Here is a 57,671-nt window from a genome sequence, read left to right on the forward strand (position 1 = left end):
CTACCACACCGGCGTGGAGCAGGTGCTGGTGTTCCTGCCCCAAGCCGCCTCGATCACCCAGACCGTATCTACCCCGTTCCCGAACCAGGCCGCGCTGGACCTCGGCTTGACGATCAACCAGCCGCCGCCCTGCCTGACCGGTTTCATTCCCGCCTCCGAGTGGCGGTCACCGGCCGATACCAGCCTGCAACCGCTGCCGTCGGGCACCTACTGCAAGATCCCGATGGACACCCCGGCCAACAGCGTGCGCGGCTCGCGCAACATCCCCTGCGTGGATGTCCCCGGCAAGCGGGCGGCCACGCCGCGCGAGTGCCGCGACCCCAGGCCGTATGTGCCCGCCGGGACCAACCCGTGGTTCGGTGACCCGAACCAGATTCTGACCTGCCCGGCGCCGGGAGCCCGCTGCGACCAGCCCGTGAAACCCGGCATGGTGATCCCCGCGCCATCTATCAACAACGGCATGAACCCGGCGCCGTCGGACCGCGTCGCCGAGTCGCCACCTCCGGTCAGCGACTCGCTACAGCGACCAGGTACCGGCACGGTGCAGTGCAACGGACAGCAGCCCAACCCGTGTGTCTACACGCCGATGGGACCCCCCTCGGCGGTATACAGTCCCCAAAGCGGTGAACTGGTAGGGCCCGACGGCGTCAAATACTCCGTCGAAAACTCGACCAAAACAGGAGACGACGGATGGAAGGAGATGCTGGCACCAGCCGGCTGAACCCACCACCGATGTCGATACCAGATGACGTTACCGATAACCCACCCGCTCGGGCGTCGTTCACTTGCGCCGATTCGGCCTAGTGGTTTCGCCACAGCTGCCAGCTTGATACTGACCGCACGTACAGTCACTATGGGTCTAGCGCCACGCGCGCAACCAAAGGCTAGGGCGGCGATGTCCAGGGTCGTGATGCATGAGTTCCAACTCGTACGCAGGTGCGACTGAACACAGTGATCGGAGCGGCATGGCGGAAGTGATTGGCCTTGGCCAACTCCGAAGCAATACGTGCGGTTACGTCGAGCGAGTTTTAGCGGGGGAGAGCATTGATGTCGCCCGCCGCGGCAGGCTGGGGGCGCGGATCATATCGGCTGCTGACGACGGCCGACTCCGACCGCGTTGCCCGATCCGGTCGCAGTGAACGGTGCCGGCTCGCGGATCGGACTTAATGCGTTGCGGACTCGGGCTGGCCGCTATTTCGATCGGGTCGAAGCCGGAGAGACGATCTGGATTGTTTGGCGCGACAATTTGGTGGCCCGGATCGTCTCGGCCACAAAAGATTTAGGGATCGCTCCGGTTTCCTCGCGAACGGTCAGGGCAACGCCCCGAGACGGTGGCGGTCGCATCGGGCTCGACGAATTGCGAACCCGTGCGGCGCATTATATCGATCGGGTGGAAGCCGGTGAGACGATCGAGGTCGTCCGCGGCGGCAATCTGGTGGCCCGAATCGTGTCGGCTCTCGAGGGACCGCGCAGGACTGCCTAGCCTTGCGCCGTATCGCCCGCGCCGGGGCGACATTTCGTGAGACGTTGGCCACACCCGGCGCCGGTGATCTCGGCGCGGTCGGAAAAATCTAGCTGAACATTTGATAAGACAGTGTTTCGGCACGGGATTAGATACGCTGTCGGCTCTAATGTGATGGGAATGAGTATCGAGTACTACCTGCAGAAGGTTCCGGTCGAATCCGTCGAGCCGGGCTTCTCGCTGGCCGTCGGGGAAGACGGGGACTACCGGCTGTTCCAGGTCGAATGCACGCAGAGGTCGCACCGGATCGGCACGCCGGTCATGTTCAGGCTCACCTCCGAGCCGGTCAACGGTGGCGAACCCTGGGTGCTGGAGTGCGAAGAGGGCACGCCGGTCGTCCGGATCCTCGGCGTCGCAAAGGCCGCGTCCTAGCGGGTCGGCTTTGCCGCGACGACGAACTGCACGGCGCGCTGCGTCTGTTGTTCGACGTCGACGAGGCCGGCCGACGCCGGCCGAACACCCTGAGTCCGGTGCTGCGCGCGATCGCCGTCATCGGCCGCCGCACCGCAGCGGCTTGCGGGGCATAGCTGGTCAAGATCGCGATGCGACCGCCGGGCTGCAGCACCCGCACCATCTCGCCCGCCACCCGAAACGGCTCGGGCATCAGATACAGCGCACCGAAACAACAGACGGCATCGAAGGTTTCGTCGTCGAACGGCAACGTCCGGGCATCGCCGCGGACATAGCAGGTGTGCGGCCCGCTGTTGTCGGCGACCGCGCGCGTCAGCATCGATTCGGAGATGTCGAATCCGACCGCCAGGCCGTCGTCGGGCAGGTCGGCGGCCAGGGGAGCGGTGAAATTGCCTGGGCCACAAGCGACGTCGAGTAGCCGGCGAGCCTTCGACAGCTACAGTGCCGACGCCGCCCGGCGCTGCTCGGCCCGGTGGGTGGGGCCGCTGGCCGCGTAGAAGACGGTCGGCCGCCACACCCGTTCGTAGACCGTGGCGACGAACGGGCTGTTCATGGCGCGTTGCGCGACGGTCGGAACGGGCGCGCTGGTCGCTTCGCCCAACAGGTCGAGAAACCCGTGTCGCAGCTCGGCGGGCTGGCTCATGAGGCCGCGGGTCGACTCGACCGGATCCCGGCTCATCGCCTTGCAGGTTAGCCGAGCTGCCACCGGCCCGGGTGCGGGCCGACGGACCGTCAGAGTGATAATCGTTTTCATCAATGGTCAGATTCCAGTCCGGGCGTATGAGATGAGGGCCGAGCGTCGACCGCGTTTCGGGTCGATGGAAGTCCTGGTCTTCGGTTTGGTGGGGTTCGCGATCGCGGGGACGTGGTTGCGCGCCGTGGTCGTCAACAGCATCGCACTGTCCACCGCGGGCACCGTGTTCTGCGGTGTTTTCGTGCAGGCCCTGCCCTTCCTGGGTCTGGGCGTGGTGGTCAGCGGATTGATCGCGGTGTTCCTGCCGCCCGAGCGATTGGTGCGCTGGTTGCCGCGCCGGGCGGCCACCGCGGTGCTTGCCGCCGGCGTCGCCGGGGCGGCGCTGCCCGGATGCGAGTGCGGCTCGGTGCCGGTGGCCCGCCGGCTGTTCGGCGATGGCGGGGCGGCCGGAGCGGCGGCCCTGACGTTCATGTTGGCCGCCCCCGCCATCAATCCCGTCGTCGTGGTCGCGACGGCCGTCGCGTTCCCGGGTCAGCCGAAGATCGTCATCGCCCGGGTCGGCGCGTCGTTGCTGACCGCGGTGGTGATGGGCTGGGCGTGGTCGCGGTGGGGGCGCACCGAATGGATCACCCGGCGACTCCCACCGCACGACTCGCATGGCCCCGACGGGCAGTCGAAGTGGCTGCTGTTCTGCGAAGTGGCCCGGCACGATTTCCTACAGGCGGCGGCCTACCTCGTCGTGGGAGCCGCGGCCGCGGCGGCCCTGCACGTGCTGGTGCCGCCGTGGGTCTGCGAAAACGTCGGCGCGCATTTGGTTCTCGGCGTCGTCGTGATGGCGGCGCTGGCCGTCACCCTGGCGGTGTGCTCGGAGGCCGACGCGTTCGTGGCGTCCAGCCTGACGATGGTTCCGCTGGTGCCGCGGCTGGTGTTCCTGGTGGTCGGGCCCGCCGTCGACGTCAAGCTGCTGGCGATGCAGTCCGGCATGTTCGGCCGGGCCTTCGCCACCCGCTTCGCCCCCGCCACCCTGGTGGTGGCCACCACGATGGCCACGCTGGTCGGCGCGCTGCTGCTGGGCGCCTCGCGATGAAGCGCGAAACCGAGAACACGATCCTGCTGCTGGTCGGCCTGAGCATCGCGCTGATCGTGGCGACCGGCGTGTTCACCCGCTACGTCAAGCCCGCGCTGCTGCCGTGGCTGGTGCTCACCGCCGCGCTGCTGGTCGGGCTCGCGCTGGTGTCCATCGTCGGCGACGTCCGTCGCGGGGGCCGCGACGTCGAAGCCGGGCATGCCCACCGCGGCGGCGTGGTGTGGCTGCTGGCGGTGCCCGTGGTGGTGCTGTGCTTTGTCACACCCCCGGCGTTGCGGCCCCAGGCGGCCACCTCGGTGACCAACGTGTCCAATGATGTTCTGCGCGTGGCATTTCCACCCTTGCCGCCGGGGCGGGCACCGGAGGTATCGCTGGCCGAGGCGGTGGTGCGGGCGGCCAACGACAGCACCGGGTCGCTGAACAACCGGTTGATCACGGTCACCGGCTTCGCCCTCAACGAGCCCGGCGGCGTCGACCTTGCCCGCATCGTCATCATCTGTTGTGCCGCCGACGCCCAACTGGCTCGCATCCATCTGCGCGGCGGCAGCGCATTTCACTTCCCCGACAACACCTGGCTGCGGGTCGAAGGCGTGATAATCCCCGCCGAGCGCCAACCCCATATGCCGCCGATACCGACCCTGCGCGCCACCGAGGTCACGCCGGTCCCCGCACCGGCAAACCCCTACGCATGAGCGCACTCCTTGCCGCGACCAGCGGCCACCGCCTAACCTGAGCAACATCCGACCGTGTCCAGTTGTCCCGTGTGGGCGCGGTAGACGACGGCAGCGCAGGCGGGCGGTCATGGCAGATCGAGCATCGCGAGTCGAGGGCCGGTGCCGCCGCAACGGGGCTCGTGGATTGCCGCCGTGGCCGAATTGATCGGGGCGCGGACCGAACAACTCGCCGCGATGGACATCTTCGAGGGATGCGCCGTCGAAGACTTTGAGCCGTTGGCGGCCAGCCTGCAGCCGCTGCGCGCCGCTGCCGGACAGGTCCTGATGCGCCAAGGCGAGCAGGCCGTGTCATTCCTGCTCATCTCCTCGGGTACCGCCGAGATCCGACACACGAGCGTCGACGGCGCGGTGGCCGTCGGCCAGACGGCCGCCGGCGCGCTCATCGGCGAGATCGCGCTGCTGCGCGACAGCCCCCGCATCGCGACCGTCACCACGCTCGAACCGCTGACCGGATGGATCGGCGACAACGAGGCGTTCACCCGGCTCGTGCACATCCCCGGCATCATGCCCCGGCTGCTGCGGATGGTGCGCCAGCGACTGGCGGCGTTCGTCACGCCTATCCCGATCCGGGTGCGCGACGGGACCCGGCTACTGCTGCGGCCGGTGCTGCCCGGCGACGACGAGCGGACCGTGCACGGGCATATCCAGTTCTCCAGCGAGACGCTGTATCGGCGGTTCATGACGGCCCGGCTGCCGTCGCCGGCGCTGATGCACTACCTGTCCGAGGTCGACTACGTCGACCACTTCGTGTGGGTGGTCACCGACGGCGACGACCCGGTGGCCGACGCGCGCTTCGTCCGCGACGAAAAGGACCCGATGGTCGCCGAGATCGCGTTCACCGTCGCCGACGCCTACCAGGGCCGCGGAATCGGGAGCTTTCTGATCGGCGCGCTGTCGATCGCCGCCAAGGTCGACGGTGTCGAAAGGTTCTCCGCGCGAATGCTTTCCGACAATCTGCCGATGCGCACGATCATGGACCGCCACGGCGCGGTCTGGCAACGCGAAGACGTCGGGGTCATCACCACCGTCATCGACGTGCCGCGCCGGCGCGAGCTGGGCATCAAGCGCGAGCTGGCCGACGAGATCAAACGCGTCGCACGCCAGGTGATCGAGGCGCTCGGCTGAGCGGCGTCTCGTGGTATCAACTCCGCATGCGGCCGTTCTGGTTCGGTGCGGTGCTCACGTTGTCGGTCGCTGCCTGTGGCTCACCTTCGCCTCCGCACCGATCCTCGGCGACGTCCTCGCCGGCGGCGCACGGCACCGTTGTCAACCCCGCCAACATCAAGCGGGTGATTCGCGACCTGCCGCCGAATTACGAGGCAACTCCGGGCATTCCGAGCGCGGCCTCGCCGCGGGCGATCTGGGGTCTGGGCCCCGGCGCGACATCTAAGCCGGCGTCCTGCGCCGCACTCGCCGACCCCGGCAACGGCGGCGACCAATCCGCGCAGGGGTTGTCGGCCTCGGGTCCCGGCGGCATCGTCACCGTGGCGGTGGTGGCTTTGCCAGATGCCGAGCCGGACCGCGGCGTCGTCGACACTTGTGGCCACTGGGTCATGACCGCCGAGCACACCACCGCCAGCGTGCGGCTGACCGATGCCCCGCACATCGACGACGCGCAAACCGTCGGCATGGTCGTCGCGATCAAGTCCGCCGCCGAATCGGGCACCGAAACCGATTCGCGGGCAGACACATTCATCGCCTACCTGGGCGACTACTACGCCTTTACTACGGTGACCACCGATCCGGGCTCGCCGCTGCCGGCATTGCCGCCGCAATTCGCCGCCGATCTGCTGGTCAAAACGGTCTCCACGTTGCGCGGCTGAACGCGCGCGGTTGGGTAGACTTAGCCACGGTGTCCAAGCTGGTTCGTGTGCTCGCCGCCGTATGCGTGCTGGCCGGTTGCTCATCGAATGCCACCACCGCCTCGACAAACGCCGACATCGCCAAGGTCGTCGCGGTGAAGTCGAGCTTCGGACCCGAGTTCAAGGTCACCGACATCTCCGAACGCGCGATCGACCCCAAGCTGCTGTCCGCCCGCAAGCTGCCCGACGGGCTGAAGTTCGATCCCGCCAACTGCGCGAAGCTGGCGTCGGACCCCGACATGCCGCCGGACGTGCAGGGCAACATGGCCGCAGTGTCCGCCGAGGGTGGCGGCAACCGGTACGTCGTCATTGCGGTGGAAACCTCCAAACCGCTGCCGGTCAGCGACCCGGGCAAGGACTGCGCCAAGGTCGCGTTCTCCGGAACCGGGGTGCGTGGCGGTCTCGAGGTCATCGACGCGCCGGCCATCGACGGGACACACACATTCGGCGTGCACCGCGTCCTGCAGGCGGTGATCGCCGGCGGCCCCCGCACCGGCGAGCTGTACGACTACTCCGCGCAGTTCGGCGACTACCAGGTGATCGTGATCGCCAACCCGCTGGTCATCCCGGACCAGCCGGTCGCCAAGGTGGACACGCAGCGGGCCCGCGACCTGCTCGTCAAGGCGGTGGCCACGATCCGCACCTCCTAGCGCACGTCGCGGGGCGGAACTGGATGCTGACCCGCGGACCCTTGCGCTGAGCCGTCTTCGGCACGGCGTGCTCCCAGGTGCGCTGGCAGGAGCCGCCCATCACCAGCAGGTCGCCATGGGCCTGGGGCAGCTGCAACGACCGCCCGCCGCCGCGGGGGCGCATCGCGAACGTTCTGGTGGCGCCGAGACTGATGATCGCCACCATGGTGTCCTCGGTGCTGCTGCGGCCGATCGTGTCGCCGTGCCAGGCGACGCTGTCCGAGCCGTCGCGGTAGTAGCACAACCCGATCGTGGTGAACGGCTCGCCGAGTTCGCCCGCGTAGATGTCGTTGAGCCGCCGGCGCAGCCGCGCCAGCAGCGGGTGGGGCAGGTCCTCGACCGTCAGATCGTGAAAGCTCACCAGCCGCGGCACGTCGACCACCCGGTCGTACATCTGGCGGCGCTCGGCCCACCACGGCACGGTGGACAGCAGCGCGTCGAGCAGCTCGCGCGAACCCTGGTCGTCGGCGAGCCAACCCGCGCGGACCTCGGTGAACGCGCCGTCACCGAGTTGGCGCCGCTGGGTGTGCTCGAACAACGAGCCCTGTACCCCTGCTATCTGGGTCGCCCCGCTGGACAGTTTATCGGACATTCGTTCGATCGATCGATCCGGACTCGCCGGGCCACCAGCGCGCCCCGGGTGTGACGCGACGGTCCGGTGTCGCGCGGCTACGGTTTAGCTGTGGGTGTTGTTGAGCTGAGCACCAATTCCGAGGTCGGCACGCTGCGGATCGCGATCTTGCACCGCCCCGGGGCGGAGCTGCGACGACTCAACCCCGGCAACAACGACCAGCTGCTGTTCGACGGTCTGCCATGGGTCGCACGGGCGCAGGAAGAGCACGACGAGTTCGCCGCGCTGCTGCGCGCCCGCGGGGTGGAAGTGCTGCTGCTGTCCGACTTGCTGACCGAGGCGCTCAACCACAGCGGGGCCGCCCGGATGCAGGGGGTGGCCGCCGCGGTGGATGCGCGCCGGCTCGGAGCGCCGCTGGCGCAAGAACTTTCGGCATACCTGCGCGGCCTGGACCCGGCCAAGCTGGCGCACGTCCTGATGGCCGGCATGACGTTCAACGAGCTGCCGTCCGACGCCCGGACCGACGTGTCGCTGGTGCTACGCATGCACCACGGTGCGGATTTCGTGATCGACCCGCTGCCAAACCTGGTGTTCACCCGGGACTCGTCGATCTGGATCGGGCCGCGGGTGGTGATTCCCTCGCTGGCGCTGCGCGCGCGGGCCCGGGAGACGTCGCTGACCGACCTGATCTACGCCCATCACCCGCGGTTCACCGGGGTGCGCAAGGCCTATGAGTCCAGGTCCGCGCCGGTCGAGGGCGGCGACGTGCTGCTGCTGTCGCCCGGCGTCATCGCGGTCGGGGTGGGGGAGCGGACCACGCCCGCGGGCGCGGAAGCGTTGGCGCGCAGCCTCTTTGACGACGATCTCGCGCACACGGTGCTGGCCGTGCCGATCGAGCAGCGGCGCGCCCAGATGCACCTGGACACCGTGTGCACGATGGTCGACACCGACACCGTGGTGATGTACGCCAACGTCGTCGACAACCTGTCGGCGTTCACGCTTCGGCCCACGCCCGACGGGGTGAACATCAGCGACGAGGCGTCGTTTTTGGAGACGGCGGCCAACGCGATGGGCATCGACAAGCTGCGCGTCATCGACACGGGTCTGGACCCCGTCGTCGCCGAACGCGAACAGTGGGACGACGGCAACAACACGCTGGCGCTGGCGCCCGGTGTCGTCGTCGCCTACGAGCGCAACGTGGAAACCAATACCCGCCTGCGGGACGCCGGCATCGAGGTGTTGACGATCGCGGGCTCCGAATTGGGCACCGGCCGCGGCGGGCCGCGGTGCATGTTGTGCCCGGTCGCCCGCGATCCGCTCTAGCTTTTCGGCGTGAGACTGTAAGTGGCAACGCGTTTCTCGAGTGGCGCCGTCGCTAGTTGCAGCCTGGGCGAGCTGGTGATCGGCTGTCGCCGAACTAGCGCCAACTGGGCAGCCAGATCTCCATGTCCCAGGTCTGCTGCGAGATGGGCATGCCGGTGAGCACCGGGAACAGCCAGGCGAAGTTGGTCACCACCAACGCGACGTATGAACTCACGACGATAAGTCCCAGGGTCCGGCGTTCGGCGGTTTGGCCCGGGCGATAGAGAATGTCGCCGCCGATCAGCGCGATGCCCATCGCCAGGAACGGCGCCATCGTGGCCGCGTAGAAGAAGTACATCTGCCGGTCGATGTCGGCGAACCACGGCAGCCACCCGGCGCAGTAACCGACCAGGACGACGGCGTAGCGCCAGTCGTGCCGGACGATCGCTCGCCACAGCGCGTATACCAGCACCGGCACCGCCAGCCACCACATCGCGGGCGTGCCGACCAGCATCTCGGCCTTGACGCACGACTGCGCGCCGCAACCTCCGACGTTCTGCTGGTCGATCGCGTACAGCACCGGCCGCAGCGACATCGGCCAGCTCCACGGCTTGGACTCCCACGGGTGGTGGTTGCCCGCCGAATTGGTCAGCCCCGCATGGAATTCCAGCGCCTTGGCGCTGTAGTGCCACAGCGAACGCAGCGCGTCGGGAAACGGAAAGTTACTGTGCGGACCGATCGTCTGGCCCACCTCGTGCCGGTCGATCGCGGCCTCGGACGCGAACCACGGCGCGTAGCTGCCCAGGTACACCGCGATCGGGATCAGTCCCAGCGCGTATCCGGTCGGGACGAGGTCGCGCCGCAGCGTGCCCAGCCACGGTCGGTTCACCTGATACTGCCGCCGGGCGGCCACGTCGAACGCCAGCGACATCACGCCGAAGAACACCACGAAGTACAGGCCGGACCACTTTGTCCCGCACGCCAATCCGAGCATGACGCCGGCCAAAAACCGCCACCAGCGCACACCCAGCCGCGGGCCCCACTCGGGTGCGCCGGTGCGGCCTTCGACCAGCGCGACGTGCATTCGTCGTCGCACTTCGTCGCGGTCGACGATCAGCGCGCCGAACGTCGCGACCACGAAGAAGGCGAGGATGCCGTCGAGCAGCGCGGTGCGCGAGGCCACGAAGCTGACGCCGTCGCAGATGCACAGCACCCCGGCAATCGCGCCGACCAGCGTCGAGCGGCTGATCCGCCGCGCGATCCGCATCACCAGCAGCACCATCACGACCCCGAGCAGCGCGCCGGTGAACCGCCAGCCCACCCCGTCGTAGCCGAAGATGGCCTCGCCGACCGCGATCAGCTGCTTGCCGACCGGCGGGTGGACCACCAGGCCGAACCCGGGGTTGTCCTCCACGCCGTGGTTGTGCAGCACCTGCCAGGCCTGCGGCGCGTAATGCTTCTCGTCGAAGATCGGGGTGCCGGCGTCGGTCGGCGAGCCCAGGTTGACGAACCGGGTGATGGCCGCCAGTAGCGTGACGATGCCGGTCACCACCCAGCCGCGGATGTCGTCGGTCGGCCCGAAATCCGCGACCGGAATCAACGGCCCCGGGCTGACGACGGGCACCGCGCGCTCCTCGACGGCGTCCTGCACCTTCACGGCGGCGTCGCTGGGCGGGGCGGTCATCAGGTCGATCGTAGGCTGTCCCTCATGTCCCGTGGTCGACTGTTGCTCGGTGTGACCCCGTTGGGCCAGCCGTCGGACGCCGCACCGCGGCTGATCAAGGCGCTGGGCGAGGCCGATGTGGTGGCCGCCGAGGACACCCGGCGGGTGCGTACGCTGGCCAAAGCGCTAGGCGTGGCCATCACCGGACGGGTGGTCAGCATGTTCGACCAGGTGGAGGCCGCGCGGGTGCCGGCGCTGGTCGACGAGATCAAGGCCGGGGCGACGGTGTTGGTGGTCAGCGACGCTGGCATGCCGCTGATCAGCGATCCCGGCTACCGGATGGTCGCGGCGTGTGTCGACGCCGGGGTCGACGTGACGTGCCTGCCCGGGCCGTCGGCGGTGACGACCGCGCTGGCCGTGTCGGGTCTGCCGTCGGAGAAGTTCTGCTTCGAGGGTTTCGCGCCGCGCAAGAGCGGGGCGCGCAAGACCTGGCTGGCCTCGCTGGCCGGCGAGCGGCGCACCTGTGTGTTCTTCGAGTCGCCGCGCCGGCTGGCGGCGTGTCTGCGCGATGCCGTCGAGCAGCTCGGCGGTGATCGGCAGGCGGCGATCTGCCGGGAGCTGACCAAGGTGCACGAGGAGGTGGTGCGCGGCACGCTGCAGGAGTTGGCGGCCTGGGCGGCCGACGGCGTGCTCGGCGAAATCACCGTCGTGCTGGCCGGCGCGAGCGCCCCCGCCGACGTGCCGTCCCTGGTGGCCCGGGTGCACGAGCTCGTCGCCGACGGGGTCCGGGTCAAGGACGCCTGTACCGAGGTGGCCGCGGCACATCCGGGCGTGCGCTCGCGTCAGCTCTACGACGCGGTGCTCAAAGCGCGGGGTGACTAACCCGCCGCGGCCGCGGTGCACGGCACACCGACGACGGGCGCGGCCTTGTGCAGGCATTCCGCCCATTCGGCGTCGGGGTTGGAATCGGCGGTGATGCCGCCGCCGACGCCCAGCACCGCGGTGCCGGCGGCGTCGAACTCCACGGTCCGGATCGCGACGTTGAGTTCACATCCGGCGATGGGCGATGCCAAACCGACTGTGCCGCAATATATTCCGCGGCGATGCGATTCCCATTGCGAAATCAGTTGGCGGGCACGGTGTTTGGGGGTGCCGGTGACCGAGGCGGGCGGGAAGGCGGCGTCCAGCAGTGCCGAGGTGGGCAACTCGACGGGCACCTGCGCCGACACCGTCGACACCAGGTGCCAGACGCCCGGTGCGCGCCGCACCACCAGCAGCTCGGGCACCGTGACCGTGCCGGTGACCGCCACCCGGCCCAGGTCGTTGCGCACCAGGTCCACGATCATGATGTTCTCGGCCACCTCTTTGGGTGAGGTGCGCAGCGCCGACGGCCAGGTGTCCAGCGGCAGCGTCCCCTTGATCGGGCTCGACATCACGACCGGGCCGTGGCGGCGCAGGAACAGCTCGGGCGACAGCGACGCGACCGCACCCCATTCGCCGGCGAGGTAGGCCGCCCGGGCCGGCGACGTGCGGGCGACCCCGTCGACGAAGAAGTCCAGCGAGCACCCGGCGACTGTCCCGGTGAACCGGGTGCACACGCACGCCTGGTAGACCTCGCCGGCGCGGATGGCCTCCAGGCAGGCCACCACCGCGTCGCGGTGTGCCTCCCGGTCGGCCACCTCCCAGTCGATCCGGCACTCGCGCGACGGGCCCGTCGTCGCGGCCAGCGCGGCGGTCAGCCACTGCGGCATCGGCGCCCCGGACAGGCTCTCGTACCACCACTGCCCGTCCCGGTCGCGGCGCAGCACGCAGTCCGTCCAGCCGCCGGCGGCTTCCGGGATGCGCGGCGCGCCCCCGTCGGCGCCGGCGTCCGGATAGGACAGATAGCCCACCCAGCCCCCGCCCACCGAGTGCTGGGCCGGCGAGCTTAGCTCGACGGCGAACGCGTCGGCCGGATCGACCGGCCGCACCGCCAGACTCGGCGCGATGACGGCCAGCGCACCGAACCATTCGCCGGTCAGCGCCGCAGGTGGCGGCAACCCGAGCCGGCGAGCGGCATCACCGATCGCGCGCAGCACCCCGGGTGCCTCGCCGAGGTTGCCGAGCCGGTCAAGTCGCACTGCCCTAGCTTGACAGAAGGGTGAACATTCGCGCCCTCCGGCGCTCAGCCGCGGCTGATGTCCCGGGCGGTCGCCAGCGCGGTCAGCTTGTCCGGGTTGCGCATCACATAGAAGTTCGTGATCTTGTCGCCGATGATCTCCAGCGTGATCACGCCCTCCAGCTGATCGCCGAGGTAGAGCAACACCGCCGGGGCGCTGTTGCAGGTCACCATCTCCACCCGCAGCGCCGCCGGGGCCTTGCGCATCAGCCCGGCGACGGCCCGGGCCACCCGCTCGGCGCCGACCACCGGCCGCCGGGCCGCCGACACCTTGCCGCCGCTGTCGGCCATCCAGGTGGCGTCCGGCGCCAGCATCGCCATCAGCCCGTCCAGGTCGCCGCTGGCCGCGGTGGCCAGGAACTGCGCGGTGATCTCGGCGTTGCGCGCCGGGTCGGTGTCGAAGCGCTTGCGCCGCGCCCGCACGTGTTCGCGGGCTTGGTGGGCTACCTGGCGAACCGTCGCCGACGGTTTGCCCACCGCGTCGGCGATCTCGCCGTAGTCGAAACCGAACACTTCGCGCAGCACGAACACCGCCCGCTCGTCGGGACTCAGCGTTTCCAACAGCACCAGCATGGCCATCGAAACCGATTCCGCCAGAACGAAATCGGTCGCCGGGTCCTGGTCGTCGAGCAGCAGCGGCTCGGGCAGCCACGGCCCGACGTACTCCTCGCGGCGACGGGCGCCGGCCCGCAGCGCGTTGAGCGCCTGACGGGTCACCAGCTGGGCCAGGTAGGACTTGGTGTCGCGCACCGCCGACAGGTCGACGTCCGCCCACCGCAGATAGCTGTCCTGCAGTACGTCGTCGGCCTCGGTGGCCGAGCCGAGGATCTCGTAGGCGATGGTGAACAGCAACGGGCGCAGCAGCGTGAACCGTTCCGCGTGCTCGCCGGTCGCGATCATGTGATCGCGACCTGCGTTTGGGCCGTTCGAGCGGGCCGGTTACCGCCCTTGAGCCAGAAGTACGAGCCCGGCTTGGCGGCCTCGTGCCGAATGGTCCACAGCGTGCCCCGGCAGATTCTCTCCTTGATCGCGGCGGTGGTGCGACCGCCGAGGGCCAGGTTCACCGGGGTGTCTTCGGTGCGGGCGAACTGCAGCGTGCCGCCGGCGCGGCCGATGCTGATGCACTGCCCGACGAACGCCTGGTTGAGCGCGGCGGGGTCGTCCCCGGCGATCCGGGCGAGCACGGTTTCGGCGGCCTGGGCGCCCAGCGGCCCGGCGGCCTGGCAGCTCATCCGCAACGGCTGGCCGGACGGCGCGGCGGCGTCACCCGCGGCGACGATGCGATCGTCGTCGATGCTGGTCAGCGTCTCGTCGGCGAGCAGCCGGCCCAACTCGTCGGTGCGCAGCCCGCTGCGGGCGGCCAGGTCCGGCACGGTGAACCCGGCGGTCCACACGGTTGCCGCGCTGGGCAGCACTGCGCCGTCGCTGAGCACCACGCTGTCCCAGCGGACCTCGCCGACGGCCGCGGTTTCGGCGATGGTGACCTCGAGCCGGCGCAGTTGCTTGGCCACCGAACGGCGGCCCCGGTTGCTCAGCGACGCCCCGAGCGCGCCACCGCACACCAGCGTCACCGGACGACCCTGCGCGGCCAGCTCGGACGCCGTTTCGATGCCCGTCAACCCGCCACCGACCACGGTAACCGGTGCGGTCAGCGGCAGGTCGGCGAGCGCGTAGCGCAGCCGCTGCGCGCTTTCCAGATCGCAGATCGAGTGGGCGAATTCGGCGGCACCGGGCACCGCTTCCTGGGCGGGCACCACTTCCGTGCTGCCATCAGGTAGTCGTAGGCCAGCGCGGTGCCGGAGGTCAGCAGCAGCCGCCGGTCGGCGGTGTCGATCCGCTCGACGGCGTCGACGACGAGCTGGATGCCCTCACCGAGCAGCGTGCCGTAGTCGGCGGTGGCGGCGCCGGTGTCGGTGACCAGCTGGTGCAGGCGAATTCGTTCGACGAAGACCGGACGGGGATTCACCAGGGTGATCTCGAGGTCCGGCCGCTGTCGCAGGCGATTGGCCGCCAGGGTGCCGGCGTATCCACCGCCGATGACGACCACACGGGTGTTGCCCATTGCTGTCTCCTTGTTCTCGCGGGAGTTCTCTTCGGGACGTGTGCCCTTGAGACACCGTGGCGAGGTCAGGCGTGACAACTCGATCGACGAGTGTGAGCTGTATCACCGGTGCTCCCGGCTCGGCGGACCTTACGAGTCTTCGGGGAAGAAGGTGAAGTTGTTGACGTAGGTGTCGCGGTCCGTCCAGCCGTTTTCGCGGCTTCCGACGTTTGCCGGGTTCTGATGGCGAGCCGGGTCGAACTCGGCGATCGGCCGCCGGGCGTCGTCGAGGTCGAAGTAACCGGCGTAGCCGAGCCCGGCCAACAGCCCGGTGATCGCGGCAACGGCGTCGGGGTGATGGCGCTCCTCGACTTCCACCACCACCGTCGGCCGGTTGCGGGTGAGGGTGTCCGTGGCGCCGCGCAGCACGGGCAGTTCGTGGCCTTCCACGTCGATCTTGATCAGGCCGACGTCGTCCAGGTGCAGGTCATCGAGCCGTTTGACCGGCACGTCGATGCTCTGGATCTCGCCGCCGGCCACGTCGCCGAGGCTGTTGTCGGTGTCGATCGTGCTGCGGCCCGGCTCGGACTCGACCACCCGCATGGTCGTCACGTCGGGTTTGTCCGACAGCGCCACCGCTTTTACCCGGACCTGGGCGCCGACTGCGTCGAACATCGACGCCAGGGCACGCGCCTGGGCAGGCCGGGGCTCGAAGGCGATCACCGCCCGCGACGCCGCCAACATCGCGACGGTGAACTCGCCGACGTCGGCCCCGATATCCAGGGAGACCCGGCTGGGATCGCACAACGACGCCGCCAGCTGCACGTCCGGGCGAGATTCGCCCAGCCGCTGCAGGGCGCGATACTTTCGCCGCCAGAACAGTTGTGGGGCAATGGCCTTCGCCGCCGGCGCGAGCCAACGCTTGGCCGAGCGTGCGACGGGCATTTCGGTGACTCTCCAGTGGCGGTCGTCCGGCGACCGCAAGCCCGACGGGACCCGGACGCCGCGGGTCGCCGGCAATTGGCCAGCCGTCAGCTTAGTCGAAGCGGCGGTGCAGCCCGTGTGTCAGGCGCCCGGTGATTGTGGTCTGAGTCACTGGCCACGGCCCGGTGGGACGGAGCCGCCACTCACGCCGGGGCGCGGATCCCTCTAGCATCGCAACGATGGTCCGGACACTGAGGCGAAGCGCGGCGGCTGTTGGCGCCTGCGCGGCATTGGTGTTGAGCGGCTGCGGTGGTCACGTCACGCCCGGACCGCTGTCGGCCATGGTCAGTCCGCCCATTGCGCCCAGCACTGCGGACATCCCCAACCCGCTGCGCGGCCAGTACGAAGACCTGATGAATCCGCTGTTCCCGCAAGGCAATCCCGCGCAGCGGCGCTACCCCGCGTGGCCGGCGTCGCATGATGCCAGCATGCGCATCTCGTGGCGGCAGCTGCAGCCCACCGATCCGGCCACGCTGCCCCCCGACGCGCCCGACGACCGCAAGTTCGATTTCAGCGCGATCGACGATGCGCTGAACAAACTGGCCAGCCGCAACATGCGACTGGCCCTGCGCGTCTACTCCTACAGCTCCGACCCGAACGGCACCGGCATCGCCGTTCCCGAGTGGGCGCGGCCGCTGACCACCAGCAATGCGCCGCCGCCGAACAGCCCCGGGGTGCCGCAGGTGGTGCCGAACTGGGACGACCCGCGCTACCTCGACGCGTTCGGCCAGCTGGTCGCGGCGCTGGGCCGTCGCTATGACGGCGACGAGCGGCTCAGCGTTTTCGAGTTCTCCGGGTACAGCCAGTTCCGCGATCAGAACATCAGCGCCGCGTCGATCCGGCAGCTGGTCGCGGCCCACGTCAACGCCTTTCCGCATACCCAATTGGTGGTGGCGCCGCAGCACCCGGAGATCGTGCGCGAGTTGTTCTCCGACGACGTCACCAAGAAGCTGTCCGCCCCGGTCGGCATCCGCTCGGATTGCCTCGGCGTCCAGTCGCCGCTGCCCGGTTGGGCCGAGTCGGGTGACTCCCAGTACGTCCGCAACAACGATGCGCTGGTCAACACGATCAAGCAGCGACTGCGCGCGGCGCCGGTGATCACCGAATGGTGCTCGTTGCCCGGCGGCGCCGACCCGAAGAGCTACTACGAAAAGGCCGTGCACGACGTCGTCAAGTACCACGTGTCGATGACGTCGAGCGCGAACTTCCCGGACCGGGACGCGACGTCGGCGATGGACCCCAAGCTGTACGCGCTGTGGGCGCAGGCCAACGCGGCGGCCGGATACCGGTATTCGGCCGAGGCAAAGCAGGGATCGCAATCGATTCAAGGCCAGGTCGCGGCCATCTCGGTGGAGTGGACGAACTACGGCGCGGCGGCTACCACCGAGCAGTGGGCGCCCGGTTACAAGCTGGTGGACAACACCGGTGCGGTGGTGCGCACGCTGCCGGCCACGGTCAACCTCAAAACCTTGGTCCACGACGATTCCAGCCCGTCACGCGAGGAGGCGGTCCCGGCGTCGGCCACCGAGACCGTGCACGTCGACCTGTCGGGGTTGGCGCCGGGGCACTACACGCTGCGCGCCTCGGTGGACTGGCAACAGCACAAGCCCGGCGCCTCGCACGTGGTGAACTACGCCCCGATGGCACTTGCCCGCGACGGACGGGACGGATCCGGGGCGTACCCGATTGCGACGCTTGACATCCCGCGCGACAACACGAACTCGAGCAACGGTTGACACGGTCCGCCGACGCTGGCGGTAAGCCCGGAGGAAACGGCGTCGTGCATGATACGGTGCTCTCACCAATATGATCTGTGACCTGCTCAAATCTGGCCGCTCGGCCGGCACATTCGCCCCACCTCGGAGGTCTCCATGCCGCGCAGCCTGGACCTGGTCGTAACTTCCGTCGCCACCGCGCTGATGGAAGCCACGGCGTCCACGGCGACCGAGGTGAGCCAAAAAGTCCTCGCGCGGCTGGTCGAGCAAATGGGTTTGGACGCCAGCTTTCTGCGGCACCGCGACGAGCAGTCCCGCGCCTCGGTGCTGGTCGCGGAGTGGCCGCCGCGCCTGGAGGCCGCGGATTCGGACGCGACGGACGTCCTTCCCTACGCCGGCGCCGATGCGCTGCTGACCGAGTGCGAGCAGGGCCGCAAGCCGGTGCTCATAGCGCCCGGCCGGCGTTGGTGGCGGCGCTGGCTGGCCGGGGCCCGCGGCCCAGCGCTCCCTCGGTGGCGGCCGCGCCGCTGCTGTCGGGCGAGGCGACGACCGGCGTACTCGGTTTCGTCAGGTTCGGCGACCGCAGGTGGAAGCAGACCGAGATCAACACGCTCGAGGCGGTCGCCGCCCTGTTCGCCCAGTTGCAAGCACGTCTGGCCGCCGAGCAGAAGCTTCGGTACCTGGCCGAGCACGACGACCTGACCGGCTTGTACAACCGCCGGGCGCTGGTCGCGCACCTGTCCGAACGGCTCGCCGCCGGAAAGCCCGGACCCGTCGCGGTGCTGTATCTCGACCTCGACCGGTTGAAGCCGATCAACGACTACCTCGGCCACACCGCGGGCGACTGGTTCATCAGGGTCTTCGCGCAACGCATTCAGATGTGCGCCGGCTCGCAGGCGATGATCGCCCGGCTGGGTGGCGACGAGTTCGTCGTGGTGCCGGAGCAGTCGATGTCACCGGAGACCGCCGAATCATTCGCCCGGCGGCTGGCCAAGATGCTCTGCGAGCGGCTGGCCATCGGCTGTCACATGATCAGCCGCACGGTCAGCATCGGGCTGGCGGTCGGGATGCCGGAGCGCGACAACTGCACCGCGTTGTTGCGCCGCGCCGACGAGGCCGTGCTGACCGCCAAGCGCGCCGGCGACAACCAGATCGCGGTGTTCACCGACGACATGTCGTTGAAGAGCGCCTTTCGCAACGACATCGAGCTGCACCTGCAGGGCGACATCGGCAGCGAGGCGCTGCTGCTGCATTACCTGCCCGAGGTGGACTTGTGGACCGGCGCGGTGGTGGTCGCCGAGGCGCTGGTCCGCTGGCGGCACCCGATCTGGGGGTTGCTGCTGCCCGACGCGTTCATCGGGGTGGCCGAGTTGACCAACCTGGCCGGCGAGCTGGGCCGCTGGGTGCTGCGCACCGCGTGCGCCGAGTTCAGCCGCTGGCGCGCCAACGGCGTGGGCCAGGGCGCGATCTTGCGCGTCAATGTCTCACCCGTGCAGCTGATCACCCGCGGCTTCGTGCGCAGCGTCGCCGAGACGATCGGAGAGTTCGGCATCGACGCCGAATCGTTGTGCCTGGAGATCACCGAGCGCGCCGTCGTGCACGACATCGAAACCACCCGCAACACCCTCGCGGAGCTCAAAGAGGTCGGCGTGCAGCTGGCCATCGACGACTTCGGTACCGGTTATGCGGTGCTGTCACACCTGAAGTTGCTGCCGGTCGACATGCTCAAGATCGACGGCGGCTTCGTGCGCGATCTGGGGACCAACGCCGGCGCCCTGGCCATCGTGCGCGCCATCATCGGGCTCGCCGAGGCATTCGGTCTGCAGGTTGTCGCCGAGGGAGTCGAAACACCCGCTGCCGCATTGACTTTGATGCAGCATGGGTGTAACCGCGCGCAAGGCTCTTTGTTGTCCAAGCCCGTCCCCGGCGATGCGATGGAGGCATTGCTGTCGGCGCGGTGGATGCCGATGCCGTTCCTGGCCGATCGTGAGGCCTTGTCGCAGGGCGCCATCTGATTCTCAGAATGGTCAAAAAACTTAGCAAAAAGGTGCTGGCGGTTGCCGTGGTCGCGATGTTGGCACTCAGCGGATGCGGTGGCCACAAGCAATCCGGCCCGTTGAACGCGATGGTCAGTCAGGCCATACCGTCGAACACCCAGGAGATCTCCACCCCGCTGCGCGGTCAGTACGAGGATCTGCTGGAACCGCTTTTCCCACAAGGCAATCCCGCGCAGCAACGCTATCCGGCATGGCCGGCGTCTCACGACGCCAGTCTGCGTCTGACCTGGCGGCAGATCCAGCCCGTCGACCCCCACACGTTACCACCCGACACGCCCGACGATCGCAAGTTCGACTTCAGCCCGATCGACAACGCACTGGCCAGGCTGGGCGAGCGCGGCATGCGGATGACGCTACGGGTGATGGCCTACAGCTCCTGCTGCGACGACTCCGATCCCAACAACACGAACATCGGCGTTCCCGACTGGGTGCGTGCGATGCCGGGCGCTACCACCAGTTACCCGAATCCACCGACCGGTCCGGGGGCCGGGGTGACCCAGGTGGTGCCGAACTGGAACGACCCCAACTATTTACGGGCTTTTCAGGATCTACTCGCGGCGCTCGGCCGCCGCTATGACCGCGACGAACGACTCAGCGTGTTCGAGTTCTCGGGCTACGGGGATTTCAGCGAAAACCACATCTCGTACCTGCGCGACGTACTCGGCGCGCCGGGTCCCGCGCCCGACGACAGCGTGGCAAAGCTAGGATATTACAGTCAGTTTCGCGATCAGAGCATCACCATCGCCTCGATTCGCCAACTGGTCGCGGCGAACGTAAACGCTTTTCCGCATACCCAATTGGTGACCGCGCCGGACAATCCGGAGATCGTGCGTCAACTGCTCGCCGACGACGTCACGAAGAAGCTTTCGGCGCCGGTCGGCATCCGCGCGGACTGCCTCGGTGTCTACGCACCGTTGCCGACGTGGGCCGAATCCAAAGACTCGCAATACGTGCGGTCCAACGATGCGGTCGTCAACGCGATCAAGCAGCGGCTGTCCTCGGCGCTGCTGATCACCGAATGGTGCCAGCTGCCTTCGGGAACCGACCCGCGAAGCTATTACGAAAAGGGCCTGCACGACGTCGTCAGCTACCACGTGTCGATGACGTCGAGCTTCAATTTCCCTGACCGGGAATCGAATGCGGCGATGGATCCCAAGCTGTATCTGCTGTGGGCTCAGGCCAACGTGTCGGCCGGCTATCGGTATTCGGTCGAGGCGCGCCCCGGATCGCAATCCGTACAGGGCAACACCGCAACGATTTTGGCGGTATGGACCAACCATGGTGCGGCCGCCGCCACCGAGAAGTGGGTGCCCAGCTACAGGTTGGTGGATTTCTCCGGGGCGGTGGTGCGGACGATCCCGGCAACGGTCGATCTCAAATCGCTGGTCTCCGACGACACCAGCCAATCACGCGAGCAGGCGGTGCCGACGTCGGCCACCGAGACGGTTCATGTCGACCTGGGGGTTTGGCTCCGGGACACTACACGCTGCGCGCCACCGTCGAGTGGCAGCAGCACAAGCCGGATGCGACGCACGTGGTGAACTACCCGCCCATGCAGCTGGCGCGCGACGGTCGCGACAACTCAGGGCTGTATCCCATTGCGACGCTGGATATTCCACGCGACACGCTGATCTCCGATCTGGGTAAGTAACGTGTCACGGCGCGACCTTCGGGTGCTATGGCTTTCGCCGTGGTGCGGCCGTTGGCGCGGATCCAGGTGGAGGCGTTACACCGGCGGGGCGCCGACGCGTTGCTGGTGACATCCGACCTGCACCCCGAATCCGACGCTCCGCGCGACTACGAACTGGTGCTCGATCCCCGGTTTCGAACCGCCGCGACCTGGCCCGCCGCGGTCGCGGCGTGGCGGCGCCTCCGCCGGTACCGGCCGCATGTCGTCGTGGCCGAACTGGTCCGCGATCCACGGTGGATCGCGCTGGCCGGAAAGGTTCCGCGCGTTCAGTTGGTGCACGACGACCGTCCCCATGACGCGATCGAAGATCCCGGCCGCCGAGCGCGCGGTGTTCGATCGGTGGGGCGCCCGCTCGGCGGCCACGATCGCCTACAGCGACTATGTCGCGAACGCCATCGCCGACCGGCGCGACGTGCGGCGCACCCGCGTCCACGTGCTGCCGCTCACCAGCGACCTGGATCCCGCGCTGGTTCCCCCGGTGGCGGGGCCCGACGAACGCCGCGACTTCACCGTGATCGGTCGGCTGCACCCCTACAAAAACCTCGAGGTGATACTCGAGGCCTGGCGACAGCACGTGGCCGGCGGCGGCTGGCGCGGTGACGACCTGGTGCTCATCGGCGACGGATCATCCGACCCGGGCACGCTGCCCGAACACGCCCGGCGGCGCGCGGGCAGCTACCGCTATGCCGACATCGTCACCACGCTGGCGGCGGCGAAGGGATCGGTCGCGCACTATCGGCGCGCGTCCCAAAGCGGTGTGCAGGTGCTGTCCATGCAGTTGGGCGTCACGCCGATCGTGTCCGCGGTCGGCGGCCTGTCGGAATACCAACCGACGGGGTGCCCGGCAATCGGTGTCGATGACGTCGCCGGGTTGGTCACCGCGTTCGACGAGCTGGCCGACCCGTCCGTCGCCGCGCAGCGCGGAGCTGCGGCGGCGCATCACTACGCGCAGCGCTGCTCCGTCGACCGGGTGGCGGATCGCATGATGGACGTGCTGAGCGAAGTGGCTGCGGATCGGCCCTGACCCGGCGTCAGCGCGGCTGCGTGGAGTGCTTGGCCCGCCGGGGAGCGGGGGCGGCCGGACCCCCCACCAGCAGCGGAATCGGTTGGGTAATGTCGTCGGTCGCGCCGTCGTCGAGATCCGCGCCGTCGGGGTCATCCTTCCGCCTGCGGGCCAGGTTGGCGAACCCCATTGCCGAGCCCAGGACCATGCCGTACACCACGGAATCGGGGGTGTCTTCGATATTGGGACCGACGATGTTCAACACCAGCAGTCCGACACTGACCGCGCCGGCGATCTTCGCCGGGGTGGACGCGCTGCGCAGGGCCCGAAGCACCGGCCTCAGCGCGAACCACGCGAAGACCACCATGCCCACCGCCCCGGCTTTGACCAGCCACCACAGGTAGAAGTTGTGCGCGTAGGTGGTGCCCAGCAGCACGGTGAAACTGTCGAACCCGAATGCGTCGCTCCCGGATCCTTCGTCCCCGAAGGGCAGTCGGTAGGCGTAGCCCAATCCGTGGCCGAACACGGGTGCCTTGGCGATTTCACGGCCGAGGTCGGCATTTTCCACCAACCGGTATTGCGTCGAGTCGTCGACGGCGAGCGCACTGGCTTTGACACCGCCCAGCACGCGGTAGTCGAACCCGGCGAGCTGATGGCCCAGCCATGCTCCAGCCTTCGAGTGCTGCAGCAGGAACATCGCCGCCGGCAGCATCGCTGCCAACAGCGCCGCGCTGGTGACGGCGAAGGTGGCCGCGCGCCGCAGCGTTGGCCAGGAAGGTTTGGCGAAGAACGCCACGACCCCGGCCAGCCCGATCACGATCAGCGTGCCGCGGGAGAACGCCACCAGTGAAATGATCAGCGCGGGCACGCCCAGGGCGAAAAACGTTGCGGGCCTTACCCGTCCGAGGACTTTGGCGGCCATCAGCGCGGCCAGCACCGCGATCGCCGGCGCGGTGGTGGGGACGATCAGGCGGGTGACCGAGCCCCCGGTGGTCGATTCACCGATGGTTTCGAAGCGGCCGGTCAGGCGCAGGCCCAGCGACGAGCTCAGAATGACCATCGCCGCCGAAAACCACATCGCCAGGATCAGTGTCTGCGTCGCTCCCTTGACGTAGTCGCCGTAGACGATCAACATGGCCAGCAGGTACCCCGCGAGCATTTCGCACAGGCACGCCACTTCGTGCAGGATCGCCTCGGCGGAGTGCCCGTCGGCGAATCCGATCGCGGTGAAATACACGATGGTCAACAGCAGGATGGCTGGTGGCAGGTAATCGGAGAACCGCGGCCGCACCAGTTGAATCAGGTAGGCGATCGCCGTCAGCAGCACGACGTGCCAGACGAAGATCGTCACCGGGCCCAGGACTTTGCCGACATACAGACCGATCGGTAGCGCGCCGAACATGTAGAACAACGCGATCCATACCATCAGCTCCGGTTTTGCCCAGTACACGACCAGGGCGAACATCGCGCCGACCGGGACGACGCCCACATACAGGTCGCGCGTCGCGGCCACCCCGAAGGCGAAGCAGCCGAGCAGGAACCCGCCCATGACCACCACGGACAACACCAGGCGTTGGCGAGTCCGCAGGTACCTGATCACGTCGAGCCGCCGAGTTTCGCCCGGTAGGTCCGGGCGGACGCCCGGGTGTGCTGGGACACTCGCGCGTTGGTGAGGACGGTGCCGACCACCCGGGCCCCGGCGGCCTGCAGCGCGGTCAGCGCATCGGCGAGTTCTTCCTCGGTGGTCCGCCGCGCCCGGACCACCAGCACGGTGGCGTGCACGGTGCCCGCCAGCATGCCGGAGTCGGCCGTCGCCAGCACCGGCGGCCCGTCGATGACCGTTCGGGTGAAGGTGGCCGACAGCCCTGCATCACGTTGTCCAGCACTTCCGGCAGGTACGCGCTGGCCGGCAGGGTGTCACGACGGGCGGCGCGCGGCGCAAGCATGAACAGCTTGGCGATCGGCGTCGGCTTGACGATTTCGACGGCGATTTCGGGTTTGGCCAGCGCGCTGGCCAGGCCTTCGCCCGATTCGACTTTCAACTGGCTCGCGATCACCGGTCGCTGGGTGTCACCTTCGACGAGCAGCACGTCCTCGCCCGCCTCGGCCGACGCCTTCGCCAGGTTCAGCGCCGTGGTGGTGGTTCCCTCGCCGCCGAACGGTGCCGTCACCAGCACCCGGGTCACCCCGGGTCCCGCCGCCCGGAGCAGGCGTGCCCGGAAACCACGGACCGCGTCGTCGAAGGAGATGTCGGTGCCGAATCGTGGTGCGGTGCCGCGCGTTCCCGGCGGCTCCGCCAAGGTCGGCATCTTGGACAGCCGTTCCAGCTTCTCGCGATCGCGAACGGTGTGGTCGGTGGCCTCGCGGGTCAGCGCCACCGCGATGCCCAGCAGCATCCCGGCCACCAGCCCCAACCCCATGTTGCGCACCGGCACCGGACTGATCGGGACCCGCGGCACCGTCGCCGGCTCCACCACCGAGGCCCGGGCCAGGATGGTCTCGGGCTGCTGGGCTTGGGCGGGTTGTTGGTCGCCGGTCTGCGGCGGGGGTGCTCCCTTCGGGGGCGCGCCCAGTGACCCGACCACCGTGACGAACTCGTCGGCCATCGCTTCGGTGAACGCCGCACTGCGACGGGCGTCGGTATCGGTGACGCTGATCGTGAACAGCAGGGATTTCGGGACGTACTGGACGTGCGTCTTGGTTGCCAGCGCGTCGGCGCTGATCGGCAGGTCGTAGTGGGCCACCGCGCGCTCGGCCACCGAGCGTCCGCCGGCGATCGCTGCGTACGACGACAGTCGCTCCTGCACGGCCTGGGTGCGGTAGTACAGCTGCGAGGGGTCGGTCTGCCCGGGAAACGAGATGAGCACGGTGGCCGACGACTGGTAGACCTTCGTCTGGAACAGGGTGACCGCCGCGGCGCCGGCCACACAGGCCAGCAGGGCGGCCGTCAACAGTTTCCAGTGAACGCCGAGAGTCCGGGTAAAGGTGCGGAAATCCATCGGGTGATACCTCTCTATGCCCTACCCGGGCACTGTCTTGTCAACGCGCGCCTGGATCCGCTGCTGCTGCTCATTGCCGCGTCGCCGATCAGACGGAGTTTCTGCGGGCCCGGTACAGCAGCACGCCGCCGCCGACGGCGGCTACCACCACCCAGCCGGCGACCCACCACACCCACGTGTAGTGGTCCTCCTGCGTCGGCGGCTTCACCACGACGTCGCTGGGCGGATTGGCCACCGTGATGGGTTCACTGCCCGGTACGGAGATGATCTCGCGGCCGTTCAATTGCGACCAGCGACCCGGCTCCGCCGCCAACCAGCGCAGCAACTCGTCGAGCTGGCCGGGTGCCCCGTTGGACGTCGCGATCAAAAACGAGCGGTGACCGTCGAATGCGGTCTGTAGCGAGCCGAAGTGGATCGACGGATCCAGTGTCAGCGAGACCGATTCGCCGCCGGCGTCGGCGCCCTCGATCGTGATTCTGCGTTGAACGGCAGCGGGATCGTCTGGACCGGCCAAGCGCCGGCCGAAATCAGCACCGCCGGTTCCCGGCTGTCGATCGCCTGCTTGAGACTGGTGACCTTGGTCGCCAATGGCACCACGCTCAGCTGCTGCAGGCCGACTATGATCTGGGCCGCGCGCACGGTGTCGTTGAACGCGTCGTCGGTGATGCCGATTTGAATGCGCGGCATCAACGACTGGGGGATCGACGGAAAGCCTTTGGGGATAGGCGGATCGGCGCGCGAGGTCTGAATCTCGCTCTTGGGGTCAATCTTCAGGGTGATCGGGAGGTACTCGCCGCAATGCCCGGCATCACCGGTGGTGTGCACGATGATCGACAGGCTGGTGGAACGGGTCAGCAGCCGATCCGGGATGTCGACCCAGCGGTCGATCGTGCCGTTGGCCTCGGCCGGCCACCGGTTGATCGTCTGCCCGGCGACCGAGGCGAGCACCTCGCCGCCGAAATTGCTGGGAAGCGGTGTGTGCGAACCGATCACGTGCACCCGAAGGTGCTGCAGTGAATGCCCCCATCGGGTCTGGTCCAGGCTGATGCTCACGTCGGGCCACAGGTCCTCGGCGCTGAGCGAATTCTGGTTCAGCTGTTCGAGCGTGGTGGTATCGGCGGCGAGCTTCTGCTTGTTCGGCAGCTTCCCGGCCACCGCGGTGGGGCCGAGCGCGAATTTCACGGAAGGATCGGTCAGCAGCCAAGTTTGGTTGGTGAGCTCGTCGCCGGTGCCCGAGATCAGCAGCGCCGGAACGCCGTTGCTGCCCTGCAGCGAAAGACCTTTGTCCGGGCCCTCTTTGATGATGATCTGCCGTCCAGGGGCTGGGACGGGTCGACCACGGTGCTGCCCCGGTCGTAGGGGGCTTCGACGGCCACCTGTGGATTCTCGGCGCCGTAGTGGTCTTCCAACGCCGCGGCCAATTGCACTGCCGCGTCGGATTCTTGCTGCGTCGGCTTCGGCGGGACGAAGATGGTCAGCTTGTGAACCACGGAAGGCAGGAAGTCGGCAGCAAGAACGTCGTCGGCTCGCGGTAGCCGCACCGGCGTCGCAGTCGCCAGCTCGCGGCCAGCATGCTGAACAGCTCCGTGCACACCAACGTGACACCGGCGCCGACGGCGCCGAACCGGCCCGCCAGCACAAGATTCAGCATGATGTTGAGCGCCAGCGTGACGACCCAGACTCGGAACAAGAACTGCTGTTGATGTGAGGCGAACAGGCCCTGGCCGAGGGTGCTGGCGATGCACCGCAGCGCGGCTGCGACCAACAGCAAGGCCAGCGTCGGCGTGCCGCGCGCGACGAACGCCCGATCGCCGAGCAACCCGATCAACGGGCCGGCCAGCAACCCGCCGACCACCGCGACCGGCACCATCAGGAAATACATCAATTCGACGCTGCAGCGCATGAACTCGGCGAAAGCGCCGACATCGCGCGCGAACAACTCGGTGGCCGTCGACAACGACGACTTGAGGAAGAAAAGCGCCAAGACCTCGGTGTTGAACGCAAGCGTGTAGGCCACCCCGTAGACGCCGACCTCGGATTGGGTGCTGAGCAGCGACAGGATGAACCCGTCGGCGCGCCAGTACACCAGTGCGACCACCATGACGCCCATCAGTGGCAGCGTCTCCCGCACCAAATCGACGGTCTCCCCGGACGCGAAGATGGGGCGCAGCAAGACGTGTCGGGCCGCGGCGGTGCCCTGGATCAACAGTTGCAGCGCCGGGGGAATCAGCTGGACCACCGCGAACCAGATCACGTCCGCGTGGCCGGCCACCAACCAGCAGCCCGCGCCCAGCACGCCGATCCGGCCGGCGACGTCGGAGATCGCCACCGCGGAGAACTTGACGGTGGCCATGAAGACTGGCTCGAAACGGGTGATCATCGTGACCATCAGCAGCTGCCCGGACAGCACCACCAGCATCACCCGCACGTCGTGGTCGCGATAGATCAGCAGCCCGGATACCGCCGCCATTGCCACCAGCGGAACGCAATACATCAGGGACAGGCCGCTATTGACCCGAACGAGGCGGTCGAGCTCGCCCCGGCCGGAGGTGACGCGGCGAACGATGACTGTGCCGATGCCGAGATCGGCCAGGCTGGACCACATCCCGATGAAGACGACGGCGATCATCAGTTGCCCGTAGGGTCCCGGGCCCAAGTAGCGGGCCGTCATCGCCACCGACACGACCGACGCCATCATCCCCAGTGCCCGGAAGATCAGCTGGATCGCGCAGGCGTGCGCGATCCGCGACAGCGGGACCGACGGTGCGACCGCAGGGTCGACCACCGGTTCTGTCATCGCTGTTTCATCAGTAGGCTCCGTCGCCTACCAATACGGCCTTGAGCGTCTTGGCGACGATCATCAGATCCCCCGCCATCGACCAGTTGTCGACATAGAACAGATCCAACCGGACCGAATCTTCCCAGGAAAGATCCGAACGGCCGCTGACTTGCCACAATCCGGTGACTCCCGGCTTCACCAGCAGGCGGCGTTTGGCTTCGACGTCGTAGTTCTCGACCTCGCGGCGCAGCGGCGGGCGTGGGCCGACGACGCTCATATCCTGCCTGAGCACGTTCAGGAATTGCGGCAACTCGTCGAGGCTGAGCTTGCGCAGTACCCGGCCGACAGCGGTGACGCGGGGGTCCCGGCGAATCTTGAACAGCATGCCGCCGGCGCCCTCGTTGCGCGGCAGCAGCTGCTCGACTTGCGCGTCGGCGCCGTCGACCATGGTGCGGAACTTGAACATCGTGAAGGGCTTGCCCTCGAGGCTGATGCGTTCGGCGCGGTAAAGCACCGGTCCCCTGCTGGTCAGCTTGATAGCGATCGCGCAGACCAGCATGATCGGCATGGTCACGACCAGCGCGGCCAGGGCGAAACAGAAGTCGAACGCCCGCTTCTGGAAGCGGTTGGTCTCTTCGTATTGCGGCTTTTCCACGTGCAGCAGCGGGAAGCCCGCATACGGCTTCAGAGCCAGTCGGGCGCGTGCGACGTCCATCACTCCGGGCGACACCACGAGGTCGACGTCGGTGGATTCCAACTGCCACATCAACTCTCGGATGCCCTGCACGCCCAATTGCTCGGTGCGGGCCACCGCGACGGTGTCCGCGCCGCAGCGCCCGGCCGCGGGCACCGCATACGTGTCGTCACCGAGGATCGGGATCGCCTGCTGATGAACCCACAGCGTCTCGCCGCGGGGTGGGCCGTAGCCCGGGATGCAGACACCGAGCACCGCGTAGCCGTCTTTCGCGTTGCGCAGCAGTTCCTCCGCCAGATGTGCGACACCGGAACGGTCGCCGATCGCCAGCACCCTCGTCTGGTATGCGCCCTGGGCTCGCTTCCGGCCGATGTATTGGCGCCAGATCTTGCGGCTGACCAGCAGTCCCAGCGTGCCGACGGGAAGCGCGACCGCCAGGTAGCCGCGGGCCAGGTCGATCTTGGCGAGCAGGGTGAGGATCGCGATGATCCCGAAGGTCTGGAACGATGCGTGCGCGATGCGCCGGTATTCGTCGAGGCCTCCGCCGAGGACTCGCGGCGACCGGGTCTGGAAGATTTCCAGCGACGCCAGCCAAAGCACCGCGAACAGCGTCATCATGGCGCCGGCATAACCGGAGGACGACGGCGAATCCCCGAACCGGGCGAGTTGCGCCAGCGTCACCGAACCGGCAACGATCGCCGCGTCGGTCAGCTGCACGCCGTGCGCGTATTTCCGCTGCCAACGACGGAGGTTACGGCCACCGATCGGCGGTGCGGCAGGCACGGCCGCCGGCGCGCTGGGGAGCTGGCTGTGCAGCACGGCGGTCATGCCGACCCGCTCTCTAGGTGACGCGCCCGCGCATCAGAGCTGAATCGTGCCCCCGATGGCGTGGCGCATTCGCTGAGCTGGACCGGGTGGCGTGCCGGCGGCGCGATGGCGGCCGGAAGCGCCGACGTGTCACGGCTGGAACGTTCGGCCAGCAGCCGGTTGACATCCATCATCACGATGACGTCCTCGTCGATGCTCTCGACGCTGTCCGACTTCGGCCAGGTCGCGTCCTCTTCGGAGATGACCGTGATCGGCAGCGGCCACTTGATGCCGAATTCCGGCTCGTCGAACCGGAAACCCTCCTGGCCGGCGGGCGCATGCGCACCGCTGATCTGGCAGATGACTTCGGTGTCGTCCACCAGCGTCTGGAAACCGTGGGCGAAATAGGGCGGCACAAACAGCGCTCGGTGGTTGTCGGCGGTCAACTCCACCATGACGTGCCGGCCGTAGGTGGGCGACTCGGGGCGAACGTCCACCGCAACGTCGGCGATCGCGCCGCGGGTGCACCGGACCAGCTTGGCCTCCGGGTGCGGCGGGGCCTGACGGTGCAAACCCTGCACCGTGCCGCGGGTGTAGTTGAAGGAGATCTGTGTCTGCACGACATCGGCGATCAGGCCGATCTCGGCGAACTCCTGGGCGCAGAAGGACTGTGAGACGACGCCGCGGTGGTCGCAGTTGGGCTCGATGTCGACGATCGTGACCCCAGCGATGCTCGTAGGCGTGTACTTCACTGACGTTTCCTTCCGGAACAAGACGCTCGTAGGGGTGGGGTGGTCGTCGCGGCTGCGCATGCCATAACCGGCGGGAATCACGGTGGTTATCCGTATCCGGCGGCGGGTGGCTGGGCCATGACGGTGGGCACCAGCCCATAGCGCGGGCCGGGGCGAGGACCCCGCCCCGGACTTCGGGCCCTGCAGCGGCACGCCGCCCAACATGCTCGGTATCGAGGTCGCACCGGCCCCGGCGCCGTTGGGCAGGGCCGAGAGGGCACCGCCCACAGGTGACGGCGGGATGACGCTGGTCCAGCCCTGCGGCACCGACATGGGCCCCAGCGACGCCGCCGAGCCCATGCTGCCCAGCGCGCCGGCGCCGGCGTTGCCGAGCTCGGCCGCTCCGGATGCGGCCTCGGCCGCGCCCGCCGCGGCCGTCGCTCCGAGGTCGGTGCCGACGGTGCCGGCGGCCATGGCCATCGACTGGCTGGTCTGGGCGATTCCGAACAGGCTGGACAGCGCTTACAGTGGGGTGGGCAGCGCCATGATCCAGATCGCCGATATGTCGCTGAGAGTGGAGACGGTCCCCGAGTCGAGCGACAATCCCGACACCGCGTCGCTCAGCGCGTTTGTCGTGTCTGCCAGCGGCGTCGAGAACGCCTCCAAGGTCGAGGGAACGGTGTTGATCAGTCCCTTCAGCGCCGCTTGCTGCCCCCCGAGATGCCGGTGGCGTTGGCGACCGCGACCTCTTGTGAGGCCACCCCGCTCTGGTCGGTCACTTCCGGCGCATCGGTGAACGGCGTCACGTCGGTCGCGATCGCGGAATTCGCGGCGTATTGGTACATCGCCGCAGCGTCTTGGGCCCACATCTCGCCGTATTCGGCCTCGTTGGCCGCGATGGCCGGCGAATTCTGGCCGAAGAAGTTGGTGGCGGTCAGCGAGGCGAGCTGAGCCCGGTTGGCGAAAACCACCGGCGCCGGGACCGTCATCGCGAAGGCGGCTTCATATACCTCTACGGTAAGCCATATACCTCTACGGTAAGCCGTGCCTGGTCGGCCGCCTCGGCCGCCCGCGCGGCCGCCCCCGTCGTCCACGCCACCCCGGACCGCGGCCTCGCCGACGGTCGCGAGCGACGCACGGCATCGCAACGGTGAGTTCGTCGAACCGATGAGTGTGCAATCCCACGATGGCCGCGCAGATGCGACGCGGCGACAAATCTTGCGAGCTGCTTCGCATCAGTTCGCGCGACGGCCCTACCACGACGTCGGCCTCGACGACATCCTCGCCGAGGCCGAACTCACCAAGGGCGCGATGTACTTTCATTTCAAGTCCAAGCACGCGCTCGCGGTCGCGATCATCGAAAAGCAGACCGCCACCGGCGCCACCGCCGTGCAAAACCTGATGAAGCGCGGACTTTCGGGCCTCGAGACCCTCATCGACTTCTCGTATCTGGTAGCCGTCGGGGACATCAAGACCGATGCCGTGCGTGCGGGGCTCAACCTCATCGAATCGGTGGGCCGGACGCAAGGGTTGCAAGAGAAGTTGATGGCAACTGGGTCGACGCCGTGGCCGGCGTCGTCGAGCAAGCCATTGCCGAAGGCGACATCGATGACCGGTGCGATCCGCATGACGTGGGACGGTTGTTGGTGTCCATGCACATGGGACTGCGGCAAACGAGCACGCTGGATCAACCGGAACGGTTCTTGCTCGACGTCGAGAAGTGCTGGACCTTCATTTTGACAGGCGTTCTGCGACCGGACCGGTTCGAGTATTTTGGGCAATTCCTCAAGCGGCGGGCGGTGCTCGCGATCAATTCGACGTCGACTGAGGCGGACTCGCCGCAATAAGTGCGCGGCGTGCTATCTGCTTGCGAGGCAACGTGAAACGAGATCAGAATCTGCGCACCGACGAGAGTTCGGAGGCGTAGCGACAATGGCGCGCCAGGTTCGGTCCGAAGCGACCCGGCGAAAGATCCTCGCCGCAGCGATCGACGTGTTCGGCGAGGTCGGGTATGCGGCCGCCGGATGGAGTGTGATCATCGAGCGGACGGGCATGACCAAGGGCGCCCTCTATCATCACTTCGATTCGAAAGAAGCGTTGGCGTTAGCCATCATTGAGGAAGGCTCCGACAAACTGCTCAGCGCGTTCCAGGGCGTGTGCGGGTCGTCGTCGCCGGGGCTGGAGAACTTGCTGCACGGCACCTTCACGATCGTCAAGGTGCTGAGTTCCGACGAAATCGCCAGCGCGGCCGAGCATTTGATCGCTACGCTGAGCGGGTTCACTGCGGCTGCCGGGCGCTTCTGCACGGGCCTGGTCGCGCTGATGGCCGCCGAGGCGCAGCGAGCGATCGCGGAAGGAGACGTGCGGAGCGACGCCGATCCCACCGTGATCGGCGAGTCGATCGTCGGCGCCATCTTCGGCATGCGCTTGCTGTTGAACGCGACATCCGGGCCTGACAAGAAGCGGGGCGCCGGCGGGGACGACATCAAGCGGCTGACCGAGATATGGGAACTGCTTCTCCCCGGGATGGTCTCGGAAACCTCGCAGGGTTACTTCAGGCAGTTCCTCGGTCGCGAAGCGATGCGCCATGCCCGGCTCGACGCCACGCCGGTGGCACAGCCGGAAATAAGTTAGCCGCAGAATTTTTTGCCAGGTCATCGGCGTAAATTTTCAGCGCCCGCCCGAAGGCAAAACATACTGCTGGTATCGATCAAGCGTTGTTTCAAACCTATGGTCTGTGCAGCGCGGTGCGGTCGGCCGATCGTTGACCGGCGGTCAACGCTCTTCGTCCCACAACTGCTCGGTCACATCCTGGAATGTCGCCAGGGCGAATCGGTCGTCGGCCCGCATCCCCACCGACTTGCTCATCAGCGCGCGCACCACGGAGCCGTCCTTGTGTGCCAATTCGACGACCATGTTCGCCAGGGCGTGCACGACCGACAAGAGCGAGGATTCCGAATCGGGCGCCTGGTGGAAAACCTCCCCGAAGCGCAACGCCAGAACTTCTTCGGGCTCATAGCCCACCATTTCCGCGAATGCGGTGTTGGTGAACAGGATCGCGCCGTCGTCGCCGATCGCCAGCACCGGGACCGGAATCCGTTCCAACACCACCAACGCGGGCAGCTGCTTGAGGGTGGTCATCGGCGATTCGTTGTGCTGGTGCCGATTCTGTCGTCGCTCCACAGGCCGATTATGGTCTATGCCAGAGGTCATGTCGGACATATTTCCTAACGCGCGGCCGGTCGGCCAGTGCTGCCATTTCTTTTCGCATTCGTTTAATCGTCCTCGGCAGTTGGCTGATACCGCGGAAAAACGCCGACGGGTGCCGGCAGCGTCGAGCCGGGGGTTAGCCGGACCCCGATCGCGCTGAACGCCCGCTGGTCGTCGGGCTGCCCGAGCAGGTCCAGCAGCTTGGCGGCGGATTCCGGCATGACGGGCTGCACCAACAGTGCCGCGATGCGGACCGCCTCGCACGTGACGTAGAGGACGGTGCGGAAGCGCACCTGATCCGCCTCGGATTCGCTCTTGCGCAACACCCACGGCTGCTGGGCCGAAAAGTACTTATTCGCCTCGCCCAGCATCAGCCAGATCGCTTCCAGCGCCAGGTGCATCGCCTGCTCGTCGAGGTGGACGCGCACCCGATCCAGCAACGCGTCGGCGGTCGCGAGCAGCTCGGCGTCGGCGGCGGTGAACTCGCCGGGTTCGGGCATCACCCCGTCGAGGTTTTTGGCGATCATCGACAGCGACCGTTGGGCCAGGTTGCCCAACTCGTTGGCCAGATCGGTGTTGATCCGGTTGATGATGGCCTCTTCGCTGTAGCTGCCGTCCTGGCCGAACGGCACCTCGCGCAGCAGGAAATAACGCAGCTGGTCCACACCGAACGCGTTCGCCAGTGCGACCGGGTCGATGGTGTTGCCCACCGACTTGCTCATCTTCTCGCCGCGGTTGTGCAGGAATCCGTGCGCGAAAACCCTTCGCGGCAGCTCGATTCCGGCCGACATCAAAAACGCCGGCCAGTACACCGCGTGGAACCTGATGATGTCCTTGCCGATCATGTGCAGATCGGCGGGCCAGTAGCGGCGGAACAGTTCCGAACCCGTGTCCGGGTAGCCGGCTCCGGTGAGGTAGTTGGTCAGGGCGTCGACCCAGACGTACATGACGTGGTCGGGGTGTTCGGGCACCTGCACGCCCCAGTCGAAGGTGGTGCGCGAGATCGAGAAATCGGTCAGCCCGCCGGAGACGAAGCTGACGACCTCGTTGCGTCGCACCTCGGGTCCGATGAAATCGGGGTTGGCTTCGTAGTGGGCCAGCAGCCGGTCGGCGTAGGCCGAGAGCCGGAAGAAGAACGTCTGCTCCTTCTCGCTCCAGGTCACCGGTGCCCCGGTCTCGGTGGCGACACGGATGCCGTCGACCACCTCGGTCTCCGAGTCGGAGAAGTACCGCTCGTCGCGCACCGAGTACCACCCGGAATAGGTCGCCAGATAGATGTCGCCGGCCGCCTGCATGCGCCGCCAGATCTCCTTGGACGCCTCGTGGTGGTCGGCGTCGGTGGTGCGGATGAAGCGGTCGGATGAGATGTTCAGCGCCTCCTGCATCCGTTGGAACACATCGGAATTGCGGCGGGCCAGCTCGGCGGTGGGCAGCCCGGCGGCGGCCGCGGTCTCGGCGACCTTCTGGCCGTGCTCGTCGGTCCCGGTCAGGAACCGCACGTCGAAACCGTCGAGCCGCTTGAAGCGGGCGATCGCGTCGGTCGCGATGTATTCGTAGGCGTGACCCACGTGCGGCGCACCGTTTGGATACGCGATCGCAGTGGTGACGTAATAGGGCCTCATCGAGATTCACCCTATTGTGTGCGCGTGAGCTCCAGCCGACCTGGTAAACGAGAAGCGCCACCCGCCCCGGAGCCGTTGGCGCCACTGATCGACGCCCACACTCACCTCGACGCATGCGGCGCCCGCGACGCCGCCGGGGTGGCGGCCATCCTGGAGCGCGCCGCGGCGGTCGGGGTAGCCGCCGTGGTCACGATCGCCGACGATCTGGCTTCGGCGCGCTGGGTGACCCGGGCGGCCGGCTGGGATCCGCGCGTGTACGCCGCGGTGGCGTTGCACCCGACGCGCGCAAACGCCCTCGACGGCGACACTCGCGCCGACATCGAGCGGCTGGTGGCCGACCCGCGGGTGGTGGCGGTGGGGGAGACGGGCATGGATCTGTACTGGCCCGGCCGGCTGGACGGGTGCGCGGCACCCGAGGTGCAGCGGGAGGCCTTCGCGTGGCATATCGACCTGGCCAAGCGGCGCGGCAAACCGCTGATGATTCACAACCGGGACGCCGACGCCGCGGTGCTCGACGTGCTGGACGCCGAGGGCGCGCCCGACATCGTGATCTTCCACTGCTTTTCGTCGGACAGCGCAATGGCCCGCCGCTGCGCCGACGCCGGGTGGTTCATCAGCCTGTCCGGGATGGTGAGCTTTCGGAATGCGCGCGCACTGCGCGAAGCCGTGCCGCTGGTTCCGGTCGACCAGCTGCTGGTCGAAACGGACGCGCCGTTTTTGACTCCACATCCTTACCGTGGCGCACCAAACGAGCCGTATTGCCTTCCCTATACTGTCCGTGCGATCGCGGAACTGCTCGATCTTCCGGCGGACGAACTGGCCCGAATCACCACGAGCAACGCCTGTCGGGTCTACGGACTCGCCGAATCGGGCCGGTGATTTCCACAACACATCCGTGCCGGAGTTGCTCCAGATTGACCGGTTCGTTACCGTATTGTGATCGAATCGTTGGTTTATTGCACGGTTGTCGAATGCTGCTGGGTAGGTCGTTGAGTGGTTGCTGAGGTAGACGCGCGTTGACTGTATTGAGAAGGCTTCATCAGACCCCGTCGCCGATGTTGCGGCTCGTCGTTTCAGGGGTGCTTTTAGTACTCGCTTTTGCCGGCGGTTTCGCGGTCTCGGTATCCAAGACGGTCACCTTGACGGTCGACGGCATTGCGATGCGGGTGACGACGATGAAGTCGAAGGTCATCGACATCGTCGAAGAGAACGGTTACGTCGTCAATCAGCGCGACGACCTGTACCCCGCCGCCGATGTCGAGATTCACAATGCCGACAAGATCACGCTGCGCCGCAGCCGGCCGCTGCAGATCTCGCTGGACGGCCACGACACCAAGCAGGTGTGGACCACGGCCTCCACCGTCGACGAGGCATTGGCCCAGCTCGCGATGACCGACACCGCCCCCGCCGCCGCCTCGCGGGGCAGCCGGGTTCCGCTGGCCGGAATGGCGCTGCCGGTCGTCAGCGCCAAGAGCGTCCAGATCAACGACGGTGGCAACATCCGCATGGTGCACCTGCCGGCGCCCAACGTCGCGGGGCTGCTCAATGCCGCGGGTGTGCCGCTGCAAGACAGCGACCAGGTGGTGCCCCCCGCGACCGCGCCGATCGTCGACGGCATGCAGATCCAGGTGACGCGTAACCGCATCGAGAAGGTGACCGAGCGAATCCCGTTGCCGCCCAACGCTCGCCGGGTCGAAGACCCCGACATGAACATGAGCCGCCAGGTCGTCGAGGACCCGGGCAGCCCGGGTACGCAGGACGTGACCTACGCGGTGGCCACCGTCAACGGTGTGGAGACCGGCCGGCTGCCGATCGCCAACATCGTGATTGCGCCGGCCCGTGACGCGGTGGTGCGGGTGGGCACCAAGCCCGGTACCGATGTGGGCCCGGTAACCGATGGATCCATCTGGGACGCCATCGCGAGCTGCGAAGCCGGCGGAAACTGGGCGATCAACACCGGCAACGGCTATTACGGGGGCGTCCAATTCGACCAAGGCACCTGGGAGCGCAACGGCGGGTTGCGGTTTGCCGCCCGCGCCGACCTGGCCACCCGCGAGGAGCAGATCGCGATCGCCGAGGTCACCAGGGAGCGCCAGGGCTGGGGCGCGTGGCCGGTGTGCAGCGGAAGAGCTGGTGCGCGCTGACGATCCGGCTGCTGGGACGCACCGACATCAGGCGGCTGGCCAAAGAACTTGAATTCCGGCCACGAAAATCGTTGGGCCAGAATTTCGTTCACGATGCCAACACGGTCCGGCGGATAGTTTCGGTATCCGGAATCGGCCGTGCCGACCATGTCCTGGAGGTCGGCCCGGGTCTGGGCTCGCTCACGCTGGCGTTGCTCGACCGCGGCGCCACGGTCACCGCCGTCGAGATCGACCCGGTGCTCGCCGGGCGGCTGCCGCAGACCGTCGGCGAGCATTCCCACAGCGAGGCCGCGCGGCTGACGGTGCTCAATCGCGACGTGCTGAACCTCGGACGAGACGAGTTGGCCACCGGCCCAACGGCGTTGGTCGCCAACCTGCCCTACAACGTCGCGGTCCCGGCGTTGCTGCATCTGCTCGCCGAGTTTCCGTCCATCGCGACCGTCACCGTGATGGTGCAAGCGGAGGTCGCCGAGCGGCTGGCCGCCGAGCCGGGCGGCAAGGAGTACGGCGTGCCCAGCGTCAAGGTGCGCTTCTTCGGCCGGGTTCGTCGCTGCGGCACGGTGTCGCCGACCGTGTTCTGGCCGGTGCCCCGCGTCTACTCGGGGCTGGTCCGGATCGACCGGTACGACACCGCGCCGTGGCCGACCGACGACGCGTTTCGGCGGCAGGTCTTCGAACTGGTCGATATCGCCTTCGCGCAGCGGCGCAAGACGGCGCGCAATGCGTTCGCCGAGTGGGCCGGCTCGGGCAACGAGTCGGCAAATCGATTGCTGGCAGCCAGCATTGACCCCGCCCGCCGCGGCGAGACGCTGAAGATCGACGACTTCGTCCGGCTGCTGCGCCGCTCGGGCGACCCGGCCCAACCGCAGGCTTCCAGCAGCTGACCGGCGGCGCTCAGCGGCGACGCGGACGGCCCGGCCGAACGCCGCCACGGCGATCCCGGGGGAGTCCCTGCCAGTACGTCTGCAGCCACTCGGTCAAGTCGCGGGCCCGATCCAGCGCCCCGCCCGGCGCCGAACGAGATCGCGCCGCGGCGATGGCCGCGGACAGTTCGGTCATTTCGCGGACCACGATCGCCGACCCGTCGACCTCCAGCTTCGCGGCGAACGGCAGCTGGTGCTCGTCGACGTGCTCTCCGTAAGACGAGCGCCGCGGCACAATCACCGGGCACTTGCCCTGCTCGATGCACAACAGCGTCGATCCCGCGCCCGCGTGGGTGATGGTCACCGAGGCACGCCGGACCTGCTCGCGGACGTCGCCGAACGACAGAAAGCGTTCGAATCGGGCGTGCCGCGGTTCGTACCGACACGTTCCCAGCTGCACGAAAAAGTCCTCGCCGAGATCGCCCGTCCGGGCCAGGTCGTCGACCGCGCGCCAATCGATCGAAAGGGTGCACCTCCATCCCCATGATCACGAAGATCACACGATCCTCCCGTGATATTCGGTGCCGGGAGTCCGCTCGGTCGACTCGGGCCACTGGACCAGGAAGCGGGAGGCGAACGGCTTCACCATCCGGGCGGTCAGCGAGAGCTCGGTGATGCGGGTGATCGATTCGATGAAGACGGCCTGCCAGAATTCCCGCATGCAAAACATCTCGTAGATGTGGCCGCCGGACGAGGCGATCAGCCGCCGGACGAGGCGATCAGGAGGAAGCGACCCATGGCTGCCATCTCAGGCGCTGGTGGCAATGGCGTTGGAAGACTTGCGCGCGTGCGGCATGCGGGGATAGTAGATGGTCCGGTGCGGGGCTCGAAACCAGACTGAGAGACGCCGACGATGATTCGAACGGCCATAGTCGGCCTGGGGAAAATGGGGTTGTCGCACCTGGCGATACTTCGGACCCACCCGGACCTCGACGTGGTTGGTATCTGCGATTCGACGGGCTATGTGCGTGACGTCCTCGCCAAGTACACCGGCCTGTCGTGCTACGACGACTTCGATCGGATGCTGGCGCAGACCAAGCCCGACGTGGTGGTCGTCGCGGTGCCGTCCCGGCTGCACGCGTCGATCCTCGAGAAGGCGCTGACGGCCGGGGCGCACGTCTTCTGCGAGAAGCCGTTCGTCCTCGAGGTGCCCGACGGTGAGCGCTTGGTGGCCTTGGCCGAACGCGGTCGACTCGTGACCCAGGTCGGCTACCACTGCTGCTTTGTGAGGGCGTTCCAGGAGGCGGCGCGGATCGTCGCGTCGGGCGCGCTCGGGCGCGTGCACCACGTGCGCGCGGAGGCCTACGGGCTGGTTGTGCTGCGGGACAAGGGAAGCACGTGGCGCGGGTGAAGTCCGAAGGCGGCGGGACTCTGTACGACTATGCGTGCCACGCCATCAATCTGGTGAATTTCATTGCCGGGGTGCCCGATTCGGTCGACGGCGTGGTGCGCCACAGCGTTTTCTCCCGTGACGTCGACGACGAGGTTTATTGCACATTGCGCTATGCCGACGGCGCAACCGGCCAACTGTGCGTGAACTGGAGCGACGAGAGCTTCCGCAAGATGTCGACGAAGGTGTCGGTGTGGGGAACCAACGGCCGCGTCATCGCCGATCGGCAGGAGTGTCAGATCTATCTGCGCGCGGCGCACCCCGGGCTCCCCGAGTTCGATCCGGGTTGGACGATCCGATACACGACAGACCTCACCGAGGAAGTCTGGTATTACCTTCGCGGCGAGGAGTATTCGGCCCAGATCAACTATTTCGCCGAGAGCGTGCGCAAGAACCGGCTGGATGGGGAGAACACATTTCGGTCCGCGCTCGACGTCGATCGGGTGGTGGGCATGATCACCGGCGCCGCACTGGTCGCCCGCCCCGCGCCGCCCCCGCGACCGGCACGGCGTGGCTCGCCGGGCCGCCGCCTGGTCGCGCGCATCAAAAGTCTCATCACCTCGAAGGCATCGTGACCATGGACCGAGTCCTGTTCGGAGACAACCAATTCTTCGGCGTCAACCACATGTCCGAGGAGAAGGCGCGCGCAGGCGATCCGTTTCCAGCACCTCCCGACCGTGCTGGCCACGCTCGACGCCGCCGTATCAGGAGGGCATCCGCACGTTCGTCTGCACCACCCATGATCGGGTCGGCGAGATCTGTGATCATTTCCGGGCCAACCGGGCGCGGTACCCCGACTACGTCTTCTACCCGTGATGCCGTATGCGCACAAGTACGCGAACGCCGTGACCGAGTTCGGGATCGTCGACGCGCTGCGCAGGTTTCTGCCGGACACCGGGGCGGTCAGGTCGATGTTCAAGGGCGGCGTCGCCCTCGCCGGCAAGGACATCGAGCCGGTCATGCAGCTGATGGTCGATGCCGAGATGAAAATGTTCGCCGGGCTTTCCACGCCGATCATCTTCGTTCAGAACGTCGTCACCGACTTACTGCTCGGCCTCGGAATGGAAGAGGCCTTTCAGTTTTTTGCCGACCACGTGCAGCGCAGGTACCACGCCGAACCGGGTTTCATCACGATGAACCTGCCACGCCTACTCGATGTGCTGGAGCGGCAAGGGATCGAGAATCCGATCGTCTGCACCAATTTCAACAAGATCGGCTTCCGGATGTGCGGCGGCACAGGCCTTTACGAGCAGGCGATCCGCGAACGCCAATGCCGGGTGATCGCGATGTCGGTGTTGGCTTCGGGTGCGATACCGCCGCGCGAGGCGATCGACTACGTGTGCGCACAACCGCAGATCCAGTCGATCGTGTTCGGCGCGTCCAACCGCGCGAACATCCGCGAGACGAAGTCGCTCATCGACGAGCGCTGGCAGGCGCGTGGCCCGGCGCAACCGCAGGCTTCCGGCGGCTGACCCGGGCGTCGTTGCGTGTCGTTGGCGCGCCGCGGCGTTAGTCTGCTGCGGTGACGGTGGCTGGCTGGGTGACTGGAAATGTCTGACGGCAACACCGCTGCACAGTGGGTGCCCACCGGGTCTGTCACCGTTCGCGTGCCCGGAAAGGTCAACCTGTACCTCGCCGTCGGCGACCGCCGGGACGACGGCTATCATGAGCTGACGACGGTGTTTCAGGCCGTCTCGCTGCTCGACGAGCTGACGGTGCGCAACGCCGATGTGTTGTCGCTCGAACTCGTCGGCGAGGGTGCCGACACGCTGCCCACCGACGAACGCAACCTGGCGTGGCAGGCCGCCGAGCTGATGGCCGAACACGTCGGCCGCGCGCCGGACGTGTCGATCATGATCGACAAGTCCATCCCGGTCGCCGGCGGCATGGCCGGCGGTAGTGCGGATGCCGCGGCGGTGCTGGTCGCGATCAACTCGCTGTGGGACCTCAACGTGCCGCGCCGCGATCTGCGCATGCTGGCCGCGCGGCTGGGCAGCGACGTGCCGTTCGCCCTGCACGGCGGGACGGCGCTGGGCACCGGGCGGGGCGAGGAGTTGGCCACGGTGCTGTCGCGCAACACCTTCCACTGGGTGCTGGCCTTCGCCGACGGCGGGCTGCTGACCCGCAAGGTGTTCGGCGAGCTGGATCGGCTCAGAAAAGCCGCGGACCCGGCGCGGCTCGCCGGGCCGGGTCCGGTGCTGGCCGCGCTCAGCGCCGGTGATCCCGAGCAATTGGCGCCACTGCTGGGCAACGAATTGCAGGAGGCCGCGGTCAGCCTGGATCCCACGCTGCGGTGCACCCTGCAAGCCGGCGAGGACGCGGGCGCGTTGGCCGGCATCGTGTCCGGATCGGGCCCGACGTGCGCGTTTCTGTGCACGTCGGGACCGGCGGCGGTCGACGTCGGCACCCAGCTGTCCGGGGCTGGCGTGTGCCGCACGGTGCGGGTCGCCAGCGGTCCGGTGTCGGGTGCCCGCGTGGTCCCGACGCCGATGACTGACGACTAAACAACCTGTGAAATCCGACTCAAATCGTCGAAATGGTGGGTTATTACTTAAGAGGAGTTTAAGATAACTCGCGGTGACGACCATCGATCAGCTCGAGCATCCGGGTTGGTCGCCCGCCGGCAGTCGCGGCGGACGGCCGATTCATCGATGCCGGTCCGGGCGGACGGGCCGGGGTCGTCGTACTGGTCAGGCAACCGGACACGAGGTTGCTGACCGACCACTATTTCGAGATCGAACTGCTCCCCAACTGTGCTCGCGCGCCTGCTGCAAAGTGTTGCCCGGCGAGCGGAACATGAAAACCCGGGTTTTGGGGAAAGCGCCGGAACCGAGGAGGTTTGCGTGAGCAGGTTTACCGAGAAGATGTTCCACAACGCCCGCGTCTCGAAGAAGGGCATGGTCACCGGTGAACCCCACGAGCCTGTTCGCCACACCTGGGGCGAGGTCCACGAGCGCGCGCGCCGCATCGCGGGCGGCCTGGCCGCCGCGGGCATCGGCCTCGGTGACGCCGTCGGCGTGCTCGCCGGCTACCCGGTAGAGATCGCCCCGACCGCGCAGGGCCTGTGGATGCGGGGTGCCAGCCTGACCATGCTGCACCAGCCCACCCCGCGCACGGATCTGGCCGTGTGGGCCGAGGACACCATGAACGTCATCGGCATGATCGAGGCCCAGGTCGTCATCGTCTCCGAGCCCTTCCTGGCCGCGATCCCGGTGTTGGAAGAAAAGGGCATCAAGGTCCTCACGGTCACCGACCTGCTGGCGTCGGAACCGGTCGACCCCATCGAGGTCGGCGAGGACGATCTGGCGCTGATGCAGCTGACGAGCGGCTCGACGGGCTCGCCGAAGGCCGTCCAGATCACCCACCGCAACATCTATTCCAACGCCGAGGCGATGTTCATCGGCGCGCAGTACGACATCGACAAAGACGTGATGGTCAGCTGGCTGCCATGCTTCCACGACATGGGCATGGTCGGCTTCCTGACCATTCCGATGTACTTCGGCGCCGAGCTGGTCAAGGTCACCCCGATGGACTTCCTGCGCGACGCGCTGCTGTGGGCCAAGCTGATCGACAAGTACCGGGGCACCATGACCGCGGCGCCGAACTTCGCCTACGCGCTGCTGGCCAAGCGGCTGCGCCGCCAGGCCAAGCCCGGCGACTTCGACCTGTCGACGCTGCGCTTCGCGCTGTCCGGTGCCGAGCCCGTCGAGCCCGCCGACGTCGAGGACCTGCTGGACGCCGGTAAGCCGTTCGGCCTGAAGTCCTCGGCGATCCTACCGGCCTACGGGATGGCCGAGACGACGCTGGCGGTGTCGTTCTCGGAGTGCAACGCCGGTCTGGTCGTCGACGAGGTGGACGCCGACCTGCTGGCCGCGCTGCGCCGCGCCGTGCCCGCGACCAAGGGCAACACCCGCCGGCTGGCCACGCTCGGCCCGCTGCTGAAGGACCTCGAGGCCCGCATCATCGACGAGCAGGGCAACGTGATGGCCCCGCGCGGCGTCGGCGTCATCGAGCTGCGCGGCGAGTCGCTGACCCCGGGCTACCTGACGATGGGCGGTTTCATCTCGGCCCAGGACGAGCACGGCTGGTATGACACCGGCGACCTCGGCTATATGACCGAAGAGGGCCACATCGTGGTCTGCGGTCGCGTCAAGGACGTCATCATCATGGCCGGCCGCAACATCTACCCGACCGACATCGAGCGGGCCGCCTGCCGCGTCGAGGGTGTGCGCCCCGGCTGCGCCGTGGCGGTTCGCCTGGACGCCGGCCACTCGCGCGAGACGTTCGCCGTCGCGGTGGAGTCCAACGCCTTCGGCGACCCGGCCGAGGTGCGCCGGATGGAACACGAGGTCGCCCGCGAGGTGCTCAAAGAGGTCGACATGCGGCCCCGCAACGTCGTGGTGCTCGGGCCCGGGACGATCCCGAAGACACCGTCGGGCAAGCTGCGTCGCTCCAACTCCGTCACCCTGGTCACCCGGTAGCTCGTTCACGCCGCGGGTGTGTGCTGACGGCGCCCCGGACGCACACGGGAAGCCCTGGACGCACACCCGACGCGAATTACCAGGCGTGCACGCGATTCTGCGCGGGCTCTAGCCCCAGTTCGATCAGCAGCTCGGTGGCGTCGGCCGCCTGCTCGCAGATCGTGGGAACCACCGGCCGCTCCGCGGCGGTGAAGGTCTCCAGCACGAACGCCGCCGGGTCTTTGCGTCCGGGCGGACGCCCGATGCCGATGCGCACCCGCTGAAAGTCCTTGGTGCCCAGCGCCGAGGCCACCGAACGCAGCCCGTTGTGGCCGCCTTCACCGCCGCCGAGCTTGAGCCGGATACGACCGAAGTCGAGGTCGAGTTCGTCGTGCACGACGATGATGTCGGCCGGCGGCACGGAGTAGAACTTCGCCAGCGGGCCGACCTGGCGACCGGACTCGTTCATGAAGCAGCGCGGCTTGGCCACCAGCACCGAATGCCCGGCGAGCCGGCCGCTGACCACTTCGGCGCCGGAACGCTTGTGCACCTTGAACTTTGCGCCCAGGCGTGCGGCGAGCAGGTCGGCGACCATGAACCCGAGGTTGTGCCGGGTGCGGGCGTAGTTGTCTCCGGGATTGCCCAGGCCGACCACGAGAAGCGGTTCGGCCACGTCGCCGGCCGCCTACTCGGACGCTTCTTCGGAGGCCTCGGCCTCGCCGGCCGCTTCCTCCGCCGCGGCTTCCGCGCCCTCGGCGGTCTCGCCGGCGCCCTCTTCCTCGAGGTCGGCGGCGGTCGGTGCGTTGACGACATTGACCACCAGCATCTCCGGGTCGGAGATCAGGTTGACGCCCGACGGCAGCGGGATCTGTCCGGCGGTGAACTGGGTGCCGGGCTCGGCGTCCTCGACCGACACCGTCAACTGCTCGGGAATCGACAGCGCCTCGGCCTCGATCTCGATGGTGTTGGTCTCCTGGGTCACCAGGGTGTCCGGGCCGGCCTCGCCCTCGATGACGACGGCGACCTCGACGACGACCTTCTCACCGCGACGCACCACCAGCAGGTCGGCGTGCTGGATGTTGCGCCGGATCGGGTGGATGTCCAGCGCCTTGGTCAGCGCCAGTTGTTCTTTGCCCTCGATGTCGAGGGTCAGCACCGCGTTGGTGCCGGAGTGCCGCAGCACGGCCGCGAACTCATGCCCCGGCAGTTCCAGGTGTTGCGGGTCGGTGCCGTGGCCGTAGAGGACGGCGGGAATCTTGCCGTCGCGGCGGGCCCGGCGGGACGCGCCCTTGCCCGTCTGGCCACGCACCGTGACCCTGAGTTGGTTGACCGAAGATTTCTTGGCCATCGTGTCGCTCCCGTGTGCTGAAGTACCTAGGTGTCCAGGCACGGCCAGGGTCGCGACATATGTCGGTCTCCGTCGATAACGGTGCTGGCTATCCGCCTGCCACCCTCGCCGTGACGCCCGGCCAGGGTAGCGCATCGGCACCTCAGAGCGGAAATTTGACGCCGGTGAGCTGCTCGGACAGCTCCCAGAGCGCGGTCGCGGTGGTCGGATCCTGGGCGTGCCGGCTGCGGCTGACGGGTTGGGTTCGGCCGATCCAGCCGAATTTGGGGCCGATGAAGGTGTCGCCGGGCAGATCCTGCGAAGCGGCGTACAGCGTTTGCCGCGCACCGAAATCGGCGCTGGTGGCGACCACCCGGGTGGTGGCCGACATCAGCGCGTCGCCCAACTTGCGGCCGGTGGCACCCTGCAGATTGGTGTGCGAGTAGCCGGGGTGGACCGCTATCGAGCGCAGCGGCGATCCGGCCAGCCGCAGCCGGCGCTGCAGCTCGCTGGTGAACAGCAGGTTGGCCAGCTTCGATTGGCTGTAGGCCAGCCAGGCCGAGTAGCGCCGGTTCTTCCAGTTGATGTCGTCGAGGTCGATCCGGCCGGGCCAGTGCGCCATCGACGTCAGCGTCACCACTCGGCCGGTGAGCTTGGGAAGCAGCAGGTTGGTCAGCGCGAAGTGACCGAAGTGGTTGGTGCCCATCTGGCCCTCGAAGCCGTCGGCGGTCAGCGCGAACGGGGCGGCCATGATGCCGGCGTTGTTGATCAGCACGTCGGCCTTGTCGACCTGTTCGGCGAACAGGTGGATCGATGTCAGAGCCTGCAGGTCGAGTTGGCGCACCTCGACCTGGCCACGCATGTCGCGAGCGGCCTTCTCTCCCTTGCGCGGGTCGCGGACGGCCATGATGACCGTCGCGCCGACTCGGGCCAGCTCGCGGGCGGTGATGGCGCCCAGCCCACTGTTGGCGCCCGTGACGATCACGGTGCGCCCGGCGAATGACGGGAGATCGGCGGCGGTCCAGTCGGTCATGACTGATAACCCTAGTGAACTACCGCATCGACAGCGCCGCCGTGGGGCACCGGCGCTATTTAGCCGCGACGACGAACCCGTGGATGATCATGTCGATGTCGGACGACTGCGCGGCGGCCTGGTCGGCCAGACCGGCGACGGTGAGCTGGACGAAGTAGCGCTGCCTGGCCGGCGGCGACCCGGTCGGCAGCACGATCCGGTTCCAACTGTGCAGTCGGGTGCCGTTGTCGCCGTTGTAGCTGCCCTGGATCATCGCCGACGGAAACCCGTTGTAGGGCGCCAACGACGAGTCCAATTGCTTGAAGTTCTCGAACAATTGGGCATCGTCGTTGCCGTGCTTGATGACTTGTGCCGGGTCGAAGTCGCCGTTGAGGGCGAACACCACCAGACGCGCGGTCGGATACTTCTTGTCCTTGGCCAGGATCACCGTCTCGGGCGCGATGTGCGGATCGGTGAACGGCGACCAGCCCGGGGGTGTCGGTATGGACACCGTCAGATCGGTCAGGGCGCTCGGCGCCACCCGTTTGCCCGTCACGCCGATGCTGTTCAGATACTGCGACAGCGGGACGGGCTTGTCGACCGTGGTGGTCGTCGTCGCCGTCGAACTCGTCGTCCAAACCGTCGAGTAGTCAGGGCTTTTCGGTCCACAAGCGACAACGGTCATCGTCATCGCGGCGGTGACCGCGAGCCGTCTCACAGAATCTCGTGGACCGCGTCGATCGGACGGGCCAGCCGGGTGCCCTTCTCCGTCACGACGAACGGGCGTTCGATCCGGATCGGATGTTCGGCCATCGCGTCGAGCAGCTGATCGTTTGTCGCGTCGGCCAGTCCCAGTTCGGCATACAAGGATTCGCGCTTACACACCGCGGTGCGCACGTCGATACCCGCGTCGCGAATCATCTTCACCAGCTCGGCGCGCGACGGCGGAGTCTTCAGATACTCGACGATCTCGGGTTCAAAACCGTTGTCCCGCAACAAGTCCAACGTCTTGCGGGAGGTACTGCAACGTGGGTTGTGGTAGATGACAGCTTCACCCATCTAGGCATCTCCATCGAATAGCCCTGTGACGGAACCATTTTCGAAGACGGCGCGAATGGTGCTGGCCAGCAGCGGTGCGATCGACAACACGGTGAGCTGTGGGAAACGCTTCTCCTCGCCGATCGGCAGCGTGTTGGTGACGATGACCTCGCGCGCGCCACAGGCTGCCAGCCGTTCGGCGGCCGGCTCCGAGAGTACGCCGTGGGTCGCCGCGACGATCACGTCGCTGGCGCCGTCGGCACGCAACAGATTGACGGCGCCGGCGATCGTGCCGCCGGTGTCGATCATGTCGTCGATCAGCACACAGGTGCGGCCCTCGACCTCACCGACGACGCGGTTGGAGACGACCTGGTTGGGCACCTTCGGGTCGCGGGTCTTGTGGATGAAGGCCAGTGGCACCCCGCCCAGTGCGTCGGCCCACTTCTCGGCGATGCGCACCCGGCCGGAGTCGGGGGAGACGACGACCATGTTGCCACCCGCGTAGTTGTCCTTGATGTAGCCGGTGAGCAGGTTCTGGCCGCGCATGTGGTCGACGGGCCCGTCGAAGAAGCCCTGGATCTGGTCGGTGTGCAGGTCCACGGTGACGATCCGGTCGGCCCCGGCGGTCTTGAGCAGGTCGGCGACCAGCCGGGCCGAGATCGGCTCGCGGCCGCGGTGCTTCTTGTCCTGGCGCGCGTACGGGTAGAACGGCATGACGGCGGTGATCCGCTTGGCGCTGCCGCGCTTGAGCGCGTCGATCATGATCAGCTGTTCCATCAGCCAGTTGTTCACCGGCGCCGGATTGGATTGCAGGACGAACGCGTCGCACCCGCGCACCGATTCGTGGAACCGCACGAAGATCTCGCCGTTGGCAAACTCGCGCGCCGTCTGCGCGGTGACGTGGACGTCGAGTTCCTTGGCGACCTGCTCGGCCAGCTCGGGGTGCGCCCGGCCGGAGAACAGCATCAGGTTTTTGCGGTTGTCGGTCCAATCATGGCTCACCGTGCTGCCCCCGCCGTTCGGGATCGAAATTTGGAAAAGCCCATCGTACGTAGCGAATGGTACGGAAGGTTGGCCGGGTTGCCGGACACCAAATTCATGGTGTCTATTCGGATTCCGACGGGTCGCGGGCCGTCCTAGCTTGCTGGGCGGCCTTCTCCGCGGCTTCCGCGGCGGCGCTGCCTGGACGTTTCCGTTGCACCCAGTTCTCGATGTTTCGTTGCGGGCCGGCGGAAACCGCCAGCGCGCCCGGCGGCACGTCGTCCCGCAACACGGTGCCCGCCCCGGTGTAGGCGCCGTCCCCGACGGTGACCGGCGCCACGAACATGGTGTCCGAGCCGGTACGCACGTGCGAGCCGACCGTGGTGCGCCGCTTGGTCGTGCCGTCGTAGTTGACGAAGACGCTGGACGCACCGATGTTGCTGTGCTCGCCGATGTCGGCGTCGCCGACGTAGGTCAGGTGCGGCACCTTGGTGCCGGTTCCGATGGTGGAGTTCTTGACCTCGACGAACGCGCCCAGCTTGCCCGCCGCGCCCAGCACCGTGCCGGGCCGCAGATAGGTATACGGGCCGACCGTCGCGCCGCTACCGATCGTCGCGGAGGCGCCGTGCGTCCGGATCACCGACGCGCCGTCAGCGACGGTGACGTCCGTCAGCGTGGTGTCCGGGCCGACGACACAGCCACCCCCGATCTGGGTGCGGCCCAGCAGCTGGGTGCCAGGGTGGATGACGGTGTCGCGGCCGATCGTCACGTCGACGTCGATCCAGGTGGTGGCCGGATCGATCACCGTCACCCCGGCCAGCTGATGGGCGGCGACGATGCGGCGGTTGAGTTCGGCGCCCAGCGCGGCGAGCTGGACGCGATTGTTCACGCCGGCCACCAGCGCGCTGTCGTCGACGTGTCGGGCGCGCACGGGCCGACCGTCGCCGCGCAGGATGGCGACGACGTCGGTCAGGTACAGCTCTTGTTGGGCGTTGTCGGAGCTCAGCCGGCCCAACGCGGACCGCAACGCCGCCGCGTCGAAGGCGTAGACGCCGGCGTTGACCTCGCCGATCTTGCGCTGCGAGTCGGTCGCGTCGGCTTCCTCGACGATCGCCATCACCGCGTCGTCCTGGGTGCGCAGGATGCGGCCGTAGCCGAATGGATCGTGCAGCGTCGTGGTCAACACCGTCGCGGCGGCCAACACGGCGTGGTGCGTCGCGATCAGGTCGGCCAGGGTGTCGGCATCCAGCAGCGGGGTGTCGCCCGAGGTGATCACCACGACCCCGGCGTAATCCTCGGGCAGCGCCGACAGCCCGCAGAGCGCGGCGTCGCCGGTACCGCGGGGGCGGTCCTGCAGGGCGATGTCGATGGGTCGGCCGAGGGTGGCGGCGAGATCGGCGACGATCGGCGCGATGCGCTGGTGTTCATGCCCCAGCACCACGACCAGCCGCTGCGGCGCCACCTTGGCGATCGCGTGCAGGGCATGGGCGAGCATGCTGCGGCCGGCGAGGGTGTGCAGCACCTTCGGGGTGTCCGATCGCATCCGGGTGCCGGGCCCGGCCGCCAGGACCAGGACCGCTGTGTCACCGTGAAACGACATCGATTCTCCTCGTGCTTAGCCCCAAGCCTGTCATTTCACCTGCACCGATCGCAAAACCCGAAGCTCCGTCGCCAGGACTCGAACCTGAACTATCTGAACCAAAATCAGAGGTGCTGCCGATTACACCACGACGGACTGCCGACCCGGGCCGGCGGCGACTCACCGTCAACCGCGCCACCAAGACTTTAGTCTGACGACGACGCGGACCGCTTGGTCCGTTGAGGAGTCGGACACTTCAGCGCAGTCTGTGTGGCAGCTCGTTGGCGGCCCGCAGCCACAGGCGGGCGATTTCACCAGGCCAAACCGATACCCTGAGGGACGTGGCAGCCCCGGATAAAGAAGTGCGCGCGCCACGCGCCCGGATGACCGGCAGCGAGCGCCGACACCAGCTGATCGGCATCGCGCGCTCGCTTTTTGCCGAACGCGGCTATGACGGCACCTCGATCGAGGAGATCGCGCAGCGTGCCAACGTGTCCAAACCGGTCGTCTACGAACACTTCGGGGGCAAGGAGGGCCTTTACGCCGTCGTCGTCGACCGCGAGATGTCGGCGCTGCTGGACGGGATCACCTCGTCGCTGACCAACAACCGGTCCCGGGTGCGTGTCGAACGGGTCGCGCTGGCGTTGCTCACCTACGTCGAGGAACGCACCGACGGCTTCCGGATCCTGATCCGCGACTCGCCGGCCGCGATCAGCACCGGCACCTACTCCAGCCTACTCAACGACGCGGTCGGCCAGGTGTCCTCGATCCTGGCCGGCGACTTCGCCCGCCGCGGCCTGGATCCGGATCTGGCGCCGCTGTATGCCCAGGCATTGGTGGGCTCGGTGTCAATGACCGCGCAGTGGTGGCTCGACACCCGCGAGCCCAAGAAGGAAGTCGTGGCCGTGCACCTGGTCAACCTGATGTGGAACGGCCTGACTCATCTGGAATCCGACCCCCGGCTGCAAGACGAGTAGTGGTCGCCCCGCGCGTTGCTCCGCGAGCGTAGACACGCTGCGATTTCCGGCTCACTTTTTCGCGCTGTGTTTACGCTCGACGCTCACAGCCCCGCGGGGCCGAATTCGACCGCAGTCGCGTGACATCAGGTCGGCGACCGGCTCGCGGCGCACCAGCTGGCGGACCCGTCCGTCCTTGACGGCCACGACGGGCGGCCGGCACACCATGTTGTAGTTCGACGCCATGCTGTGGTGATACGAGCCGGTACAGGCCACGGCCAGCAGATCGCCGGGGTGCAGGTCCGCGGGCAGCTCGACATCCCGGGCGATCTCGTCGCCGGCCTCGCAATGCCGGCCGGCGACCGTGACCTTCTGCTTGAGCGCCACCGAATGGCGGTTGGCCAGCGCGACCGTGTACTGGGCGCCGTACAGCGACACCCGTGGGTTGTCGCTCATGCCGCCGTCGACCGCGACGAAGGTACGCCCACACGGCTGCGTCTTGACCGAGCACACCCGATACAGCGTGACGCCGGCCCGGCCGCTGATCGCCCGACCCGGTTCCACCACGAGGGTGGGCCGCGGGAAGTGCTCGGCGGCGCAGGCCTCGTCCACCGCGTCTTCGATGACGACGGCCAGGTCGTCGATGTCGAGTTCCCGATCGCCCGCAATGTAGGGGATCGCATGGCCGCCGCCGAGGTTCAGCTCGGTGAGGATGACGCCGTGCCGGGCGCGGATGTCGGCCATCGCGGCAATCATCCGGTGGATGGTCTCGCCGTACAGCGCGGGGTCGATGACCTGCGAGCCGATGTGGCAGTGCAGCCCGACCAGGTTGAGGATCGGGTGCGCCAGCACCCGCATCACCGCGTCGGCGGCGTGGTCCTGCGCGAGGGTGAAGCCGAATTTCTGGTCGGTGATGCCGGTGGTGACCGCGCGGTGCCCGTGGATGTCGATGTCCGGGGTCACCCGGATCAGCACCGGCTGGCTCTTGCGTGCGCAGCCCGCAAGGTAGGCGATCTCGATGTTGGAATCCAGCACGACGCGCCCGACGCCGGCGTGTGCCGCCCGGTGCAACTCGTCGGGTAATTTCGCGTTGCCGTGCATGATGATCCGGGCCGGGTCCACACCGCCGGCCAACGCGACGGCCAGCTCACCGGCCGAGCAGACGTCGACGCCCAGTCTTTCCTCGCGGGCCCACCGCGCCACGGCCATGGTCAGCAGAGACTTTGCGGCGTAGACGATCTCGACACCTTGAGAGCCGCGCAGCACCTTGCGGTAGCGGCGGGCGCGGAGGCGGAAGTCTGTTTCGTCGATCACATAGGTGGGGGTGTGGAACTCGTCGGCGATGTCCGACAGCGGGACGCCACCGACGCAGAGCCGGCCGCCCTCGTCGGAATGCGTAGTGACAGGCCCAGATCGCGGATCCAGCCGTCGGGGCGCCGCCCGACCAATGGAGGGCAGCATGTCGAGCAATGTCATGCCTTCAAAGTGCGCCCGGCCGGCGCGCGATGGCGTGATCCTTACGATCCCTTGACGGCCCCAGGGGCAATATTGACGAACTTCGGCGCACCTAGAATGGGTGCATCATGACCGCACCGGGGCCTGCTCGCCCAGAAACCCCGATCGCGGGGCTCATCGAATTAGCGCTGACGGCGCCCACTTTCCAGCAGCTGGCCACGGATGCGGCCGCCGCGCCGGCCGACCTGCACCTGGTCGGCCCGGCCAGCTCGCGCCTGTTCGTGGCCAGCGCGCTGGCCCGGCGGGGCCCGTTGCTGGTGGTCACCGCCACCGGGCGCGAAGCCGACGACCTGGGTGCCGAACTGCGTGGCGTATTCGGCGATGCCGTCGCGGTTTTCCCGTCCTGGGAAACGCTGCCGCACGAACGTCTTTCGCCGGGCGTCGACACGGTCGGTACCCGGATGATGGTGCTGCGCCGGCTGGCATTCCCCGCCGACGCCCGGTTGGGTCCGCCGCTTCAGGTGGTGGTGACCGCCGCGCGTTCGCTGCTGCAGCCGATGACGCCGCGGCTGGGTCTGGTGGAGCCGCTCACGTTGAGCGTCGGCGCGGAAGTCGAATTCGAGGCCGTGATCACCCGGCTGGTCGAGCTGGCCTACACCCGGGTCGACATGGTCGGCCGGCGCGGCGAATTCGCCGTCCGCGGTGGCATTCTCGACGTCTTCGCGCCCACCGCCGAGCACCCGGTGCGCATCGAGTTCTGGGGCGACGAGGTCAGCGAGATGCGGATGTTCGCCGTCGCCGACCAGCGGTCCATCCCGGACCTCGAGGTCGACACCCTCGTCGCGGTCGCCTGCCGGGAGCTGCTGCTGACCGACGACGTGCGGGCGCGGGCCGCCGAGCTGGCCGCGCGTCATCCGGCGGGCGAGAACGCGGTCACCGGCAGCGTCTCGGACATGCTGGCCAAGTTGGCCGAGGGCATCCCGGTCGACGGGATGGAGGCGCTGCAATCCGTGTTGCATCCCGCGGAGAACGGGGCTCACGCGCTGCTGACCGATCAGCTGGCCGACGACACCCCGGTGCTGCTGTGCGACCCGGAGAAGGTGCGCAGCCGGGCCGCCGACCTAATCAAGACCGGCCGCGAATTCTTCGAGGCGTCCTGGTCGGTCGCGGCGCTGGGCAGCGACGCGCCGGTCGACGTCGAGGAGGTGGGCGGGTCGGGCTTCGCCGAGCTGGACGACGTGGCGGCCGCGGCGGCCCAGGCCGGTCACCCGTGGTGGACGCTGAGTCAGCTGTCCGACGAGGCGGCCGTCGAGCTCGAGGTGCGGGCGGTGCCGTCGGCGCGCGGCCATCAGCACGACATCGAGAGCATCTCCGCGATGCTGCGGGCACACGTCTCCACCGGCGGTTACGCCGTGGTCGTCGCTACCGGAACCGGTACCGCCCATCGCGTGGTGGAGCGGCTGGCCGAGTCCGACACGCCCGCCACGATGCTGGATTCCGGCGCAGCGCCGAAGGCCGGGGTCGTCGGGGTGCTCAAGGGGCCGCTGCACGACGGCATCGTGATCCCGGGCGCGAACCTGGTGGTGATCACCGAGATCGACCTGACCGGCAACCGCGCCACCTCGCCGGAAGGCAAGCGGCTGGCGGCCAAGCGCCGCAACACCGTCGACCCGCTGGCGCTGACCGCCGGCGACCTGGTGGTGCACGACCAGCACGGCATCGGGCGGTTCGTGGAGATGGTCGAGCGCACCGTCGGCGGCGCCCGGCGCGAATATCTGGTGCTGGAATACGCCTCGAGCAAGCGCGGGCAGGCGGCCGACAAGCTGTATGTCCCGATGGACTCGCTGGACCAGCTCTCCAGATATGTCGGCGGGCAGGCGTCGGCGCTGTCCAAGCTCGGCGGCAGCGACTGGGCCAACACCAAGACCAAGGCCCGCCGCGCGGTGCGCGAGATCGCCGGTGAGCTGGTGTCGCTGTACGCCAAGCGGCAGGCCAGCCCCGGCCACGCGTTCGCGCCGGACACCCCGTGGCAAGCCGAAATGGAGGACGCGTTCGGCTTCACCGAGACCGTCGACCAGCTCACCGCCATCACCGAGGTCAAGGCCGACATGGAAAAGTCGATCCCGATGGACCGGGTGATCTGCGGCGACGTCGGCTACGGCAAGACCGAGATCGCGGTGCGGGCGGCGTTCAAGGCGGTGCAGGACGGCAAACAGGTCGCGGTGCTGGTGCCCACCACGCTGCTGGCCGACCAGCACCTGCAGACGTTCAGCGACCGGATGGCCGGGTTCCCGGTGACCGTCAAGGGGCTGTCCCGCTTCACCGACGCGGCCGAGTCCCGCGCCGTGATCGACGGCCTGGCCGACGGGTCGGTCGACGTCGTGATCGGCACGCACCGGCTGCTGCAGACCGGGGTCCGGTGGAAGGACCTGGGCCTGGTCGTGGTCGACGAGGAGCAGCGCTTCGGCGTCGAGCACAAGGAGCACATCAAGAGCCTGCGCACCCACGTCGACGTGCTGACGATGAGCGCCACCCCGATCCCGCGCACCCTGGAGATGAGCCTGGCCGGGATCCGCGAGATGTCTACGATCCTCACCCCACCCGAGGAGCGCTACCCGGTGCTCACCTACGTCGGCCCGCACGACGACAAACAGGTGGCGGCCGCATTGCGGCGCGAGTTGCTGCGCGACGGGCAGGCCTTCTACGTGCACAACCGGGTCAGCTCCATCGACTCGGCCGCCGCGCGGCTGCGCGAGCTGGTGCCGGAGGCACGCGTCGTCGTTGCGCACGGCCAGATGCCCGAGGAACTGCTGGAACGTACCGTGCAGGGGTTCTGGAACCGCGAATACGACATCTTGGTGTGCACCACGATCATCGAGACGGGCCTGGACATCTCCAACGCGAACACGCTGATCGTGGAACGCTCCGACACGTTCGGGCTGGCGCAGCTGCACCAGCTGCGGGGGCGGGTGGGTCGTAGCCGCGAGCGCGGCTACGCCTACTTCCTCTATCCGGCGCACACGCCGCTGACCGAGACGGCCTACGACCGGCTGGCGACCATCGCCCAGAACAACGAGCTCGGCGCCGGCATGGCGGTCGCGCTGAAGGACCTGGAGATCCGCGGCGCCGGCAACGTGCTGGGTGTCGAGCAGTCCGGGCACGTCGCCGGCGTCGGATTCGACTTGTACGTGCGGCTGGTCGGCGAGGCCGTGGAAGCGTATCGGGCTGCTGCCGACGGCCAGACGGTCACCACCCCGGAGGAGCCCAAGGACGTGCGCATCGACCTGCCGGTCGACGCCCACCTGCCGCCGGATTACATCGCCAGCGACCGGCTCCGGCTGGAGGCCTATCGGCGCCTGGCCGCCGCGGCCGACGACGCCGCGGTCGACGCCGTCATCGAGGAGCTCGTCGACCGGTACGGGGCACTGCCCGAACCCGCCGAGCGACTCGTGGCCGTGGCGCGGCTGCGGTTGCTGTGCCGCGCCTCGGGCATCACCGAGGTGTCGGCCCCATCTGCGGCGACGGTGCGGCTGTCGCCGGTAACGCTGCTAGATTCGGCGCAGTTGCGGCTCAAGCGGATGCATCCGGCCGCCAGCTACCGCGCCACGACGTCCACGGTGCAGGTGCCGATTCCGCGCGCCGGCGGTGTGGGCGCGCCGCGGCTTCGCGATGTCGAGTTGGTGCAGATGGTGGCCAACTTGGTGACGGCCCTGCAGGGCAAACCGCAGCAGGAAATTGGTATAACGAGTGCGTCACCTGCACCGATGACAAGGGAGGAGCGACAAGCGCGATGATTGTCGTCTTGTTCGACCCCCGCCGTCCATCGCTGGTGCGACTCCAGGCGATCGAGCACCTGACCGGCGAGATCCAGTACACCGAGGAGATGCCCGTCGCGGTGCCCTGGTCGCTGCCGTCCGCGCGGCCGGTGGACACCGGGGACCCCGAGTCCCCAGCAGCGCCGGTGTTGCTGTCGTCGGATCCCGACCACCCCGCGGTGACCGCCCGGTTAGCCGCCGGAGCCCGGTTGATCTCGGCGCCGGACACGCCGCGCGGCGAACGTCTCGTCGACGCCGTCGCGATGATGGACAAACTGCGTACCGCCGGGCCGTGGGAGAGCGAGCAAACCCACGACTCGCTGCGCCGGTTCCTGCTCGAGGAGACCTACGAGCTGCTGGACGCCGTCCGCAGTGGCAACGCCGAGGCGCTGTGTGAAGAACTCGGCGACGTCCTGCTGCAGGTGCTCTTCCACGCCCGCATCGCCGAGGAGGCGCCACAGTCCCCGTTCGACATCGACGACGTCGCCACCACGCTGATGCGTAAGCTGGGTAATCGAGTGCCGGGAGCGCTTGCGGGACAATCGATTTCACTAGAGGAGCAGCTGGCTCAGTGGGAAGAGCGTAAGGCCGCCGAGAAACCCCGCAATTCGGTGATGGACGACGTCCATACCGGTCAACCGGCGCTGGCGCTGGCGCAGAAGGTGATTGCGCGCGCACGCGGCCGGGATGCCTGCCGACCTGATGCCCGCCGAGATCACCTCGATCACGGTGTCATCCGACGTCGACGCGGAAAGCTTCCTGCGCACAGCCGTTTTGGAGTTCGTGGACACGGTCCGCGCGGTGGAGAGATCGATCGCCGCGACTCGACGCGGGGACAGCGTGCCCGAAGAGCTCGACGTGGTTCCGCTGGGCGAGGTCAGCGAGGAGGAGTGGCGCGCGCACTGGCCGTCCGACGTGGCCGTGGACATCGAGCCCGACGAATCCGACGAAGCCGACGAGTCCGACGATTCCGACGACGACGAGCCCGACGACGGTGCGACCGGCGAGGAGTCCGAGAAGTCGGGCAAAGGCGCCAAGCGGGACCGAGACCGCGGCTGACGCGGGGTTGCGATCGGATTGGCAAGTTTTCCGGTCAGTGACCGCCGCGATATTTGCCGTTTTACGTGGTCGCGACAGATAATGTCGCTTGTGAGTTGGTGAATCCCGGTGGTCGGCATTCTTCGAACTTTGCTAGCCACGGTAAGTGGTAGCTAAGCGAGAAATGATCTGAAACGGGGTCCGCGGGCTCAACGCGACCGACCTCGGCGAAAGGTCATGGGACGATATTCAGTGAGCGACGTTGGTGTAGGGGAAGTTAAGGGGAACGCGGTGTCGGCGAGGCGTTGGTTGCGGGCGGCCGCCGTGATCGGCGCGACCGCGATGCTGCTGGCGTCCAGCTGTACCTGGCAGCTCAGCCTTTTCATCCCCGCCGGCGTGCCGCCTCCGTTCGGCGATCCCGTGCCGCCGGTGAACACCCATGCCAGCGGTCGGCCCGCGGACCAGTTGCGGGCGTGGGCGTTGCCCCGCGCCGCGGCGTTGGAGATCCCGGTCATCGCATTGGAGGCC

45 protein-coding genes, 1 tRNA gene and 12 pseudogenes (1 of these 58 running past the window's edge) are annotated in these 57,671 nt (G+C 67.9%); 27 read left to right on the plus strand and 31 right to left on the minus strand.

Annotated features, from left to right (window positions below; genetic code table 11):
- From T428_RS0122480 to T428_RS0122495, 3 genes and pseudogenes are all read left to right on the plus strand, one after another.
- Positions 1-721 (plus strand): annotated as a pseudogene (locus tag T428_RS0122480) (MCE family protein); the annotation flags it as partial.
- Between the two features lie 396 nt (positions 722-1,117).
- The gene (locus T428_RS33775; RefSeq protein WP_036468713.1) at positions 1,118-1,483 is read left to right on the plus strand and encodes a type II toxin-antitoxin system Phd/YefM family antitoxin; all 366 of its coding nucleotides are present in this window, start codon (positions 1,118-1,120) and stop codon (positions 1,481-1,483) included.
- A 159-nt stretch (positions 1,484-1,642) separates the two neighbouring features.
- Complete coding sequence (locus T428_RS0122495) at positions 1,643-1,894, plus strand: hypothetical protein (protein WP_025738227.1); 252 nt, start codon at positions 1,643-1,645, stop codon at positions 1,892-1,894.
- On the opposite strand, the gene T428_RS35080 is transcribed toward T428_RS0122495, so the two are convergent.
- Entirely contained in the window at positions 1,809-2,369 is a 561-nt protein-coding gene (locus tag T428_RS35080) for a class I SAM-dependent methyltransferase (protein WP_425412071.1), read from the minus strand. The genes T428_RS0122495 and T428_RS35080 overlap by 86 nt on opposite strands.
- A complete protein-coding gene (locus T428_RS36245; protein ID WP_245605042.1) occupies positions 2,370-2,612 on the minus strand; it encodes a hypothetical protein in 243 nt (80 codons plus the stop codon). It lies immediately after the preceding gene.
- A gap of 139 nt (positions 2,613-2,751) precedes the next feature.
- Between T428_RS36245 and T428_RS0122510 the strand changes: the two genes are divergently transcribed.
- The 5 genes from T428_RS0122510 (at position 2,752) to T428_RS0122530 (ending at position 6,960) form a co-directional block, all read left to right on the plus strand.
- Positions 2,752-3,714 carry a permease gene (locus tag T428_RS0122510; protein ID WP_156943034.1) on the plus strand — a complete coding sequence of 321 codons (963 nt, stop codon included), beginning with the start codon at positions 2,752-2,754 and terminating at the stop codon, positions 3,712-3,714.
- Complete coding sequence (locus tag T428_RS0122515; RefSeq protein ID WP_025738229.1) at positions 3,711-4,406, plus strand: TIGR03943 family putative permease subunit; 696 nt, start codon at positions 3,711-3,713, stop codon at positions 4,404-4,406. Before T428_RS0122510 ends, T428_RS0122515 begins: the two co-directional genes overlap by 4 nt.
- Positions 4,407-4,571: 165 nt before the next feature.
- Entirely contained in the window at positions 4,572-5,573 is a 1,002-nt protein-coding gene (locus tag T428_RS0122520; protein WP_156943037.1) for a GNAT family N-acetyltransferase, read from the plus strand.
- 26 nt (positions 5,574-5,599) lie between these two features.
- The gene (locus tag T428_RS0122525; RefSeq protein WP_025738231.1) at positions 5,600-6,271 is read left to right on the plus strand and encodes a DUF5642 family protein; all 672 of its coding nucleotides are present in this window, start codon (positions 5,600-5,602) and stop codon (positions 6,269-6,271) included.
- A 29-nt stretch (positions 6,272-6,300) separates the two neighbouring features.
- Entirely contained in the window at positions 6,301-6,960 is a 660-nt protein-coding gene (locus tag T428_RS0122530) for a DUF5642 family protein (protein WP_025738232.1), read from the plus strand.
- Here the strand turns inward: T428_RS0122530 and T428_RS0122535 are convergent.
- Entirely contained in the window at positions 6,929-7,591 is a 663-nt protein-coding gene (locus T428_RS0122535; protein WP_025738233.1) for an alpha-ketoglutarate-dependent dioxygenase AlkB, read from the minus strand. The two genes, T428_RS0122530 and T428_RS0122535, sit on opposite strands and share 32 nt — an antisense overlap.
- Before the next feature lie 90 nt (positions 7,592-7,681).
- On the opposite strand from T428_RS0122535, the gene arcA reads away from it, so the two are divergent.
- Positions 7,682-8,893 (plus strand): arginine deiminase, encoded by a 1,212-nt coding sequence (gene arcA / locus T428_RS0122540; RefSeq protein WP_025738234.1) that lies wholly within the window; start codon positions 7,682-7,684, stop codon positions 8,891-8,893.
- 94 nt (positions 8,894-8,987) lie between these two features.
- Here the strand turns inward: arcA and T428_RS0122545 are convergent, their stop codons facing one another.
- Positions 8,988-10,556, minus strand: coding sequence for a dolichyl-phosphate-mannose--protein mannosyltransferase (locus T428_RS0122545; protein ID WP_025738235.1), 1,569 nt, complete (start codon positions 10,554-10,556; stop codon positions 8,988-8,990).
- Between the two features lie 24 nt (positions 10,557-10,580).
- Here T428_RS0122545 and rsmI point away from each other — a divergent pair, with 24 nt between their 5' ends.
- The gene (rsmI, locus tag T428_RS0122550; protein ID WP_025738236.1) at positions 10,581-11,417 is read left to right on the plus strand and encodes a 16S rRNA (cytidine(1402)-2'-O)-methyltransferase; all 837 of its coding nucleotides are present in this window, start codon (positions 10,581-10,583) and stop codon (positions 11,415-11,417) included.
- On the opposite strand, the gene T428_RS0122555 is transcribed toward rsmI, so the two are convergent.
- From T428_RS0122555 to T428_RS0122570, 4 genes and pseudogenes are all read right to left on the minus strand, one after another.
- A complete protein-coding gene (locus T428_RS0122555; protein WP_025738237.1) occupies positions 11,414-12,655 on the minus strand; it encodes an aminodeoxychorismate synthase component I in 1,242 nt (413 codons plus the stop codon). The two genes, rsmI and T428_RS0122555, sit on opposite strands and share 4 nt — an antisense overlap.
- Positions 12,656-12,699: 44 nt before the next feature.
- Complete coding sequence (locus T428_RS0122560) at positions 12,700-13,593, minus strand: RNA polymerase sigma-70 factor (RefSeq protein ID WP_025738238.1); 894 nt, start codon at positions 13,591-13,593, stop codon at positions 12,700-12,702.
- Positions 13,590-14,755: pseudogene (locus tag T428_RS30345) on the minus strand (NAD(P)/FAD-dependent oxidoreductase). Before T428_RS30345 ends, T428_RS0122560 begins: the two are co-directional and overlap by 4 nt.
- 129 nt (positions 14,756-14,884) lie before the next feature.
- Positions 14,885-15,679: an FkbM family methyltransferase gene (locus T428_RS0122570; RefSeq protein WP_025738239.1), complete on the minus strand. Its 795-nt coding sequence runs from the start codon at positions 15,677-15,679 to the stop codon at positions 14,885-14,887.
- A 218-nt stretch (positions 15,680-15,897) separates the two neighbouring features.
- Between T428_RS0122570 and T428_RS0122575 the strand changes: the two genes are divergently transcribed.
- The 4 genes and pseudogenes from T428_RS0122575 to T428_RS30360 all read left to right on the plus strand — a co-directional run bounded on the left by T428_RS0122575 (position 15,898) and on the right by T428_RS30360 (position 22,204).
- Positions 15,898-17,454, plus strand: coding sequence for a hypothetical protein (locus T428_RS0122575; RefSeq protein WP_025738240.1), 1,557 nt, complete (start codon positions 15,898-15,900; stop codon positions 17,452-17,454).
- Positions 17,455-17,589: 135 nt separating this feature from the next.
- Positions 17,590-19,448 (plus strand): annotated as a pseudogene (locus T428_RS30350) (putative bifunctional diguanylate cyclase/phosphodiesterase).
- A pseudogene (locus T428_RS30355) lies at positions 19,363-21,141 on the plus strand (hypothetical protein). Before T428_RS30350 ends, T428_RS30355 begins: the two co-directional pseudogenes overlap by 86 nt.
- Before the next feature lie 22 nt (positions 21,142-21,163).
- Positions 21,164-22,204 (plus strand): annotated as a pseudogene (locus T428_RS30360) (glycosyltransferase).
- 7 nt (positions 22,205-22,211) lie between these two features.
- Here T428_RS30360 and T428_RS0122595 read toward each other — a convergent pair.
- From T428_RS0122595 to T428_RS35095, 10 genes and pseudogenes are all read right to left on the minus strand, one after another.
- Positions 22,212-23,783, minus strand: a complete 1,572-nt coding sequence (locus tag T428_RS0122595; protein WP_025738241.1) for an O-antigen ligase family protein — start codon at positions 23,781-23,783, stop codon at positions 22,212-22,214.
- Positions 23,780-25,182 (minus strand): annotated as a pseudogene (locus tag T428_RS30365) (tyrosine-protein kinase domain-containing protein). The gene T428_RS0122595 and the pseudogene T428_RS30365 overlap by 4 nt, the downstream one beginning before the upstream one ends.
- Before the next feature lie 88 nt (positions 25,183-25,270).
- Entirely contained in the window at positions 25,271-25,696 is a 426-nt protein-coding gene (locus T428_RS31425) for a hypothetical protein (protein ID WP_051465330.1), read from the minus strand.
- A complete protein-coding gene (locus tag T428_RS31430) occupies positions 25,612-26,364 on the minus strand; it encodes a hypothetical protein (protein WP_051465331.1) in 753 nt (250 codons plus the stop codon). The genes T428_RS31425 and T428_RS31430 overlap by 85 nt, the downstream gene beginning before the upstream one ends.
- 56 nt (positions 26,365-26,420) lie before the next feature.
- Complete coding sequence (locus T428_RS31435) at positions 26,421-26,672, minus strand: hypothetical protein (protein WP_051465332.1); 252 nt, start codon at positions 26,670-26,672, stop codon at positions 26,421-26,423.
- 17 nt (positions 26,673-26,689) lie between these two features.
- Positions 26,690-27,979: pseudogene (locus T428_RS0122610) on the minus strand (oligosaccharide flippase family protein); the annotation flags it as partial.
- 10 nt (positions 27,980-27,989) lie between these two features.
- Positions 27,990-29,483, minus strand: coding sequence for a sugar transferase (locus T428_RS0122615; RefSeq protein ID WP_025738243.1), 1,494 nt, complete (start codon positions 29,481-29,483; stop codon positions 27,990-27,992).
- A complete protein-coding gene (locus T428_RS36250) occupies positions 29,480-30,673 on the minus strand; it encodes a dTDP-4-dehydrorhamnose 3,5-epimerase family protein (protein ID WP_156943035.1) in 1,194 nt (397 codons plus the stop codon). The genes T428_RS0122615 and T428_RS36250 overlap by 4 nt, the downstream gene beginning before the upstream one ends.
- A 42-nt stretch (positions 30,674-30,715) precedes the next feature.
- Positions 30,716-30,859 (minus strand): hypothetical protein, encoded by a 144-nt coding sequence (locus tag T428_RS33780; protein ID WP_211244000.1) that lies wholly within the window; start codon positions 30,857-30,859, stop codon positions 30,716-30,718.
- A gap of 29 nt (positions 30,860-30,888) precedes the next feature.
- A complete protein-coding gene (locus T428_RS35095) occupies positions 30,889-31,287 on the minus strand; it encodes a PPE family protein (RefSeq protein ID WP_425412072.1) in 399 nt (132 codons plus the stop codon).
- Between the two features lie 73 nt (positions 31,288-31,360).
- Here T428_RS35095 and T428_RS30385 point away from each other — a divergent pair.
- Together T428_RS30385 and T428_RS0122640 are read left to right on the plus strand one after the other, a co-directional pair.
- Positions 31,361-32,040 (plus strand): annotated as a pseudogene (locus T428_RS30385) (TetR family transcriptional regulator).
- 85 nt (positions 32,041-32,125) lie between these two features.
- Positions 32,126-32,827, plus strand: a complete 702-nt coding sequence (locus tag T428_RS0122640) for a TetR/AcrR family transcriptional regulator (RefSeq protein WP_025738246.1) — start codon at positions 32,126-32,128, stop codon at positions 32,825-32,827.
- Positions 32,828-32,968: 141 nt separating this feature from the next.
- Here T428_RS0122640 and T428_RS0122645 read toward each other — a convergent pair whose 3' ends face one another.
- Positions 32,969-33,334, minus strand: a complete 366-nt coding sequence (locus T428_RS0122645; RefSeq protein WP_025738247.1) for a PAS domain S-box protein — start codon at positions 33,332-33,334, stop codon at positions 32,969-32,971.
- A 134-nt stretch (positions 33,335-33,468) separates the two neighbouring features.
- Complete coding sequence (gene metG, locus T428_RS0122650; RefSeq protein WP_025738248.1) at positions 33,469-35,025, minus strand: methionine--tRNA ligase; 1,557 nt, start codon at positions 35,023-35,025, stop codon at positions 33,469-33,471.
- A gap of 18 nt (positions 35,026-35,043) precedes the next feature.
- On the opposite strand from metG, the gene T428_RS0122655 reads away from it, so the two are divergent.
- The 3 genes from T428_RS0122655 to rsmA all read left to right on the plus strand — a co-directional run bounded on the left by T428_RS0122655 (position 35,044) and on the right by rsmA (position 38,053).
- The gene (locus tag T428_RS0122655) at positions 35,044-35,904 is read left to right on the plus strand and encodes a TatD family hydrolase (protein WP_025738249.1); all 861 of its coding nucleotides are present in this window, start codon (positions 35,044-35,046) and stop codon (positions 35,902-35,904) included.
- Between the two features lie 137 nt (positions 35,905-36,041).
- Positions 36,042-37,169 (plus strand): resuscitation-promoting factor, encoded by a 1,128-nt coding sequence (locus T428_RS0122660; RefSeq protein ID WP_211244001.1) that lies wholly within the window; start codon positions 36,042-36,044, stop codon positions 37,167-37,169.
- Positions 37,133-38,053 carry a 16S rRNA (adenine(1518)-N(6)/adenine(1519)-N(6))-dimethyltransferase RsmA gene (rsmA, locus tag T428_RS0122665; RefSeq protein WP_025738251.1) on the plus strand — a complete coding sequence of 307 codons (921 nt, stop codon included), beginning with the start codon at positions 37,133-37,135 and terminating at the stop codon, positions 38,051-38,053. Before T428_RS0122660 ends, rsmA begins: the two co-directional genes overlap by 37 nt.
- Positions 38,054-38,063: 10 nt before the next feature.
- On the opposite strand, the pseudogene T428_RS30390 reads toward rsmA, so the two are convergent.
- Together T428_RS30390 and T428_RS32415 are read right to left on the minus strand one after the other, a co-directional pair.
- Positions 38,064-38,592, minus strand: a pseudogene (locus T428_RS30390) (glycosyltransferase).
- Positions 38,589-38,762, minus strand: a complete 174-nt coding sequence (locus T428_RS32415; RefSeq protein ID WP_084298844.1) for a glycosyltransferase family protein — start codon at positions 38,760-38,762, stop codon at positions 38,589-38,591. Before T428_RS32415 ends, T428_RS30390 begins: the two are co-directional and overlap by 4 nt.
- Positions 38,763-38,945: 183 nt before the next feature.
- On the opposite strand from T428_RS32415, the pseudogene T428_RS30395 reads away from it, so the two are divergent.
- The 4 genes and pseudogenes from T428_RS30395 (at position 38,946) to T428_RS0122695 (ending at position 43,963) form a co-directional block, all read left to right on the plus strand.
- Positions 38,946-40,057: pseudogene (locus T428_RS30395) on the plus strand (Gfo/Idh/MocA family protein).
- Positions 40,054-40,954: pseudogene (locus tag T428_RS30400) on the plus strand (hypothetical protein). Before T428_RS30395 ends, T428_RS30400 begins: the two co-directional pseudogenes overlap by 4 nt.
- Positions 40,955-41,032: 78 nt before the next feature.
- Positions 41,033-41,986 carry a 4-(cytidine 5'-diphospho)-2-C-methyl-D-erythritol kinase gene (locus T428_RS0122690; RefSeq protein WP_036468720.1) on the plus strand — a complete coding sequence of 318 codons (954 nt, stop codon included), beginning with the start codon at positions 41,033-41,035 and terminating at the stop codon, positions 41,984-41,986.
- A gap of 339 nt (positions 41,987-42,325) precedes the next feature.
- On the plus strand, positions 42,326-43,963 hold the full coding sequence (locus T428_RS0122695) for a fatty acyl-AMP ligase (RefSeq protein WP_025738253.1): 1,638 nt from the start codon (positions 42,326-42,328) through the stop codon (positions 43,961-43,963).
- A 76-nt stretch (positions 43,964-44,039) separates the two neighbouring features.
- Here T428_RS0122695 and pth read toward each other — a convergent pair whose 3' ends face one another.
- The 8 genes from pth to T428_RS0122735 form a co-directional block, all read right to left on the minus strand.
- Positions 44,040-44,615 carry an aminoacyl-tRNA hydrolase gene (pth, locus tag T428_RS0122700; protein WP_025738254.1) on the minus strand — a complete coding sequence of 192 codons (576 nt, stop codon included), beginning with the start codon at positions 44,613-44,615 and terminating at the stop codon, positions 44,040-44,042.
- A gap of 12 nt (positions 44,616-44,627) precedes the next feature.
- Positions 44,628-45,290, minus strand: coding sequence for a 50S ribosomal protein L25/general stress protein Ctc (locus tag T428_RS0122705; RefSeq protein ID WP_025738255.1), 663 nt, complete (start codon positions 45,288-45,290; stop codon positions 44,628-44,630).
- Positions 45,291-45,432: 142 nt separating this feature from the next.
- Positions 45,433-46,302, minus strand: a complete 870-nt coding sequence (locus T428_RS0122710) for an oxidoreductase (protein WP_025738256.1) — start codon at positions 46,300-46,302, stop codon at positions 45,433-45,435.
- A gap of 55 nt (positions 46,303-46,357) precedes the next feature.
- Positions 46,358-46,972 carry an LpqN/LpqT family lipoprotein gene (locus T428_RS0122715; RefSeq protein WP_051465333.1) on the minus strand — a complete coding sequence of 205 codons (615 nt, stop codon included), beginning with the start codon at positions 46,970-46,972 and terminating at the stop codon, positions 46,358-46,360.
- Positions 46,973-46,995: 23 nt separating this feature from the next.
- The gene (arsC, locus tag T428_RS0122720) at positions 46,996-47,340 is read right to left on the minus strand and encodes an arsenate reductase (glutaredoxin) (RefSeq protein ID WP_025738258.1); all 345 of its coding nucleotides are present in this window, start codon (positions 47,338-47,340) and stop codon (positions 46,996-46,998) included.
- The gene (locus T428_RS0122725) at positions 47,341-48,321 is read right to left on the minus strand and encodes a ribose-phosphate diphosphokinase (protein WP_025738259.1); all 981 of its coding nucleotides are present in this window, start codon (positions 48,319-48,321) and stop codon (positions 47,341-47,343) included.
- Positions 48,322-48,424: 103 nt separating this feature from the next.
- Positions 48,425-49,900, minus strand: a complete 1,476-nt coding sequence (glmU, locus tag T428_RS0122730; RefSeq protein WP_025738260.1) for a bifunctional UDP-N-acetylglucosamine diphosphorylase/glucosamine-1-phosphate N-acetyltransferase GlmU — start codon at positions 49,898-49,900, stop codon at positions 48,425-48,427.
- A 63-nt stretch (positions 49,901-49,963) separates the two neighbouring features.
- Positions 49,964-50,035 (minus strand) — tRNA-Gln (locus T428_RS0122735).
- A 227-nt stretch (positions 50,036-50,262) separates the two neighbouring features.
- On the opposite strand from T428_RS0122735, the gene T428_RS0122740 reads away from it, so the two are divergent.
- The gene (locus T428_RS0122740) at positions 50,263-50,856 is read left to right on the plus strand and encodes a TetR/AcrR family transcriptional regulator (protein WP_025738261.1); all 594 of its coding nucleotides are present in this window, start codon (positions 50,263-50,265) and stop codon (positions 50,854-50,856) included.
- A 51-nt stretch (positions 50,857-50,907) separates the two neighbouring features.
- On the opposite strand, the gene lysA is transcribed toward T428_RS0122740, so the two are convergent.
- Positions 50,908-52,311: a diaminopimelate decarboxylase gene (gene lysA / locus T428_RS0122745; protein ID WP_025738262.1), complete on the minus strand. Its 1,404-nt coding sequence runs from the start codon at positions 52,309-52,311 to the stop codon at positions 50,908-50,910.
- A gap of 107 nt (positions 52,312-52,418) precedes the next feature.
- On the opposite strand from lysA, the gene mfd reads away from it, so the two are divergent.
- From mfd to T428_RS0122770, 3 genes and pseudogenes are all read left to right on the plus strand, one after another.
- Positions 52,419-56,084, plus strand: coding sequence for a transcription-repair coupling factor (mfd, locus tag T428_RS0122750; protein WP_025738263.1), 3,666 nt, complete (start codon positions 52,419-52,421; stop codon positions 56,082-56,084).
- A pseudogene (locus T428_RS30405) lies at positions 56,081-57,164 on the plus strand (nucleoside triphosphate pyrophosphohydrolase). The gene mfd and the pseudogene T428_RS30405 overlap by 4 nt, the downstream one beginning before the upstream one ends.
- A gap of 270 nt (positions 57,165-57,434) precedes the next feature.
- A protein-coding gene (locus T428_RS0122770) for a lytic transglycosylase domain-containing protein (RefSeq protein WP_025738266.1) crosses the window boundary here: on the plus strand, positions 57,435-57,671 show its 5' end (the start). 495 nt of this gene lie beyond the right edge of the window; only the first 237 of its 732 coding nucleotides appear in the window; it begins with the start codon at positions 57,435-57,437; the stop codon falls past the right edge of the window.

It is taken from the genome of Mycobacterium genavense ATCC 51234, assembly GCF_000526915.1.
Lineage (GTDB): Bacteria > Actinomycetota > Actinomycetes > Mycobacteriales > Mycobacteriaceae > Mycobacterium > Mycobacterium genavense.

Excerpts from the sequence above, each read along its gene's own strand:
- T428_RS0122495 (WP_025738227.1), top strand. The coding sequence starts at position 1,643 with ATGAGTATCGAGTACTACCTGCAGAAGGTTCCGGTCGAATCCGTCGAG.
- T428_RS36245 (WP_245605042.1), bottom strand. The coding sequence starts at position 2,612 with ATGAGCCGGGATCCGGTCGAGTCGACCCGCGGCCTCATGAGCCAGCCC.
- T428_RS0122510 (WP_156943034.1), top strand. The coding sequence starts at position 2,752 with ATGGAAGTCCTGGTCTTCGGTTTGGTGGGGTTCGCGATCGCGGGGACG.
- T428_RS0122515 (WP_025738229.1), top strand. The coding sequence starts at position 3,711 with ATGAAGCGCGAAACCGAGAACACGATCCTGCTGCTGGTCGGCCTGAGC.
- T428_RS0122525 (WP_025738231.1), top strand. The coding sequence starts at position 5,600 with ATGCGGCCGTTCTGGTTCGGTGCGGTGCTCACGTTGTCGGTCGCTGCC.
- T428_RS0122535 (WP_025738233.1), bottom strand. The coding sequence starts at position 7,591 with ATGTCCGATAAACTGTCCAGCGGGGCGACCCAGATAGCAGGGGTACAG.
- T428_RS0122545 (WP_025738235.1), bottom strand. The coding sequence starts at position 10,556 with ATGACCGCCCCGCCCAGCGACGCCGCCGTGAAGGTGCAGGACGCCGTC.
- rsmI (WP_025738236.1), top strand. The coding sequence starts at position 10,581 with ATGTCCCGTGGTCGACTGTTGCTCGGTGTGACCCCGTTGGGCCAGCCG.
- T428_RS0122560 (WP_025738238.1), bottom strand. The coding sequence starts at position 13,593 with ATGATCGCGACCGGCGAGCACGCGGAACGGTTCACGCTGCTGCGCCCG.
- T428_RS0122570 (WP_025738239.1), bottom strand. The coding sequence starts at position 15,679 with ATGCCCGTCGCACGCTCGGCCAAGCGTTGGCTCGCGCCGGCGGCGAAG.
- T428_RS0122575 (WP_025738240.1), top strand. The coding sequence starts at position 15,898 with ATGGTCCGGACACTGAGGCGAAGCGCGGCGGCTGTTGGCGCCTGCGCG.
- T428_RS0122615 (WP_025738243.1), bottom strand. The coding sequence starts at position 29,483 with ATGACCGCCGTGCTGCACAGCCAGCTCCCCAGCGCGCCGGCGGCCGTG.
- T428_RS36250 (WP_156943035.1), bottom strand. The coding sequence starts at position 30,673 with ATGGCCATGGCCGCCGGCACCGTCGGCACCGACCTCGGAGCGACGGCC.
- T428_RS0122640 (WP_025738246.1), top strand. The coding sequence starts at position 32,126 with ATGGCGCGCCAGGTTCGGTCCGAAGCGACCCGGCGAAAGATCCTCGCC.
- T428_RS0122645 (WP_025738247.1), bottom strand. The coding sequence starts at position 33,334 with ATGACCACCCTCAAGCAGCTGCCCGCGTTGGTGGTGTTGGAACGGATT.
- metG (WP_025738248.1), bottom strand. The coding sequence starts at position 35,025 with ATGAGGCCCTATTACGTCACCACTGCGATCGCGTATCCAAACGGTGCG.
- T428_RS32415 (WP_084298844.1), bottom strand. The coding sequence starts at position 38,762 with ATGTTTTGCATGCGGGAATTCTGGCAGGCCGTCTTCATCGAATCGATC.
- T428_RS0122690 (WP_036468720.1), top strand. The coding sequence starts at position 41,033 with ATGTCTGACGGCAACACCGCTGCACAGTGGGTGCCCACCGGGTCTGTC.
- T428_RS0122705 (WP_025738255.1), bottom strand. The coding sequence starts at position 45,290 with ATGGCCAAGAAATCTTCGGTCAACCAACTCAGGGTCACGGTGCGTGGC.
- T428_RS0122710 (WP_025738256.1), bottom strand. The coding sequence starts at position 46,302 with ATGACCGACTGGACCGCCGCCGATCTCCCGTCATTCGCCGGGCGCACC.
- T428_RS0122715 (WP_051465333.1), bottom strand. The coding sequence starts at position 46,972 with ATGACGATGACCGTTGTCGCTTGTGGACCGAAAAGCCCTGACTACTCG.
- arsC (WP_025738258.1), bottom strand. The coding sequence starts at position 47,340 with ATGGGTGAAGCTGTCATCTACCACAACCCACGTTGCAGTACCTCCCGC.
- glmU (WP_025738260.1), bottom strand. The coding sequence starts at position 49,900 with ATGTCGTTTCACGGTGACACAGCGGTCCTGGTCCTGGCGGCCGGGCCC.
- T428_RS0122740 (WP_025738261.1), top strand. The coding sequence starts at position 50,263 with ATGACCGGCAGCGAGCGCCGACACCAGCTGATCGGCATCGCGCGCTCG.
- lysA (WP_025738262.1), bottom strand. The coding sequence starts at position 52,311 with ATGACATTGCTCGACATGCTGCCCTCCATTGGTCGGGCGGCGCCCCGA.
- mfd (WP_025738263.1), top strand. The coding sequence starts at position 52,419 with ATGACCGCACCGGGGCCTGCTCGCCCAGAAACCCCGATCGCGGGGCTC.